Here is a 55,596-nt window from a genome sequence, read left to right as displayed (position 1 = left end):
ATCACGCACCGGCCGAGCAGCCGCGGCGACAGGCGCAGGCCCGTGGCGTCGTGGCACCCGGGCATCGGCACCCGGACGCCGGGCCGCGGAGCACGTCCGGCGCACGGGCTGACGGACCGCCGGCAGGCCGTACGGGGGCAGTCGGTCGGCGGATCACGGGGCCCCGGCGGGGAGTTCGCCCGCCGGCACCGGCACCGCAGGCCCTACCGCCGCCGACGTCGCCGCCGTCACCGACGTCACCGCGGACGACCCGGACGACCCGGACGACCCGGACGACCCGGACGGCGACGGCGGGCGCCGGGTGAGGAGCAGCAGCAGCGCCAGCTGCACCACCGCGCCGACGGCCGGGCCGACCCACACCCCGGTCACCCCCAGCGGCCCGGCCAGGCCCACGGAGGCGGCGAGCTGCGCCCCGAGGCCGATCAGCACCGAGAGCGCCAGGGCCCGGCCGGCCCCCGCCGCCTGGTGCAGGCCGCCGAGGGCGACCACCAGGGCGTACGGGAGCAGGTAGCACGCGGCCATCCGCAGGAAGCCGACGGACTGCGCGGCCACCGCGGGGTCGTCGGTGAACAGCGCGGTCAGCGGGGCTGCGAGCACCACGGACAGCACCGCGGCGAGCGCACCCAGCAGCGCGGCGAGACGCACGGTGGCGCGCCGCAGCGGGCGCAGCTCGGCCGTCAGCCCGGCACCGACGAGGCGGGCGGCCTCGATGGCGGCGGCCTGGCGCAGCGCGTAGAAGGACATCGTGACGACCAGCAGGACGCGGTAGCCGATGCCGTACCCGGCGACCGCGGCGACGCCGAAGCCCGCCACCAGGGCGAGTTGGGCCGTTCCGACGGCCATCCGGGTGGTGAAGTCCAGGCCGAGCGGGGCCCCGGCGCGGACGATCCGGCCGGCTGCCGCGCGGACTCCCCCGTCGGGTGCGGCCGTCCGCGGCCGCAGTCGCCAGGTGACGGCGAGGGCGACGGCCCGGGCGGCGGTCAGGGCCAGGGCGGCGCCGGTGACGCCGAGGGCGGGCAGCGGGCCGGGGCCGAGGACGAGCAACGGGTCGAGGAGGAGCAGCAGGGCGTTGGAGAGCAGGGCGATCCGCATCGGGGTGCGGGTGTCCCCGGCGCCCTTGAAGAGCTCGTCGGCGACGCGCTGGCCGCAGAACAGCACGAAGGCCGGGAGGGCGACGGTGAAGTAGTCGACGGCGAGCGCGGCCGCCTCGCCGTCCAGGAAGGCGCCGGCGAGGCGATCGCGCAGCAGGAAGCCCGGGACGGCGATCAGGAGGCCGCCCGCGGCGCAGAGCCGCCAGGCCGCGTGGGTGGTGCGGGCGGCGTCCTCGCGGTCGCCGGCGCCGAGGGCCCGGGCGAGCCGCACGCTGGTGCCGGAGCCGACCACCAGGACGAGCCCGAGCAGCAGGTTCTCGACCGTGCCGGCCAGGGTGACGGCGGCGACGGCGGCCCCGCCGAGCCCGGCCACCCAGTAGGCGCCGATCACCGAGGCGATCACCCCGGACAGCAGTTCGGCGTAGACCGGTCCGGCCAGTGCGGTCAGTCGCGACAGGTGTTCGCGCATGGTGCTCCCCCGTTCCGCCACCCGCGCGGGCGGCCGTCGTCTCGCACGGCCGCCTCGACCGTCGGCGGCGCGATGCCTCGAATAGAGATACCTCTAATCGAGCCACCTCGACAAGAGGTAACATGAGCGCGCCACCGGCGCACTCCGACGAAAGGGCTTCGATCGTGCTGACCCTCGCGATCCTCGGCTTCCTGTACGAGCAGCCGCTGCACGGCTACGAACTCAAGTCCCGGATCACCGCCCTGACCGGGCACGTCCGGCCGGTCAGCGACGGCGCCCTCTACCCCGCCATCACCCGCCTGGAGAAGGCCGGCCAGCTGCGCCGCCGCACCGAACCGGGCACCGGGGCCGCACCGCGCCAGACGCTGGAGCTCACCGAGGAGGGCCGGGCCGAGCTGCGCCGGCGGGTGGCCGACCCGGAGCAGGTGGAGATCTCCGACCAGATCCGGTTCTTCGCCCTCGCCGCCTTCCTGCACCACCTCGCGGACCCGCGGCGACAGGCCGCGGTGCTCCGGCGCCGGCTGGCTTTCCTGGACGCTCCGAGCAGCTTCTTCCAGGACGGGGACGGCCGGCCCGTCACCGCCGAACGCGAACCGAACCCGTTCCGGCGCGGCGTGCTGCTGGTGGCCAGGGCGTCCACCGCGGCCGAGCGGTCGTGGCTGGTGGAGACCATCGCGGAGCTCGACGGCCGGGGCTGAGGGCGGCCGCCCGGAGGCCCCCGGCGGGGTCGGCGGCGCGGGCGCGGCGACGACCCGGGCCGGGCGGCGTCGAACAGCAGCGCGAGCAGCGGAAGGAGTGCGCTCCGCCCCCTCTTCCGGGAGGCCCCGGCGTGGCTATGATGATCCGCCTCACGTCCACGGCGTCCCCCTCCGCGGCGTGCCCCTGCCACCGCGCCCCGCCCGTCCCCCTGGAGGCCGCCGTGCCCACCGCCGAGACCGCAGCCGCCCGCCCCGCGCCGCTGACCCGGGACGACATCCCCGGTTGGTTCTTCCGTCTCGACCGGGCCGCCTTCGGGCACCTGCTGGCCGCCCAGACCGCGGCCGGCACGACCGGCGACCTGCTCGAACTCGGCAGCTACCTCGGCCGCAGCGCCGTGCTGCTCGGCGACCACCTGCGGCCCGGCGAGCGGCTGACCGTCTGCGACCTGTTCGACTCCGAGGCGGGCGACGCGGACAACGCCGCCGAGATGACGATGTCCTACCGCAGGACCCTCACCCGCAGCGCCTTCGAGGCCAACTACCTCGCCTTCCACGCCGAGCTGCCGGAGATCGTGCAGGCGCCCACCTCGGTGCTGGCCGACGGCCGGATCCCGGCCGGCAGCTGCCGGTTCGTCCACATCGACGCCTCCCACCTGTACGAACACGTCGCCGGGGACATCGCGGTGGCCAGGGCGGCACTGACCGAGCACGGCGTCGTCGCGCTCGACGACTACCGCTCCGAGCACACCCCCGGCGTCTCCGCGGCGGTCTGGGAGGCGGTCTTCACCGGCGGCCTGCGCCCGGTGCTGCTCACCCCGATGAAGTTCTACGGCACCTGGGGCGACGCCGCGGCCGTCCGGCAGGTCCTGCTGGAGCGCGACTGGCGGGCCGAGGGCTACACCGTGGACGACGACACCATCGCCGGGCAGCGGGTGCTGCGGCTCAACTACCAGGTCAAGGCGCCCGTCCAGCAGTCCGCCCCGCGCCGGCTCGCACTGGACCTGCTGCCGCCGGTCGCCACCCGGGCGACCCGCCGGGTGCTCCGGACGCTGCGCGAGCGCCGCGCCGCACCGCCGGTGCCCGCTTCCTGACACCCCCGGACGGGCGGACGGCCCCGGTGGCGCACCTGCGCCCCGGGGCCTCGTGCTGTCCGCGCACCCACCCCTCCGGGGACTCCGCCCCGCCGTGGAGCGTCTGCTGAACGACCATCACCCGCCGACCCGGCCGAGGCGGCGTCAGATCTTCTTCATAGTACGGCTAGCGGTACATACCGTCAGCCGTACTATGATGCCGCCATGAATCATCGCGCTCTGCAGGAGCCGACGACGCTCCTGCTCACCGCCCTCGCCGACGCGCCGCGCCACGGCTACGCGCTGATCGCCGAGGTCTCGGAGATCTCCGGCGGCCGCGTCAGACTCCGGGCGGGCACCCTCTACGGGGCCCTCGACCGGCTGCTCGCCGACGGTCTGATCCGGATCGAGCAGGAGGAGGTCGTCGAGGGCCGGCTGCGCCGCACCTTCGCGCTGACCGCCGACGGCCGCGAACTCCTCGCCACCGAGGCCGAGCGCCTCCAGTCCACCGCCCGGGAGGCCAAGCGCCGCCTGGGCCTCCAGTTCCGCCCCGCCGGAGGCCTCGCATGACCGATCGCCAGCCCACCCGCACCGCCCGGGCCCTGGACTGGGCCGCCTCGCTCTACCCGGACTCCTACGGCCGCGAGCGGGCCCGCGAGGTCGCGGAGACCGCCGCGCTCGCCGCCGAGGAGGCCGGGCCCTGGGGCCGGCTCCGCCAGGTCGCCGACGTGGCGGCCCACGGGCTGCGGGTCGGTGCAGGCCTCAGCTCGGACCGCCCGCTCGGCCGCGCGCTCGGCCTGGTCGCGCCCTGGGCGGCCACCCTGGCGGGGGTGCAGGCCCTGCTCGCCACACTGGCGACCGCCCGCCGGAGCGCCCTGTGGCCGGGCGAGGAGCCCTTCGCCCCGCCGACCCTGCCGCTCGTGCTGGTCACCCTGGCCCTGCTGGCACCGGTCGCCCTGACCGCCGGTGCCGCGCTGCTCGGCCGCTGGGCGGGGGCACGGGCCTTCGCCCTGGCGGCCCTCGCGAGCGCCGCCGCCCTCGGCGCCGCCGCCTCGGCCACCTCGTTGCACGACCTCACCGGCCTGCAGCCGGGCTCGCTGCCCGGGCGGAGCACCCTGCTCGCCACCTCGCTCGCCATGCTGCTGGTGCGGATCTGCCCGCCGGACCGCGCTCCCGGGCGGCGGGCCCCGCTCGTGGTGCTCGCCCTCGGCACCGCGCTCCCCGGCGCGGCCTCCTGGGCGTACGGACTGACCTTCGGCGACGGCTACACGACCCCGACCGATCCCTTCTGGCTCGTCGCCCCGATGCTGGCGGCTGTCGTGCTCGCCGTGGAGCCGCTGTCGACCTCCGAGCGGCTGTGCGCCGCCGTTCCGCTGCTCGCCGTCCCGGTGCTCAGCTCCCCCTACGACACCCGCAACCCGCTCCTGACGGCGGTGTACCTGCTCGGGCCCGCCCTGCTGGCCTACCTGGCCGCCGCCGCGGCACGGACGGCGGTGCGGCGCTTCCGGGCACCGGTCGCACGCGGCTGACCGGACCGGCCGGGGCCCGGCTCCCCCGGGGGCGGTGGCGTGGATCCCCCACGCCGCCGCCCCTTTCCCATGCCCAGTCATATCTTCACGAATTCCATCACTCAAACGAGGGAATCTCCTTTAAAGATTTGCCCACAGAACATTAAAGGGCGCATAGTGATGGCACCTCAGTTTGGTCTAGAGAAGGCCAAGTTCAGGCAAAGTCACCGATCGCGAGGAGAAGGCCATGTTCCACGGAACCACGGCGTCGGGCCACGGGCAGCGGCTCCGCGAGGAGATCGCCGGCCCCGGGGCCACGCCCCTCATCGGCGTCTACGACATGTACTCGGCCTCCATCGCGGCCGAGCACTACGACGGCATGTTCGTCTCCGGATTCGGCTTCGCCGCTTCCTACTACGGCCTGCCCGACATCGGCTTCATCGCCTGGCCGGACATGGTCGCCTTCGTCGAACGGCTGCGCGGCGCCTTCCCCCGGCACCACCTCCTGGTCGACATCGACGACGGCTACGTCGATCCCGAGGTGGCCTGCCACGTGGTGCGCCGGCTCGAACGCATCGGCGCCTCGGGCGTCATCCTGGAGGACCAGAAGCGGCCGCGGCGCTGCGGCCACGCCGACGGCAAGCAGGTCCTCCCGCTGGAGGAGTACCTGGAGAAGCTGGAGCTCGTCCTCGCCAACCGGACGGACCTCGTGGTGGTCGCCCGCACCGACGCCACCGAGGAGGAGGACATCCTGCGCCGCGCCCGGGCCCTGGCCGCCACCGACGCCGACGTCGTCCTGGTCGACGGGGTGCGCAGCGAGGAGTGGATCCGGCGGATCCGGCGCGTCGTCGGGGGCAAGCCGCTGCTCTTCAACCAGATCGCGGGCGGCAAGTCCCCCCGGCTGTCGCTCTCCGAACTCACCGAGCTGGGGGTGGACGTCGCGATCTACAGCACCCCCTGCCTGTTCGCCGCCCACCAGGCGATGGACGAGGCGCTGGCCGGGCTGAAGGTCGCCGACGGGCGGCTGCCGGCGGCCGCCGGCCAGAGCCGGCAGATCGGCGTGCGCGAGTCCACCGAACTGCTGGAGCGGAACATCGCGGCCTCCCGTCCGCTCGCGGGGGTGACGGCGTGACGGCCGGGCAGCGCGGCCCCGCCCCGCCCTGGGCCGCAGCACTGCCGGTGCTCGCCGCCCTGGGGTGGGCGGTGAGCGGGTCGGCACCCGCCGAGCGGGCCGCCCCCGCGCCGGTGGCCGGCAGCGCGCTGATCACCCTCGTCGACAACAGCCACGCCGACTCCTGGGTGGAGATCGACCGCACGGCCGACGTCCAGCAGGGCAGCGGCTCCGCGGGCAGCGACCAGGACGGCCCCGGCTCCCTGGTGGGCGGGCTGCTGGGGATCGTCCCGAACGGCGGCGTGCCCGGAGGCGGCCGGTGACGGACCGCACCGCCGATCGCGGCCGGTGGCACCGGCTCCTGCCCCGCCGGCTCGACCCGTACACGGCGGCGCTGGCCGGGGCTGTCGGCCTGGCCGCCCTCTTCCCGGCGACGGGCGGCCGGGCCCGGGCGGCGGAGACGGCCTGCGACCTCGCGGTGGCCCTGCTGTTCTTCCTCTACGGCGCCCGCCTGTCCACCCGGGAGACACTGGCCGGCCTGCGCCGGCTGCGCCTGCACGGCCTGGTGCTCACGGCCACCTTCGTCCTCTTCCCGCTGCTCGGGCTGGCCACCGCTCTGCTCACACCCGTCCCGCTGACCGGGCAGTTGCAGACCGGCGTGCTCTTCCTCTGCCTGGTCCCGTCGACGGTGCAGTCCTCGGTCGCGCTCACCGGCGCGGCGGGCGGGGACGTCCCGGCGGCGATCTGCGCGGGCACCTACTCCAGTCTGGCCGGGCTGCTGGTGACCCCGCTGCTGGCGGCCTGGCTGCTGGACGCCCACGGCGCGCTCTCCGCCGACGGGCTGGTCCGGATCGGGCTCCAGCTGCTCGCCCCGTTCCTGCTCGGGCAGGTGCTGCGGCCCTGCCTGGGCGCGTTCCTGGCCCGGCACAGACGGGTGCTGACCCCGGTGGACCGCGGCTCGATCCTGCTCGTCGTCTACACGGCGTTCAGCGCGGCCACGGCCCGGGGCAGCTGGGGCCTGGCCGGGCCGGGCGCCCTGCTGGGCCTGCTCGCGGTGCTGCTCGCCCTGCTCGCCGCCGCGCTGGCCGCCACCGCCCTGGGCGCCCGGCTGCTCCGGCTGGACCGGGCGGCCACCATCGCCGCGGTGCTCTGCGGCTCGCAGAAGAGCCTGGCGAACGGCCTGCCGATGGCCACCGTCCTGTTCGGCCCCGAGGCCGGGGTACTGGCGCTGCCCCTGATGGCCTACCACCAGCTCCAGCTGGTCACCGGCACGGTGCTCGCCGGCCGCTGGGCCCGGGCGCCGGCCGCCCCGGCCACCGGGCCGGCGGCCCCAGGCCGACGGGTGCCGGCCGCCCTCACCGGTCCGGGCGGGCCTCCGCCACCGGGGTGAGCCCCGGTGGCGCACCACCCGGGGGTGCGCCACCGACGGTGCCGCGACAGGGCTCCGCGGGCTACCGGACGTAGTAGGCGCGGTTGTGGGCGGCGACGGGCGCGGACTGGTACGTCCAGACGCCTGCGGCGGGCGCGTCGGCGATCAGGTGGGCGAGGTCGCGGGCGGCCTCCTCGGCGGGGTTGCCCACGTCGAGGCGGACGCGGTCGGCCGCGCGGCCGTCCAACGCGTGGTAGCGGTAGGGCTGGTGGACGTTGAGCGGCCCGGCGAGCAGCCGGCCCTCCTCGTCGGTGCCGTAGCCGGTGATCGGGGTGTTGTTGACGGACTCGGGGGTGAGCCCGCCCAGGTCCACGTCCAGGGCGAGGAGTTGCTCGTCGTGGCGGCGCAGCCCGTCCGGTCCGAGCTCGGCGCGGCGGCAGGAGACGGACCAACGCTCCTGCACGGCCGCCGCGTTGAGCGAGGGCAGGGTGGTCTCGAACCAGCCGGGGTGCTTGGGCTCGGCGTAGAGGCGGCGCCCGGCGTCGATGGCGAGCGGGTTGTCGCAGAGGACGTGGAGCCGGGCGATGCCGAGCAGCTTGGTCTGGTCGTGGCCACGGGCGTAGCCGCCGTAGTCGAGCTCGGGCAGCCGGTCCTCGGCGAACGCCGGGTGGGCGACCAGGTTGATCTCCAGCTCCTCGGTGACGCCGCCGCCGTTCGGGTACTGGGCGAAGTACAGCTGGTAGTTGAGCGACACGCAGGCCCGGCCGTCGAAGACGGCGACGGTCAGCCCGGGGTGGCGCTTGCGGAGCAGCTCGCGCGCCCGCTCGGGTGCGACCAGGTAGTCGACGCCGATGTTGTGCAGCGCGCCGTAGTGGAACGGCAGGTGGTACGGCTCGGGAACGGGCGGGAGCGGCAGGCCGGTCATGGCGTCTCCGTGACATCGGACGGGTGGAGGTCGGACGGGTGGGGGTCGGACGGGCGTGGCCCCGGCAGGTGGCGGTCGGCCGGGCCGGGCACGGACGGGCCCGACGGCGACGGGTCCGGCCCGGCCGGACGGGCCGCGGTGGTCACGGGCAGCGGGCGGCGCAGCTCCTGCAGGTCCCGGTCCATCCGCTCGGCGCTGCGCAGGGCGAGTGCGGCCATGGTGAGGGAGGGGTTGGAGGTGCCGAGCGAGGGCATCGAGCCGCACCCGACGGCGTACAGGTTCGGGTGGTCCCAGCAGCGCTGCCACTGGTCGACGACCGAGGTGGCCGGCGAGTCGCCCATGAGGTGGGTGCCGCCCGCGTGGCCCGCGCCGCGGTAGCCGTAGGCGACGCCCCGGTGCTCCACCCGCCCCGGCCAGCCGGGCCCCGCCGGGTAGGCGGTGTGGTCCTCGGCGCCGAGCAGCGCGAACAGCTGGTCCGACACCGCGCGGGCCGAGGCCAGGCCCTCCCGGACGTACTCGTCGAGGTCGTAGCGGACGGCGGGGGCCGGCAGCCCGAGCCGGTCCCGGCGGTCCGGGTCGAGGGTGACCCGGTTGGCCGGGTCGGCGGGCTGCTCCAGCTCGAACTGGAGGGAGAACTGACGGCCGAGCCGGTCGCCGAGGCGTTCGCGCAGTTCCTCGCCCCGCAGTCCGGCGGCCAGCAGCGCTGCGGTCTCCGCCTGCGGCGTGCCGCCGGCCCAGGACCAGCCCCAGTTGCCGATCTCGATCCGGAACGGCGCCCGGCGGGCCCGGACCGGTCCGAACCGGAAGGCCTCCAGTCCGCTGGTCGAGCCGGGCCCACGGTAGGGGCCGACCGGGCGGGGCATCAGCCCCCAGGTGAGCAGCGCCGGGTGGTCCATCAGGTTGCGGCCCACCTGGTCGCTGCGGCCGGTCAGGCCGGACAGGAGCAGCAGCCGGGCGTTCTCGACGGCGTGCGCGGCGAGGACGACCAGGTCCGCGTCCACCCGGTGGACGGTGCCGCCGGCCAGGTAGGTCACGCCGGTGGCGCGCCCGGTGGCCGGGTCGACCAGCACCCGGCTGACCACGGCGTCGGTGCGCAGCTCGACGCCGGCCGCCCAGCGGGCCTGGGTCCGCAGGGGCGTGTACTTGGCCCCGCTCGGGCAGACCGGCACGCAGCTGGCGCTGCCCGCGCAGGGCGGCCCGACGGCGTCGCCGGGGCGGGTGGGCAGGCCGTTGCGGGCGTGCGGGGTGAGCGTGACGGCGAGCCGGGAGGGGCCCGGCCCGGCCGGGTCGCGCACCGTCCGGCCGTCGAGGGCCCGGGCGAGCAGCCGGTCCAGGTGGCTGGCCGGGATCGCCCGCATGGGGAAGGCGTAGTCCTCCGGGATGGGCAGTCCGACGGCGCTGCGCTGCTGCGCCGCGTTGCCGGCCACGCCGAGTTCGTGTTCGGCGGCGCGGTAGTACGGCTCCAGGTCGTGGTAGCCGATCGGCCAGTTGCGGCCGCGCCCGAGGTCGCCGGTGCGGAAGTCCTCGGGGTGCATGCGCGGGGTGAGCCCGGTCCAGAGCAGCCCGGTGCCGCCGTTGGCGCGCAGGTAGCCGCTGGCGTAGGGCTGCGGTCCGTACTGGCGGAGGTGTCCGGTGGCGGTGAAGCCGCCGCCGGGGAGCCCGGCGAGGTCGGTGACGTCGGGCGAGGGGGCGTCGGGGCTGTGCGGGTACGGCGAGGTGGGCGGGCCGCCGCCGGCCGCGCGGTGGGCGGCGGCGGTCTCGGCGGGGGTGGGGGCGACCGGTCCGGCCTCCAGGACGAGGACGCGCCGGCCGTGGGCCCCGAGGCGGTGGGCGACCAGGGTGCCGGCGAAGCCCGCGCCGACCACGACGGCGTCCCAGCGGGCGGTCACCGGGCACCGCTCCCGCGGGGCGGCTCGGCCCAGCTGCCGTGGCCGGGGGCGGCGGAGCCGGGCGGGGCGGCGTGGAAGGTCCGCCAGACCAGGCCCTGGTCGTGGGCGTGGACGGAGGAGGGCTGTTCGCCCGGCCAGGCGCCGACGTACCAGAGGTGGACCAGCGCGTGGTCGTCGCGGACCCGGTGGGCCAGGACGGTGCGGTGGTGCTCGTGGGCGACGCCGGTGGCGCGCAGCTCGGGTTCGTCGAAGCCGGTCAGTTCGGCGCAGACGCGCAGGAACTCGTCGAAGTCGGCGAGGTGGTCGGAGGCCCCGGGCTCGGTGGGGCGGTCCGGGGCTGGGTGGTCGTCCGGCACGGTCAAGCGGGCACCCCCACGGGCGTCGACGGATGGCCAAGACATGACAGGCACCGTGACGGACCGCCGGGCGGCGCGTCACGTTCCTCGGCGTGATCCTGCCGCCCACAGGTGCGGACGGGGATGCGTTGCCCGAATCTGCCCGGACTTGGCCGCCGCCCGACCGATCGGGTACGGAGCGCGCCCGGTCGGCGCCGCGTTCGGCGCGGCCGGGCGGAGCGCCCCGGTGGAGGGTCAGGCCGGCTGCGGCCCGTCGAGCGCACGGACCGCGGCCAGGACGTCCAGGCCCAGCTCCGGGTCCGCGTCCGGCGGCAGGCTGACGGAGAGCCGGGTCACCAGCCCGCCGTAGCGGCGGGTCAGCTCGCGGGCGACCTCCTCCACCGGGCCCGACACCGCGAAGGTGTCGAACACCTCGTCGTCGATCAGCGCCGCCATCTCCGCCCAGCGGCCGCGCACCGAGTGGGTGTGCAGCTCCTCCTGGAGCCCCTCCCACCCGTACCGGGCGAGCACCGGGCGGTAGGCCGGGGTCGAGGCGTAGAAGGCCAGCCGCTCCCGCACCCCGGCCCGGTTGGCGGCCAGCTCCTCCTCCGTGCGGCCGGTGGCGGTCAGCACGTTGCCGGTGATCTCGAACGGCCGGTCCGTCCACGGCTCGCCGTCCGCCTCCGCCCGCGCCCGGGCCTCCGTCAGCCCGGGCAGCACCTGCTCCGACAGGTAGGCGGGAGAGGAGAACGGGTGGCTCAGGAACCCGTCGGCCACCGCCCCGGCGGTGCGGGTCATCAGCGGGCCGACCCCGGCCAGCAGGATCCGCGGCACCCCCGCCGGGACCGGGTCGGGCGAGAAGACCGGCGACATCATCGTGTGGGTGTAGAATTCGCCCCGGAAGCGCAGCCGTTCACCGGTCTGCCAGCTGTGCCAGATCGCCCGGACGGCGTGGACGTACTCGCGCATCCGGGCCGCCGGACGGTCCCAGGGCATCCCGAAACGCTTCTCGATGTGCGGCCTGACCTGCGAACCCAGCCCGATGACGGCCCGTCCGCCGGAGGCCGCGTGCAGGCCCCACGCCTGGTAGGCGAGCGTCATCGGGGTGCGGGCGAAGGCCACCGCGATGCCCGTGGCCAGCTCGATCGACCGGGTGCGGTCGGCCGCCCGGGCCAGCTGCAGGAACGGGTCGTAGGCGGTCTCGGCGACCACCAGCCGGTCCATGCCGCGCTGTTCGGCCCGCTCGGCCGCGTCGAGGATCCCCGCCGGGTGCCCGGAGGCGGTGGCGTCGAGTCGGAGGGCGGGCGGTCGGTGCATGGCGGTGCTCCTGGTCGCGGGCTGCGGCGGTACCCGGGTAGCCTCCCACGCCGGCGTCCGGGAACACGGCCGCAGCCCGCTCTTCACCGCTTGAAGAACTCCACCTCCGCGAGGGCGATCGGGCCGCCCTCCGGGCCGGCCGCTTCACGGACGACCAGCGTCACCTTCACCACGTCGCTCACCCCGGTCAGCACCGTCTGCGGGCCCGGCTTGTCGTTCAGGGTCACCTTCTGCTCGTGCACCTTCCCGTCCGAGCTGGTCGCCCGGAGGTCCAGGCCGATCGGCCGCGCCGTCTTCTGGAACTCCTGCGGCTCGGTGGAGGACCCGCCGTGCACGATGACGTCGACCAGCCGGAACGGCTTGGCGAAGGTGAAGCTGATCGAGTCCCCCGTGCGCGGCGCGGCCCAGTAGCTGTTGCTGAGGCCGTCCACGGCCTGGGCGGCGGGGTGCCCGCCGGCGGCGGCGCTCGCCTCGACCCCGGTCGGGGTGATCGCCTTGGCGTCGCGCAGCTTGTCCAGCACGTCCTCGTACACGTTGCGGCCCGCCGGGTAGAGCAGGACCCCGGCGACCACCAGCGCCGCCACCACCAGCACCGCGATCATCCGGCGCAGGGCGGTGCCGGAGCCGCCGATCCGCACCCGACGGCGGAACGGCCAACGGGTCCGCCACCAGGGCAGCGCGGGAGCGGCCTCGGCGACGGTCAGCGGCGCGGCGCAGCGCCGGCAGAACCGGCGGTCGGGCCGGTTGGGCGTCTGGCACCGCGGGCAGGGCGGGCCGACCTGGGCCTCCTCGGCCGTGGACGGCCGGACCACCGGACGCGGCGCGACCGGTTTGGCGGGCTGCACGGCCACCGGGTCCGCCTCGGGCTGCCGGACGGCCTCGGGGCGCGGTTGCACCGGGCCCGGCTGGACCGGCGCCGGGTCGGCGGCGCGCGCGGCCCCGAGGGTGCGGCCGGTCCGGGAGGTGCGCCCGGTTCCGGCGGTGCCCGTCTCCGCAGCGCCCGTCCCGGGCGTTCCCGTGCCGGCGCTGCCAGGGGGGTCGGCGGGGCCGGGGGCCCCGGTGCTCCCGGCGTCCGCGGCGCGCTCCGTCCGGGAGGTGCGGCCCGTCCGGAAGGTGCGGCCGGTCCGGGAGGTCCGCCCCGTCTCGGCGGTGCCGCTCCCGGCGGCGCCCGTCCCGGGCGTGTCGGGGTCCGCGGTGCTCGGGAGGGCGGGGGCACCGACGGTACCGGCGCCGGGAGTCACGGCCTCGGCACTCCTCGGAGCGGCGCTCCCCGAAGCGGGGCTCCCCGAATCGGTGCTCCCGGCCGTGGCGCTCCCGGCCGCGGGGGATCCGCTCCGGGAGGTCCGCCCCGTCGTCGCCGACGTGCCCGTCCCGGCCGTGCCCGTCCCGGCGGCGTCCAGCGCCGCCCCGGCCGCCGCCTCGGCGGCCGCGGTGACGGCCGCGTCCAGGCCACCGGTGGGCCCGGTACCGGACGTGCGCCCCGTGCGGACGCTGCGCACCGTGTCGAGGGTGCGCCGGAGGCCGCGGGTGCGCCCGGTGGCACGGGTGCTCGCCGGACCGGTGGCCGGCGTGTCGGTGGCCGGCGTGTCGTCAGACGTCGCCGGAGCCGGCGGTTCGGGGGCGGCGGCCCGGACCGGCTGCGCGGCGGGCGCGCCGGCCGCGGGCGCACCGGCGGCCGGCGCCCCGGCCGCGGACGCGCGGCCGCCCGCCTCGCGGGCCGGACGCTCCGCGGCGGCCCCCACCGCCCGCGACGGCGACGACGACGGCGCCGCCGCCTCACCGCCACCCGCTGGCCCACCACCGGCCGGGGCCGGGGCCGACGGCGGGGCCGACGACGGCCTCCCCGCGGACCACCCCAGGTAGGCCCCGCAGTTGCCGCAGAAGTCGTCCCCGTCCTCGTTGGCCACTCCGCACTCGGGACACGTACGCATCGCTCAGCTCTCCTCCGTCCCGGGTGGACCGGGCAACACCTGCACCCGGCAGGTGAGATGGACCGGGCAGGACGCCCGGACGACGGCCAGCACCTGTTCCTCGTCCAGCTGCGGGGTGCGCTCCGGCCAGACGCGCACCAGCAGTTCCCCGGACGGCGCCGGCGGCAGGGCCGCGTCCGCGTCGGTGGACCAGGCCGCTCCGCCGCCGTCCACGACCTGCGCACCGGCACCGAGGACCAGCCGCAGCCGTTCCTGGAGCCCGCGCCGGGTGCCGCGCCACCGGTGCAGTTCGAGCGCGCGGCCGACGACGGCGCGCCGGACCTCCTCCGGCCAGGCCGGGTCGGTGTCCACCGCGACCCAGCCGGCCAGCCAGTCGAGGAAGTCGGCCGGGGCCAGCCGCGCCTGGAAGTAGGCGGGCAGGTTGTCCAGGGTGGCGAACACCGGGGCGAGGACGGTGTCCAGCCCCGCGGTGAACCGCTGGGCGAGGTCGTCCTCGGCGTACATCGAGGGCAGCAGCCCGCCGATCGGGTGGGGGCTGCGCAGCCCCGGCAGGGCGGCCCGGCTCACCGCGGACCGTCCCCGGCCAGCGGGCCCACCACGACCTGGTGCTGGTGCGAGAAGACGAGGGCGTCGGGGGCGACGTCGACCCGCTCGGCGGGCGCGCCCCGGCGCCCGGTGATCGGGTCCGCCGGGAAGAGGCGCAGCTCGTCGACCGCGGCGACGCCGGGCACCTGCTGCAGCACCGCGAACATCTCCCCGTACTGCACGGACCGGCCGAACGGCCAGCCCGACCCGTCCGCCCCGCCGCGCAGCGGGTTGAGGTACCGGAACAGCGCGGTGAGCGCCGCCTCGCGGACCCGGTCGGCGTCCGGGGCGTCGGTCGCCAGCCGGGCCACCACCGTCACCCCCTGGTAGGAGGGCGGCTGGACGAGCAGCCGGGTGCCGACCAGCCGCCGCTCGTCGAGGGCGGTGGCGATCGCGGCCAGCATCGGCTCCCCGGGGATCAGCTGCTCGAAGCGCAGCCGGTCGCCCTCGTCGGCGACCGCGTCGGGGACCACGAGCACCCGTACGGCGCCCGCCTCCCCGGCGACGGCCGGCACGCAGCGGATCCGGGCCGCGGAGGGCGCGGCCTGGCGGGCGATCAGCTCGTAGTCCCCCGCGGTGACGGCCCGTTCCTGCAGCCGCAGCACGTGCGGGGCCCGCTGCTTGGCGTTCTCCACCGTCTCGCCGTCGACCCCGCCCCGGGCCGCCTCGCGGTTGTCCACACCGGCCACGTACGGAACGGAGCTGCGCAGCACGGTGATGGTGCTCCGGGCGACGTTGCCGGCCGTCCCCCCGCCGGTGCGGTAGTGCGGCACCCGCAGCTGGGCTCCCTTGGGCGGCACCGCACCGAAGGAGCGCAGGGTGCCGTCGGGTTCCCGGACGGCGGGCGGGAAGGCGAACTCGCCCGTGGTGGCGTCGATGACCACGTGCCGGTCGGTCGGCGCGGAGTCGCCGAAGTGCTCGACGGCCCTCCAGCGCTCCCAGCCCTCGCCGGCCGACACCTCGACCACCGGGGCCCCGTCGTCGAGCAGGACGGGCGGCCGGGCGAGCCGGAACCGCTGGCCGGCGACGCCCTCCGAGGCGCCGAGCGGCGCGTCGACGACGCTCTGCGCGTGGACGACGGTCGCGGTGCCGCCGACGGTGAACACCTCGGCCCGGCGGATCGTCGGGGACTCCGCGTAGAACGGCTGGCCCGGCTCGGGCGCCGTCACCCGGCAGCGCAGCCAGCCCGCCCGGCGCCCGGCGACCACCGAGGCGGTGTGCCCGGCGGGCACGAACACCACGACCTCACCGGGGCGGTTGAGGCCGCCGGTGGTGTCGGTGCCGGTCTCGCAGGCGGTCCACCGCGCGCCGTCCCACACCTCCCAGGCCAGCGGCGGCTGCCGGGGGTCGACGCCGACGCCCTCGACCCGGCTGTCCAGCCGGACCACGAGGATGCAGCGGGGCACGACCGTCGGCAGGGCGAACAGCATGGCGTCCCCGACCTCGGGGCGCGGCTGGAAGCAGGGCACGTCCACGCCGTCGGCGAGCCGGGTGGTGCCGTCGCTCTGCTCCCCGGCGGCGGAGACGGTGACCAGCCGGTCGAGGGAGCTCGGCACCACCGGCAGGTCCTCGACGGTGGAGAAGACCACCGCCTCCTCGGTCTCGGTGCGCTGCGTGGAGACCTCGGTGCCGGCACGCAGCAGGACGGTCTCGGGCTGCGGGGCCGACAGCCAGAAGTCGACCTCGGCGGTCGCCGCGGACGGCGGGAAGAGCCGCACCCCCAGCAGGTCGAGGAAGGCGGAGTAGTTCTTCTCGGGCACCCGGTTCAGCCGGTAGAGCAGCTGGTCGACCATGTACGCGAAGGTCTCGATCAGCGTGACCCCGGGGTCGGACACGTTGTGGTCGGTCCACTCCGGGGCGCGCTGCTGCACGAACCGCTTGGCCTCGTCGACGAGCTGCTGGAAGCGGCGGTCGTCCAGGTTCGGGGAGGGCAGTGGCATCAGAGCGCTCCCCCGCTCAGGGCGCCGGAGGTCTCCGGGGCGTCCGGGGAGGCCGGGATCGTGTAGAAGGGGAAGACCAGGTTGCGGCGGTCGTTGGTGGACCGCACGGTGTAGTGGACGTCGATGTAGAGCGTGCCGTCGTCCACGGTGTCGAAGGCGATCACGACGTCGTCGACCTCGATCCTGGGTTCCCAGCGCTCCAGGGCGATGCGCACCTCGCGGGCGATCCGCCCGGCGGTGCTGCCGTCGCTCGGCGCGAACACGTACTCGTGGATGCCGCAGCCGAACTCCGGGCGCATCGGCCGCTCCCCGGGGGCGGTGCCGAGGATGAGCCGGATGGCCTCCTCGATCTCCCGGTCCCGGTCCACCATGCCGATCCCGCCCGTGGCGTTGACCCGGAGCGGGAAGGCCCAGCCCCGGCCGATGAAGTTGGCGGTCATGCGACGCCCCCGATCAGTACGGTGAACGCGCCGGTCAGGATCCGCGCGCCACAGGCCGTCTTGTCCCCCATCCGGGCCGCCGGGAGCCCGCCGATCAGCACCTCGCCCCTGGCCACCGCCCCGAGGTCGGGCAGCACGACGTTGGCGGGCCCGAGTTCGACGTGCGGGACGCAGGCGTGCAGGCTGCCGGCGACGGCGGCCGGTCGGCCGCCGATCAGCACGGTCTCCACCGCGAGGGCGCCTGGGGGCGGGGTGGTGAGGGCACCGCCGTGGTCGGTGGTGTCGCCCGTCCGGGCTGCGGGTGGCATGTGCGGTCTCCCATCGGATGGTGTGCGGGGCCGGGGCGGTCTTCGGGGCCGGCCCGCCCCGGGTGTGCGGCCCGCATCGACGCGGGTTCGGTCGGTGCGGGCCGGGTGGACGTCAACCCTCCCAGTGGGAAGCATGTCTGACGTCACGTCAATCACTTGTCGGTTCAGTTGATGCGCACCAGCGCCGCCTTGAGCACCGCGAGCGCGCCGCCGTCCACGGTGACCTCGGTCCGGCCGGTGACGTTCACCGACGCCCCCCGCAGGTTCACGGCCCCGGTGCCGGCGTCGATGGTGACGCCGGAGGAGGACAGCCGGACGGAGCTCGCCGCCGCGCCGGCCGCGCCGAAGACCGTCAGCACGATCTCGCCGCGCTGCTCGTCCAGCTTGACCTCCAGCTTGCGGTCCCCGCTGGCCAGCCGGACGCCGGACGGCCCGCCGGGGACGTCCAGCAGTTCCATCCGGTGGCCCGAACGGGACACCAGCGAACGGCGGTTGACCTTCCCCGAGGCCGGGTCGACCAGCGGGACGTCGTGCCGCGACGGCTTGTCGACGCCGTTGTACAGGCCCCCCAGCACGTACGGGCTGTCCAGGGAGCCCTGCTCGAAGCCGACCAGCACCTCGTCGTTGACCTCCGGGCTGAACACGCCGCCGCCGCCCTGGCCGCCCCACTGGACGGTGCGCACCCAGTCCGAGACGTAGGTGTCGTCCAGCCACGGGAACTTCAGCCGGACCCAGCCGCGTTGCGCACCGCCCGGCTCCCGGACGTCGGTGACCACGGCGATCGCCAGGCCCGGCATCCGCGGCCCGCGCGGCGGCGCGGCGCCCCCGGCGGCCAGCCCGGCCAGCGAGCGGTCCGGCGCCGCGCTCACCACGACGGTGGTCCGGTACCCGCGGTACGGCTCCAGCAGGTGGCGCACGGCCGTCGCGGTGTAGCGGCCGGAGAAGGCCGCGCCGACGTTGCCCAGGGCGACGGGCGTGCCCGCCCGCAGCCTCGGGTTGCCCTCCACCACCGCCTCCAGCTCGCCGAAACCGGCGGCCACCGAGGCCGCGATCGACCCGGCCGCGGCCGCGGTCTCCGCCTGGGTGCGGTACGGCGTGTCGGCGACGGTCATCCGGCTCTTGCCCGGGAAGGCCGCGCCCACCGTGGACGGGCTCAGCCCGGGGCGCACCGTCTCGCCGTTCACCGACGGCTCGGTGGCGACCAGGGCCTTCTTGGTGGTCACGTTCCAGCCGCGCACCTCGACCGCGTCCGCCCCGCCGCCGCCCGTCAGCACGCCGCGCAGCTCCAGCAGGTTGCGGCCGTACTCCAGCACCAGCGGGTTCTGCGGGGCGGGCGTCGAGGGCGCGGGCGCCTTGGAGGCCGGCTCGGGCTTCACGAACTCCAGCAGCCCGGCGTCGTCCACCCGCACCTGCGCGCCGCTCTCCTGCGCCAGGTACTGCAGGAACTCCCAGTCGGAGACGTTCGCCTGCGAGAGCTGCTGGTGGACGACGGGGAACGCGTCGACCCGGCCGCAGCCCAGCCCCGCGCCCGCCGCCACCTGGCGGACGATGTCCGCCGTCGTCATGGTGCGGAAGGCCTTCACCCGGCGCCCGCGCATCAGCCGGTGGGTGACCGCGGAGGCCCGCACCACGGTGAACGAGCCCGTGGCGTCCACGTCCAGCTCCAGTGCCGTCACCTCCCCGGTGAACAGCCGCTCCTGCGCGTGGTCCTGGACGGTCACCACCGAGACCTTCAGCTTGGTGCCGATGGTGATGCCGGTCTCGGCGAGGAAGCCGTGGTACGCGTCGCGGAACACCAGGACGGCCGTGTCGGGCAGGCCGACGCTCTCCTCGATGTCGCAGGAGACCAGCTGCGCCGCCCACGCCGCCGGGAGCGGGCCCGGTGCCTCGACGATCGGGTCGGCGGCGAAGGAACGGCCGCCGCGCGCCTCGGGGGTGGTCACGGCCGACCACCCCGCGCCCGGTCGTCGACGGCCGGAACGATCAGCTCCGTGCCGGGGACGAGCACCATCGGGTCGTCCAGGTCGTTGGCCTCGGCGATGGTCCGCCACGCCGTCGCGTCGCCGTACTCGCGCCAGGCGAGCAGCGGCAGGCTGTCCCCCGCGATCACCCGGTGGGTGCTGCGGGCCTCCATCGAGCCCGACGTCGGGTTCTGGCCCGCCGGGTCGACGCTGGCCTCGTCGATGGTGAGCGAGCAGGTCGCCCGCAGCGGCTTGCCGTCCACGTCGAACAGCGAGTAGGTGACGGACAGGGCGCTCAGCACCCCGTTGAACGAGGTCGTCCTCGACGTCCCCCAGTCCAGCCGGATCCACGGGCTCGACGGCGTCTTGCGCGCCAGGCTGCTCGGGGTCGGCACGCAGGCCGTCATCAGCTGCTCCACCGCCCGTTCCACGGAGTTGTCGTGCGTCGCGGTGGCGTCGAGGAACACCTCCAGGGAGAGCGAGCGCGGCCCGCTGCCGACGAACTCGGGCAGCGCGGACTGGCCGGCCGTCCGGGACGGCGTGCGGCGCCACTCGGTGGACTTGCTCAGCACGAGGCTCGCCGGGTTGAACTGCAGCCGGAGCCGCACGAGCACGCCGCCCGGCTGGGCGCCGACGGTCGACGGGGGCTCCATGATGGTCACCTGGGCCCGGGTCACGCTCGCGGGGACCGAGGACATCCCGCACCTCCTTCCGTTGGTCGTCTGGTCGTCTGGTCGTCTGCTGGTCTGTGGCGGTTCGGTGGTCGACGGCGGTCCGGTCGCCCGGTGGTCCGTGGCGGTCCGGTGGTCCGGTCGCCGGTGGGACCGACCGGCCGGGTGGGGGCCGGCCCGGTCAGGACGGGCGCAGGCCCGCGTGGGCGATCTCCAGGGTCTCCACGGCGGCCTGCGAGTTCGACGGGTCGAAGGACGGGCCCTGCCAGCTCACCGGGACGATGCCCAGCACCTGCCAGCTGACGATCCGGCTCAGGTCGGGGCGCAGCGCCACGATCTCGCCGTCCTTGGGCTCGACCCGGCGCACCGTCTCGTCCAGCCAGCGCGCGATCTTGAGGGTGTCCGCGGTGACCGCCCGGGTGAGCGTGATGTTCGACCACGTGATGCGCCCCGGCAGCTGCCAGGAGAAGCCGTTGTTGCCGCCCTCGGCGTACTGGTGGATCTCCACCTGTGCGCCCAGGCCCGAGCAGGTCGTGAACTCCCCCAGGTCGTTGCCGCCGATCGTGAGTCTGAAGAACACGCTCGTCGCGAAGATGTTGTCGGTCATGTCCCGCCTCCGTCGCCTGCCCGCCGATGTCCGCCCCGCGCCCTCACCGGCGACCGTCGTACGGCCGCCCGGCGCGTTCCCTTCCCCTGCGCAGTTCGGCGCGCAGCAGCCGTCCGACGGGCTCGATCAGACGCCGGGCCAGCTCGTCGAGGTGGTCCGCCCCGAAGGCGCCCCCGGCCTGCGCCCCGCTGCCCTCCTGGGCACCGGCGGCCGCGCCCGGGTGCGGCAGCCCCGGCCCGCCCGGCGCCGCGGAGCGGGACACCACGGGGCTGCCGGCCGGAACGGCCGTCATCGGCACCCCGGTCAGGCCCGCGTGCTCGGCCACCCGTTGCAGCACCCGCGCGGTGTCCGCCGCCACCCCGGGCTGCGACCCAGCGGCCGGCCCGGGAGCGCCGCTCGCGCCGCCCCGGACCGGTGCCCGCCACACCACCTGACGGGGCGCCGGCGCGGCGCCCGTACCGGGCAACCCCGGCAGCGACCGGCCCCCGGCGCCGGGTGACGACGGGGCCAGCGGGGACAGCGACGGCACCGGCGGTGCGGCGGGCTGGGCGGCGGGGCCGGCGATCGGCAGCCGCTGGACGGCCGCCCGGTCCGCCACGTCCCTCGGCGGGGCCGGGCGCACCACGGGCACGGGCACCGCGCCACGTGGCGCGGACCGCCGCGAACCGGCGGACGAAGCAGATGAGGCGGATGAGGCGGACGAAGCCACGGAGGCTGCGGCGGAGCCGGCGACGGCCCCGGCACCCCCGGGCGGTGGAACGAACGGCGACGCGCCGCCCCCGGAGGGCGCGGGCGACGCGCCCGGGCCCGAGGGGGCCGGAACGCCCGAAGCGGACCGCTGCACGCTCGGCAGCGGCCCGGCGGCCGGCGCACCGTGCCCGGCCGCGCCGGCGGGCCGGGCGGCAGCCCGGGGAACGGAGACCCGGTCGGCCGCCGGGCCGACGAGGCCGGTCGGGGAGCCCGCGGCCACGGGTGCGGACGGGCCCGCCGCGCCGCCCCCGGGCACGGCCCGCCGGACGTCCGTCGCGGTCCCGTCCGTTCCGGCGGCGGGAGCGGACCTCCGCCGCCCCCACCAGGCACGACCGACCGCCGCGACGGCCGCCGCGGGCGCCGCGCCGGACCGGACCGCCGCGTCCGACGGCGTCGGGCTCACCCTGCGCTGCAGTCGCCCGGACGCGGGCGCGGTCGACGCCGGCACGGTCGGCGCGGGCACGGTCGGCGCGGGCACGGTCGGCGCGGGCACGGTGGACGTACCGGTGCCGGCACGCGCCTCCGCGGTGCCACCGGCACGCGACGGCGACCGGTGCGCACCGGAGTCGGATCCACCCGTCGGCAGCGGCAGCCGGCCGTCCGCCGGAACGCCGGGGCGGCCGTCGGGCACGGCGGCCCGTGCGGGCGAGGCCGTCGGACCGGCGCCGCCGGACCGGGCCCGCCGCGCGGCGGCCCGGCCGCCGGGGACAGCTGACCGCTGCACCGGCGACGGTCCCGTCCCCGAGGTCGTGGTGCCGGGCCCACCGGACGGACCGGACGGGGCCGACGAAGCCGTCGAGCCCGCCCCGGGATGCCCGGCGCCCGGGTTCCCCGCCCGGTCGGACCGGCCCTGCGCCGCCGAGCGGCCGCGCGGCAGCGGACCGGCCCCGTCGGACCCGGAGCGCTGCACGGGCGCTCGCCCGTCAGCGGCCGCGCGGGCCGACGAAGCCGGGCGGGCGGAAGACTCGCCGCGCTCCCCACCGGTTCGGGGGGCACGCAGGACGGCCGCGGCCCGGCTGCGCCAGGTCGCGGGGGCGGCCGGTTGCCCGGCCGGCTCACCGGCCGGTGGCGCGCCCGCTTCGACGGCGCGTGCCGCCGGCTCCTGGCGCCAGGAGGCCCGTACCACGGGCGGAGCGGCCGGCGCCGGGGCCGAGCCTGACGCGGAGGCACCGAACACGGGAGCTGCCGCCGCGGACGCCGCGAGCGTCGAGGTCATGGCACGCGCGCCGAGCAGGCCCCGCGTCCGGTGGCCGGGCGCGGTCGCCGCCGCGCCGCCGATCGGTGCCCGCGCCACGACGAGCGGCACTCCGCCGCCCGTGGCCGTCACGACCGGCCGGGTGCCCGGGGCGGGGCGGGCGACGGCGCCCGAGGGCGCGGAGCCACCCTGCGCGCCTCGACCGACACCCGGACCGGCACCCGAGCCGGTACCGGGGGCGTCCGGGGCGGCGTGCTGCCCGGAGCCGTGCCCAGGGCCGGGGCCGGCGCTGCCGAGTGCGCGCTGCACCGCGGTAGTGCCCGGGCCGGTCGCCGCTCGGTGCTGCTCCGACCGCGTGGACCCGGAAGCCTCCGCCCCGCCGCTCCCTGCGGAGGCCGCAGGCCTGGCCGCGGCCGCGCCCCCGCTCCCGGATCCGGGAGCGGCAGGCGACGCCGTGCGGCGCGGCGCGGGGGCAGCGGTGCCGCCCTCCGGCGTCGGGGCCGTGGACCGCCGGGCCGGGCTGCGCCGGCCGCCGGGCCCGGGCACGCCGGCCGTCGGCGGGAGCCCGGCCAGCGGTGCGCCCAGCCCGCCACGGGCCCGGGCAGCGGACGCGCCGGGGGTGGCGGAGGTCGAGGAGTCGGTGCGCCGCACGCCGGGGTTCACCGTGGACGGCGCCGCGGCGGGGCCGCCGCTGCGGGCGGCGCGCTGCACGGGGGCGGCCTCGGCGCGCGCGGGCGCGGAGGTGGGCGGCGCGGCGCCACCGGCCGGATCCGCCACCGGGGCCGCCGGGGCGGGCGCGGCCACGATCGGCATCGGCGCGGCCGCGGGGCCTGCCGCGCCCTCGGTGGCGGGCTGCGGCGAGGCGCTCGCGGGCAGGGCGGTCAGCGGCGCCCCCAGGACGGGACGGCGCGCGGCGGCGCGCTGCACCGGGCCGCCGGGGCCCGCGGTCGAGGCGGTGGCCGCCGGGCCGGCGGGCCGGGTCTCGGTCGGCTCGGGCCGACCGGCGGGCGTGCTCGGGGTCGGTGCGGAGGCCGGGGTGGGTACGGAGGCCGGGGTGGGTACGGAGGCCGGGGTCGGTGCGGAGGCCGAGGAGCCACTCGTCGGCACCGGGTCCGCGGACATCGCGGCGGCGGGTCCGGCCGTCGGTGCGGCGACCCGTTCCGCCGCGGGCGGCGGGAGCACGGTGACGGCGCGCAGCGGCAGGGTGCGCGGGCGCGTCGCCGCGGTCAGCGGCCGCGTCACGCGGCGCAGCACGACCGGGCCGGCGGGCGCGGTCCGGGCCTGCGCACCGGACGACGGCACGGCGGCGGACGACGGCACGGCGGCAGTCGACGACGCGGGGGCGGACGACGACGCACCACCGGACGACGGCGCACCGCCGGGCGAGGCCACGCCACCGGACGAAGCCACGGGGGCGGAGCCGGAAGCAGCCGCCCGGTCGGCAGGCCGCGCCGGGGCGGCGGCCCGGGTCTGCGCCGCGGTGACCCGCGCGGGCAGGCGGCGTCGGGCAGGCACGGCCCGCTGCACCTGCCGGACCGCACCGAGCTGCCCGGGCACCTCCTCCGGCGCGTAGGCGCCGTCCGAGCCGGGCGCCCGCGGCGGCGCCGCGTACGGCAGGGCAGGCCCGTCCGTCCCGGCGGAGGCCGTCGGGACGGACGGCCGGGCGACCGCCCGCAGGATGCCGGCCGGGGCGGCGGGGAGCAGCGCGTGCCCGAGCGTGCCGGACAGCGAGGGGTTCTGCCAGGAGGCGAGCCGGCCCCGGAAGCGCAGGCCGTCGCTGACCCCGGTGGCCGGCTCCGCGAGGGTGCGGGCCAGTGGCCCGACGTCACGCCAACCGCCGTCCGGAGCCGGTGCGTTGCCCGACGCCGGGCCGTCGACGGCCGGTGCGCCCGCCGGAGCGGGCGCCGGTGCCTCGGCCGGCGCGGTGCCGGCGGCCCGGCGCGCGAACCTGTCCCGGAACCCCATGCCGTTCACCCGCCTTCGTTAACGCGGGTGTTGATCCGCGCGATCTCCGCCACCCACGCCCGGCGCTCGTGGTGGGTCAGGTCGAGAACGGACTCCCGCTCCCAGTGGAAGTGGTAGGCGATGTACGCGACCTCCTCGTACAGCCGGGCGGTCGCGTACGTCACCATTCCCCCAGGCGCCCACCAGCGAGGTCGACCTCGAAGCCGCCCTCGCAGTGCGGGCAGGTCACCGCGGCGCGGGTGTGGCCCTCGCTGTTGATCCGCTGGTAGAAGTCCTGGAGGAACGCGACGTCGGTGGCGTACATGCGCTCGACCACGCCGGCGTGCACGTCGGTGACGGTGCCGAGCCGGGTGATCACGTGGCTCAGCAGCACCACGCTCAGGTACGCCGGGTTCTCCTTGACGCGCTGGTCGATCTGGGGCATGAGCTCGTCCCGCGCGGTCGCCAGGCGCATGGCACCGTGGCGGTGCACGGTGCCCTCGTCGTCGACGTACCCGCGCGGGAGCTCGAACTCGAACTCCGTCTGCAGCCCGTGGTCCTGCGGGCTCCGGCCGCGCTGCGGCGCGGCGGCCTGCGGGGCCGGGGCCGCCGCAGGCGCCGGGGCCTTCTCCAGGAGCTCGTCGAGGCCGATCCGTCTCCTCATTCGACGGAGATCTCCTCGAACACGATGGTCACCTTCTCGGTCGCGGCGCTCGACTCGCCGGCGGTGAGCGTGGGGCCCTCCCAGCGGCTGGCCCAGGCGTTCATCAGCTGGATGCGGCGCAGGGTGGCGCCGGTGGTGTCCTTGACCTCGATGGTGAGGTTCTGGCGCGCGGTGTTGATCGCGCCGTTGTTGAGGGTCTCCTTGATCCAGGTGGTGAACGCCCCGCTCTTGTCGAGACCGCGGGTGATCGTCACCTCCCCCGGCAGCCGGGCACCCGGCTGCTTGCGGACGATCAGCTTGCCCTGCTGGGTCACCTGCTTGTACTCGACGACGTCCTGGTCGACGGTGAGGTTGCTGATCTCCTTGACGGACTCGACGTTGTAGCCGCCGAGCTGGACGCCGAAGATGTGTGTGGAGAGCGGATCGCCTTCAGCCATGACTTCCTGTCACCTTCCGGTGTGTTGCGGACCTGCTGGACCTGCTGGACGTGCTGGACCTACTGGACCTGCGTGGAGCCGGACCGGCGCGGGCCGGCCCGGTGCGACCGGACGGGCCCGGCGTCCGTGCCGGGCCCCTCCGGTCCGCCGGACGGACCGGTCACTCGTTGACGAGGCTCGTGCTGTCGGAGAACTGCGACAGCCGGAACACCACGAACTCGGCGGGCTTCACCGGCGCGACCCCGATCTCACAGATCACCTGGCCGAGGTCGATGGACTCCGGGGGGTTGTTCTCGCGGTCGCACTTCACGTAGAAGGCCTCCGCGGCGGTCTGCCCGAACAGCGCCCCGCGCCGCCACTCCTCGGTGAGGAACGCGGTGATGTTGCGGCGGATGCTGGACCACAGCCGGTCGTCGTTGGGCTCGAAGACCACCCACTGGGTGCCCAGGAGGATCGACTCCTCCAGGTAGTTGAAGAGCCGCCGCACGTTGAGGTAGCGCCACGCCGGGTCCGAGGACAGGGTGCGGGCGCCCCAGATCCGGATGCCGCGCCCGGGGAACGCCCGCACGCAGTTGACGCCGATCGGGTTCAGCAGGTCCTGCTCGCCCTTGCTGAGGCGGATCTCCAGGTCGACGGCGCCGCGGATGACCTCGTTGGCGGGCGCCTTGTGGACGCCGCGCTCGGCGTCGCTGCGCGCCCAGACCCCGGCGACGTGGCCGCTCGGGGGGACCATCGCGTTGCGCCCGGTCGCCGGGTCGAACACCTTGATCCACGGGTAGTACAGCGTGGCGTAGCGGGAGTCGAAGCCCGCCTCGTCGTTGCGCCAGGTGCGCACCTGCTGGGCGTTCAGGCCCGGCGGCGGGTCGAGGACGGCGATCCGGTCGCCCATCTGCTCGCAGTGCGACATGACCGCCAGCTGGACGGTCCGCACGCCCTCCGCGTCGATCTCGCCGCGCTGGTAGGAGCTCATCAGGTCGGGGACGGCGACCATGGTGATCTCGTCGATCGACTCCAGCCCGGCGAACCCGGTGCGGGCCGAGGCGTCCCCGACGTACTCGGCCGGGTCGACGCGGGTGCCGGCGGGCGCGATCGGGCCGGTCGCGGGGGCCGCGGCGAGCGCCAGGGTCTGGCGCTCCGGGCGGCTGGGCGCGGTGCCGGGCTGCTCGCTGACCGCGATGAGCTTCGACTCGCGCAGCTGGGTGACGACGTAGCCCTTGGTGCTCTTGCGGGTGGAGACCTCGAAGGTCTCCGCCACCTCGGCACCCTTGCGGACGACCAGCTTGAAGCGGTCGTCGGGGACGTTCTCGCCCTCGGCGTCGGCGATCTCGACGGAGACGTCGCCGCCGGCGGCGGGCAGCACCGAGTACAGGAAGCCGGCCACCGGGGTGGGCGCGGGCGCCTGGCGGACGGGCGCGGGCCGGCCGGTGGCCGCGCCGTCGGCGGGCCGTCCGACCCGGACGACGTAGACGGCGCCGCCGCCGTTGGCGAAGAACCCGTAGACGGCGTGGGGCAGGTAGGTGCCCTCGGTGAAACCACCGAACTGCTGGACGTACTGGTCCCAGTTCGTCACCAGGGTGGGTTCGTGGAAGGGTCCGGTCTCGGCGAAGCCGACCAGGGCGGCGACGGCCGTGCCGACTCCCTCGATCGGCCGGGCACCGGACTGGACCTCCTCCACGTACACGCCCGGGGTGAGGTACGACGGCATGCTCGCTCCTTCTGGTGGCCGATCAGTCGCCACCGAGTCTCGCCGCCGGACCGCCCCCGGGGACATGTCCGCAGGTCCCGGACCAGGGGCAACGTCACTGCCCCGGCGGGCACCCCGGGGCGCCCGGGCGGGCCGCGCCGGGCGGCGCGGGGTGTCCGTCCGGCCGGTCCGGAGCCCGACCGGCCGGCCGCCCGGCGGGCCTCAGCCCCGCCCGGTGCCCCCGAGCGCGCCCGTCCACGGCCCGAACTCGCTCTCCAGGACGAGGCGGCCGAGCTTGCGGTACTCCCGTACCACCGCGGTCACCAGCTGCGCCATGTCCAGCGGCCGGCCGGCCTCGGCGGCCAGGTAGGCCGCGGTGACGGCGCAGGCCCGGATGGACCCGCCGGCGAGCTCGAAGTGCCGTGCGCAGTAGGCGAGGTCGAGGTCCTCACCGCGCGGGATCCACGGGCCCAGGCAGCGTTCCCACAGGGCGTGCCGCTGTTCCTCGTCCGGCACCGGGAAGTCGGCGATGACGTCCAGCCGGCGGGTGAACGCCTCGTCGAGGTTGGCGCGCAGATTGGTCGTCAGCACGGCGATCCCGTCGAAGGACTCCATCCGCTGCAGCAGGTACGCGGACTCCAGGTTGGCGTGCCGGTCGTGGGCGTCCTTGACCTGCGAGCGCTTCCCGAAGATCGCGTCCGCCTCGTCGAACAACAGCACGCCGTTGACCTGGGAGGCCTCGGTGAAGATGCGTTCCAGGTTCTTCTCCGTCTCGCCGACGTACTTGTCGACGACGGTGGACAGGTCCACCACGTAGAGCTCCATGCCCAGGTCCGCGGCGACCACCTCGGCCGACATCGTCTTGCCGGTGCCCGACTCCCCCGCGAACAGGGCGATCACCCCGCGGCCGCGGCCGCCGCCGGGGCGCATCCGCCACTGACCGAGCACCTGGTCGCGGTGCCGGGCCCGCAGGGCGAGCTCGCGCAGCTGCCGCTCGGTGGGCTCGGGCAGCACGAGGTCCTCCCAGCCGACCGCGGGTTCGACGCGGCGGGCCAGCCGGGCGAGTCCGGCCCCGTTCTGCCCCCGCACGGCGGCCCGCAGGTCGTCGGCGGTGACGGCGCGGCCCTCGGCGGCGGCCGTCCTGGTGGCGACCCCGGCGGCCCTGGCCACCTGTTCGCCGTCCAGCTGGTACGCGGCTACCGCAGCGGTCAGCTCGTCGTCCGGCCCGGGCCCGGCCGGGCCGCCCGCCTCGGCCAGCGCCTGCGCCCAGCGCTCGGCGCGCTGTTCCGGGTCCAGCGGCGGGACGGCGACGACGACCGGGCTGTCCCCGGCCCAGGCCGGGTCCCACGGCCGGGTGCCGTGCACCAGCAGGGGGACGCCGGCCAGGTGCCCGCAGAGCAGCCGCACCAGGGCGGCGCGTTCCGGGCGTTCGGGTTCGAGCCGTTCCAGCGGGCCGAGCACCACGCCGCCGCCGGTCAGCCGGGCCTCCCTGGCCAGGGCCCGTACGGTCGGCTCCGCGGGGCGGGCGGCGAGCACGGCGGTGTCGACGACCAGGGCCGGGCGGCCGAGGGCGGCCAGGGCGTCGACGGCGAGCTGCCCGGCGTTGCCGCCGCGGTCGAGCAGGTGCACCGGGGCGGTGCCGTCCGCCGCGGCGGCGCGCACCCGGCGGGACGGTTCGGCGGCCGGGCCGCCGCCGGGCCGGCCGAACCGGACCAGCCCGGCCAGCGCGGCGTCGGGTTCGTCCACGCCCAGCAGGTGCGCCGTCACCCGGTCGGGGACGCGCAGCCCCCGGGAGAGCAGCGGGCGTTCCGGCTCGGTGAGCTCCAGGAGCCCTCCGGCGATCAGCGGTGCGCGCGCGGTGAACCGGAAACGGCCGGGTCCGGCGCCGGGCAGGCCGCACAGTTCGAGCGCGAGCCCGATGGTCGGCCGGCGCAGCGTCAGGTCGTCGTTGAGGTAGCCGTACAGCCGCTCGAAGCGGGTGTCCAGGTCGGGGGCGAGCGCCACCAGCAGGAGTTCGAGGTCGACGGGGAGCAGCCCGAAGGCCTCGGCGAACCGGGCGAGCCGGGAGCCGGGCGGCGGCTGGGGCGGGTCGCCGAGTACGGCGCCGGCCCGGCCGTCGGCGGCGGGCGCCGCGAGGGTCCGCTCGGCCCCCTCCGGGGTGAGGTACTGGCCGCGGTACGGGTCGTCCGGGTCCGGGTCCACGGCGCGGCGGTCGCGGACGGCGGCCCTGACCCGCTCCTCGACGCCGCGCAGGCGCTCCCACAGGGGGTCGGGGCCGGCCGCGGTCGCGCTCGCGGCCGGCGCTTCGAGGTCGACGGTCACCGCGCGGCACCGCCTCGTCGGCGGCGGCCGGGCGGCAGTCGGCGCTCGCGGGGAGCGGCGAAGCCGTCGGGGCCCGGGTCGGTGCCGCCCTCGTAGCGCAGCCGGCGGCCGGGGTCGGCGGTGGCGCCACCCGATCCGTCGGTCGCGTCGGGCCCGTCGGTCGGGCCGGTGGGCGCGGTCGCGCTGCCCGGGCCCGCGGCGGCGTCCGCGCCGTCCGGGGCCCCCTGCGCCGTCCGGTCGGTGGCGCGCACCACGAGTCCCTCGGTGACCGGCGGACCGGCGGCGGTGCGCGGGCCGGACAGCGGGGCGAGCACCCGGAGGTCGACGGACGGCTTCAGCTCCCCGCCGAGGCCGGACCACACGTCGGACACCGAGGGCATGCCGTCCCGGCCCCCGCCCGTCTCCAGCCCGACGACGAGCCCGAGTTCGGCGAGCGTGCCGGTGAGCAGCCGGGCGGGCAGCGCGTCGGCCGCGGTCAGGCAGCGGAGCACTTCGGAGAGCAGCCGGTGCTCGTCCTGGGGCCGGTTGGTCCAGGCGGTCACCAGGTAGGCGAGCTCGTACCAGCGGGGTGCGCCGCGCCGGGCGACGACCATGCCGTCGGCGTCGTACTCCTCGGTGGTGCCGCTCTGCCGGCGGGCCACGTCCTCGCGGATGCCGTAGAGGAACACGCTGACGGTGGGCGCGTTGCGCCGGGCGGCCCAGTCCCGGGTGGGCGAGTCGAAGACCAGCTCGATCCCGCGGTCCTGCAGTCCGCTCTCGGTGAGCAGCAGCCGCAGCGCCTCGTCGACTTCGTGGATCACCGGCGCTGCACCTCCCCGGGCGGGCCGATGGTGCCGGTCACGACCAGGAAGGGGGTGGTGACCGGGGAGAACCCGGGGCCGGCGGCGGTGATGGTCCGCGGACCGGTCTCGTCCTTCGGGAGGATGAGCAGCTGGCCCGCGAAGGTGCCGTCGGCGCGCGGCAGGGTGGGCGCGGCGGCGGCGGTGATGCCGGGCGTCCAGGTGAGCGTCACCGGCGTGCCCGGCGGGAAGTCCTGGCCGCGGACGGAGGTCACGAAGCCTGGCTTGCCGATCGGCGGGACGGCGGTGATGCGCGGCTGGAGGATGCGCAGCGGGGTGCTCGCCACGTGGTCGCCGGGGGCGGCGTCGCTGCCGGTGGTGGTCAGCGTGGCGGTGACGGCGGTCTGCACGGCCGCGTCGGGGGCGAGCACCACCTGGACGGTGGCGGTGCCGCCCGCGGGCAGGTCGGCCAGCTCGCAGGTGTCGCCGGTGCAGCCGGGCGGCAGCGGTCCGGCGGCCGGGACGACGGCGGGCAGTCCGAGCCGCAGGCGCAGTCCGGTGGCGGGGGCCTGGCCGGTGTTGCGCACGGTGTAGGTGACGGTGACGCGGCCTCCGACGTAGCCGGGGTTGGGCTGGGCGCCGACGGTGACCGACGGTCCGGCCTTGGGCGCGGGCGGCGCCGGGGGTTCGGCGGGCGGCGGGGCGGGAGCCGGCGGGGCGGGCTGCGGCGTGGTGGTGGAGGGCGTCGGGGCGGGTGTCGGGGCGGGTGTCGGGGTGGGCGTCGGGGTGGGTGTCGGCGACGGGGTCGTCGGTGTCGGCGAGGGGGTCGGCGGCGCGGCCTGCACGGGCACGACCGTCTGTGCCGCGTTGTCCCCCGGGTTCGGGTCGACCACCGTGCCGGTGGCCCACCAGCCGATCTTCTGGTCGCCGGCCTGGGTGCCGACGATGGTGGCGGTCACCCGGACGACGGCGCCCGGGGCCAGCGTGCCGAACTCGCAGCGGAGCGCCCCGGCCGTGCAGCTGCCGGCCGTGGTCCGCAGTCCGTCGAGCCGGACGCCCGCCGGGACGGAGACCGTGAGCACGGTGCCCGGCGAGGGCGCCGGCCCGCGGTTGGTCACCGTCAGCTCGACGGTGGTGCGTCCGCCGAACGGCACCGGCGGCGTCCCGGCGGGCGCGGTGACCGCCAGGTCGACGGACTGCTGGACGCTCGGCTCCTTCTGCCGCCCGGGCAGCCGGTCGTTGAGCGGGGTGAGCCGGCCCGTCGCGAAGTCGTAGATCGACAGCCCTTCCGGCGAGTTGGCCGGCTGGGCCCGGCGGGAGGTCAGCACCAGCTGCGCGCCGTTCGCCGTCCAGGCGACGTCGCGGGGCTGGAAGGGGCCGCCGGCGGAGGGGTCGGGCAGGGGGCGCCGGCAGGCGTTGCGGTCGAGTCCGGCGGGCAGCACCACGGTGCAGTCGGCGCCGGTCGTCGAGGTGACGAGGACTCCGCCGCCCTGGCCGGCCCCGCCGTTGCCGCCCTTGCGGTTGAAGGCGATCCGCCGGCCGTCCGGTGCGAAGGCCGGGCTGTCGTCGATGACGGCGCAGTCGCCCGGGCAGGCCGCGCGGCTGAGGTCGGTGGGCCGGTCGAGGGCGTCGGCGGGCACGGTCCACACGTGCTTGTTGCCGGCGTTGCCGTTGACCACCTCGGTCCTGGTGTAGGCGATCAGCTTGCCGTCCGGGGACCAGGTGGGCTGGGCCAGCGAGGCGGCCGGCTGGCCGCCGGTCGGTTCGACGGTGCCGACGACCGCGCCGGTGGACACCTGGGCGACCAGGATCCGGCCGGGTCCGGAGGCCGGCCCGACGCCGCCGGGGGAGGTGCGGGTGAAGGCGATCAGCCGGCCGTCCGGGGAGAGCGCCGGGTCGGTGTCCCAGTCCTTGGGGCCGCGCCCGGCGAGGTTCAGCGGCTTCGGGTCGGAGCCGTCGGCGCCGGTGAGCCAGATGCGCTGGACGCGGCCGGCGGGGGTGTCCTCGAAGCGGGTGACCACGATCTTCCGGCCGTCCGGGGTGTAGCTCTGCCGCTCGAACCACGGGTCGAAGCCGGGGTGGGGGTTGAACAGCGGGTCGGCGGCGGGATCGGTCTCGGTGTCGGCCGCCGGGTCCTCCCGGAGCACGCCGACGCCGAGGTCGCGCGGGTCGGCGCCGTCGGGGCGGATGTCCTCCAGGTCGGCCAGGTTCGGGGCGCCGGCGCTGTTCTGGTCCACGACGGGCCCGCCGTCCTTCGGGCCGCCCAGCCAGGTCGGGGTCCGGACGGCGCGGTCCTCGGCGAGCACCAGCTCGGACGGCGTGCAGGAGCAGGTCGGGGCGCGGTACACGTTCTCGTACGCGGTCGGGCCGTCCTTGGGCCGGTCGGGGCTCAGGAAGAGCACGCCCGTGCCGTCGGGCAGCCAGCCGGGCGACCGGGTGCGCCAGTCGGAACCGGTGCCGGGGAAGAACGCCCGGTCGTCGGTGCCGGTGGGCGAGATGACCCGCAGGCGCGGTCCGGTCTGGCCGCCCTGGTCCCAGGTGTAGACGATCTGGTCGCGCAGGGTGGGGGCGTCCACCGGGTTCCAGGCCGGTTCGACGGCACTGCCGGTGGTCACCCCGGTGATCCGCCGTGACGCGCCGCCGGCCATCGGCATGACGAAGATCTGCAGGTGCTCCGGGTCGGCGTCGCAGGTGTACGCGACCCAGGTGCCGTCGGGCGAGACGGTCGGGTGGGTCTCGTTGGAGGTGGTCTCGGCGAGCCGCCGCAGCCCGGAGCCGTCGGTGTTGACGACCCAGATGTCGCGCTGGGGCTTGCCGTCGCGTCCGCCGGGCCCGAGCGCGTCGAAGACCACGGCCTTGCCGTCCGGGGTGAGCGCGGGGTGGGCGGTGTCCATGCCGGTGGTCAGCCGGCGCACCTCGCCGGAGCCCTCGCGGACGTACACCTGGGGCAGCGTGCCGTCGCGCAGGCTGGTGAAGGCGATCCGGTCGCCGCGCGCGGAGGGTTCGGTGTCGAAGTGGCGCGGGCCGGGCCCGAACAGCGGGGCGCTGGTCGCCGCGCCGGTCACCCGGGCCAGGCTGCGGTGGCCGGTGCCCGCGAAGACGATCCGCCCGGTGGCCGAGTCGTCGCCGGCGGCCACCGGCGCCGTGCCGCCGGCCGGGCCGTCGGGGTTCGCGGTGCCGAGCGTCACCACGGCCACGGCCAGGGACAACAGCATCGCGGCGGCGGCTCGCGCCGACCGCCGCAGGGGGCGGGGGGTGCCGGTGGCGCGGATCACGCTCAACCTCACAGACCGAGAAGGGCGGTACGCCCGGCAGTCTCTCCGGCCCGGGCGCGCGGGCGACAGGCCCGGGGCACCCGAGCCGGGGGTAGCGCGCGGTGCCCGTGAGGGCAATCCGGCCCGGCTCCGGGGCAGGTGCCCCGGAGCCGGGTGCCGGCTTCCGGCCGGCTCGGCTCGGATGCTCCGCTCCGATCCGGATCGTGGCGGATCAGATCAGGCCGTGGCGCATCGCGTACCCGACGGCGTGGGCCCGGTTGCGCAGCCCCAGCCTGGTGGTGATCTCGTGCAGCACGTTCTTGACGGTGCGTTCGGAGTACGAGGTGTGCGCCGCTATCTCGCTGGTGTCGAAGCCGTCCGCGACCAGCTTCAGCATCTCCGCCTCGCGGGCGGTGAGGGTGGACAGGGTCAGGCCGCGCGGGTCGAGCATGGTGCGCTGGAGACTGCCGACCCGGTCGAGCAGTTTGCCGAGGAGGTCACCGGGCATGACTCCCTCGCCGTTGGCCAGGGCGGTGATGAGGTGGACGAGGCGGTCCTGGTCGGCGTCCGAGCGGCGCAGCACGGCACCGACCCCGCACTCGATGATGGTCTGCAGGCCGCCGGCCTCGAAGTGACCCACCACCAGGCCGGTCCGGCTCGACGTGTTGAGCCGGAGCCTGCGCAGCCGGTCGGCCACGGCGTCGTTCAGCCCGTCGACGACCATCAGCGAGACCTGGGCGCCGGGCGCCTCGGCCTCCGTCAGCAGCTCCACCTCGGGCCGTTGCCGCAACTGCTGGACGACGCCGGTGTGCAGGATGATGTCCTCCGCGTACACCGCCACCCGCACCCGACCCGGCTTGACGCGCACGGCGGCGGACTCGGCGGCTCCGCGGGGCCGGACCTGGGCGTACTTCGGCGCCACTGCGGTCTCGTGGACGGTGGTTTCGATCGGTGTCATCACCGGTTCCGTTCTGCTACTGCGATGTCGACTGGATGTGGGGGGAGGACGGCCGGGCGCCACCGCGTCGTGGCGGCGGCCGTCGGTACTGCCGGGGTCTGGGGGGTGCCGCCGGGGCGGGCGGCGGGGGTGCCGGGCAGGGCCGGGCTGTTCGCTCGGGCAAGGCGCGTGCCCGCGGCTTGCCCGCGGGGCTCTCTCGCCGGGGCGGTCCGCGGCCCTACCGTCGCGGCATGACCGCATCCGCCGAACTCGGCCTGCCTGCGCTGACGGTGTCGCCCGGCGCCGTGGCCACGACCACACTGACGGTACGCAACGAGACGGACATCGTTGAGGCGTACTCGTTGGAGGTGGTCGGGCCGTGCGCCGCGTGGGCGACGGTCGAGCCGGCCCGCCTCTCGCTCTTCCCGGGGACCTCGGAGACGGTGACCGTCCGGCTCGCACCGGCCCGCTCCCCCGAGGTCCGGGCGGGCGAGTTCCCGCTCGGGGTGCGGGTGCTGCCCGCCGAGCGCCCCGAACTCGTGACCGTCCCCGAGACCACCGTCACCGTGGAGCCCTTCCACGAGCTGCACACCGAGCTGGCGCCGCGGCGCCGGCGCGGCTGGCTCCGGGCGCGCTACCGCACCTCGGTGCGCAACCTCGGGAACGTCGCCGTCCCGGTGGTGTTCACGCCCGCCCAGCCCGGTGAGGACCTGCGGTTCGGTTTCACCCCCGAGAAGCTGCGGCTGGAGCCGGGCGAGTCCGCCGAGGTCCGCCTGAAGGTGCGCGCCCGCAAGCTGATCTGGTTCGGCAAGCCGACCAGCTGGCCGTTCGAGGTCGCGGTCGCCGAGGAGGACGGTGCCGAGAAGCCCGGCGGAGTGCCCGCGGCCGAGCGGCGGAACGTGCTGGAGGGCGAGTTCGTCCAGCACGCCCTCCTGCCGAAGTGGCTGCTGGCGCTGCTCGCGGCCCTGATCGCCCTGCTGCTGGCCTGGCTGGCCCTGGTGCGGCCGGCGGTGCGCAGTTCCGCGAAGCAGGCCGCGACCGAGGCCGTCGAGCAGAAGGCCGCGGCCTTCACCCCGCCGCCGGCCGCACCGCCCGCCGTCCCCACCCCTCCCGCTCCGGGCGGCGGCGGCGCGACGCCGAGCGGCCAGGCCAAGCCCGGCGGCGGTTCGGGCGGCGGCGGTGGTGGCGCGGGCGGCGGTTCCGGTCTGGCCGTCCCCGGCACCGAGCAGCAGAGCTCCGCCACCGTGGACCTGACGACCAACAGCGGTGGATCCGCGGTGGGCAGCTACAAGGTGCCGCACGGCAAGGTCTTCCGGATCACGGACCTGGTCGCCGCCAACTTCCAGGGCGACCAGGGGCTGCTGACCATCAAGTTCGGCGAACAGACGATCACGACGATCGCCATGGAGACGTTCCGAAACCAGGACTATCACTGGGTGACTCCCATCGAGGTCCCCGAGGACCAGACCGTGACGGCAAGCGTTGTCTGCCAGCAGCCGGGTACTCCCGCGTCCGGGAAGCAGGCTTCCCAGTGCCACGAACTCCTCAACGTCAGCGGGCAGTTGAGCGACATCAAGCGCTGAAGCGGCACACCTCTTTCACGGCTCATTCACACCATGCACCTGACAACGGGGCGCGGCTTCCACGGCGGGTTTCAGAAGTCGTTTCTAACACCAACCAGGCCCCGACGGGACACAGGGTGACGCTCGTGACACTCTCGCGAATAGCGGAACCGCCCGAATCCCACCGGATCCGAGCCGGTTCCTACCCGAACGGGCAACGACGACAGCCCTTTCGAACAGGCGAACCTGCCCTTTCGGAACCCGCCTGACGGGACGTTCGACCCCACCCGCCGTTCGCTTGTTGAACGTTCCCGCAGCGTGCAGACCGAACGTTCGGCTCCCCACGCCCCGTCAACCGCCCACGGGGGCAAGGAGTCCACCCGAACGGCGCCGCGCCCCGTCCGAGGACGGGGCGCGGCGCCGTTTTCATGTTCTGGGGGCGGGACGGGGCGGATCCGGACGGGCCGGTGGGCCGCCGGGCGGCTGACCGCCGGGCTGGGGCAGCCTTGGCGGTCAGCCCAGCAGCTCCAGCAGAGCGGCCGCCACCGGGCCCGAGGAGGACGGGTTCTGACCGGTCACCAGGTTGCGGTCGACGACGACGTGGGGGGCCCACGGCGCCCCCTCCCGGAAGTCCGCACCGAGCTCGACCAGCCGGTCCTGGAGCAGCCAGGGCGCCCGGTCGGCCAGCCCCGCCTGGACCTCCTCGGCATTGGTGAAACCGGTCAGCCGGTACCCGGCGAACGGCGAGGAGCCGTCCTCCGCACGGGCGGCCAGCAGCGCGGCCGGACCGTGGCAGACGACGCCCAGCGGCCGCCCGGAGGCCAGCACCCCGGTCAGCAGCCGGCCCGAGTCGGCGTCGACCGCCAGGTCCTCCATCGGGCCGTGGCCGCCCGGGTAGAACACGGCGTCGTAGTCGGCCCGGTCGACCTCCGCGAGCTTCACCGGCTGGCGGAACGCGGCGATCGCGTCCAGCTCCCCGGCCACCGCCGGATCGGTCAGGCTGGCTGGGTCGGCGACCGGGACGACGCCGCCTGGGGTGGCCACGGTCACCCGGTGCCCGGCCGCGGTGAACGCCCGGTACGGGACGACGGCCTCCTCCGCCCAGAAGCCGGTCGGGTGCTCGGTGCCGTCGTTCAGCGTCCAGACGGTCGCGCCGGTCATGACGAACAGGATCTCGGCCATGGTGCCTGCCTCCAGGGTCTGCGGTCTCCGCCGCGACGGCCTCGCCGCGGCGCTCACCCCGCCGAAGCTAGCCGCGGCCGGCCATCGGGGACCAATGCGCACGCCGATCCCCGCCATCGGGATTCCGATGGCTTCCCGGGCCCGCCGAGCCATCGGGATCCCGTAGGCTCGCCGTCATGACCGATCGGCCGACACTGGGCTCGGGCCCGCCGGACCTCAACCAGTTGCGGACCTTCCTCGCGGTGCACCGCGCCGGCTCCCTCACCGCGGCCGCCCACCACCTGGGCCTCTCCCAGTCGACGGTGACGGCGCAGATCCGGGCCCTGGAGCAGCGGCTCGACCGCGAGCTCTTCGAGCGGCGCGCCCGCGGGGTCACCCCGCTGCCGTACGCCGACGACCTCGCGGCCCGGCTCTCGGCACCACTGGACCAGCTGGCCGCCGTCGCCGACGCCCGTGACGGCGGCGCACCGGAACCGGTCCACCTCGCCGGACCGGCCGAGTTCCTCGGCACCGTCCTGCTCGGCGCCCTCGCCCCGCTGGTCGCCGACGGCGTCCAGCTGCGGGTGGCCACCGGACTCACCGACCCCCTCCTGACGGAGTTGCGCGCCGGACGCCACGACCTGGTGATCGCCACCCGGCGCCCGCGCGGCCGCACCCTGCTCGCGGAACCGCTCGCCGACGAGGAGTTCGTCCTCGTCGCGGCCCCGGTCTGGGCCGACCGCCTCACCGGCCGGGACCTCCCCGCCGTCCTCACCGAGGTCCCGCTGCTCAGCTACGCCGAGGACCTCCCGATCGCCCGCCGCTACTGGCGGCACGTCTTCGACCGCCGGCTGCACACCCGGGCCGCCGTCACCGTCCCGGACCTGCGCGCCGTCCTCGCCGCCGTCACCGCCGGCGCCGGCTGGAGCGTCCTGCCGAGCTACCTCTGCCGGGCCGAACTCGCCTCCGGCGCGCTGCGCGTGCTCCACCGCCCCACCGACCCGCCGATCAACACCGCCTACCTGGTCCGCCGCCCGACCGGCTCCGCCAACCCCCACGTCGCCGTGGTCCGCGACCACCTCCTCGCCGCCGCCCGCCGCCTCGACCAGGACGCCGACCACACCCGAGGAGCACCCGCTGGCGCCCCCGCCGCCGGGCCGGACCGCACCTGACCAACGATCACCCCGTGCGCGGGCCGGTGGGAACAGGGCATGATCGGGCCATGGGAACGACCGTTCAGGGATCAGTGGAGTGCCGCACCTGGGGCCCGGGGCTCGGCGTCGGCGAGACGGCGTGGTACCCGGCCATCGAGCTGCCCATGCTCGGCGTCCCCAAGGACTACGACGCCTTCGCCTGCCTCTTCGGCGTCCGTGACCTCGGCGGCCACTGGCGCCCGGTCGCCGCCGACCGGGGCCTGCCCGCCGACGTCTCGGAGCGGGTCCGGGCCGAGCACGCGTCCTGGGGCGAGGTCGCGTTCGGCGCCAGCTGGCTGGACTGGAACGAGGTCCTCGCCGTCGACTGGGACGAGCCGGCGGTCCCGCGCGCGACCCGCATCGCCCGGTACCGGCGGCTCGCGGACGGCACGCTGGAGCTGGTGCACCGGGCGGACTGGAGCCGCGGGTTCGCACGGGCGAGCGGTGTCGACACCCTGCGCGTCGACCCCGGCCGCATCGGCGAACTGTGGGCCGAGGGCACCGAGTGGGACACCGGGGCCACGGTCTACCGCGCCGAACGCGCCAGGCGCCGCGACGCCGTGCCCGCCGACGGCCCGTGGCAGCCGGTGTGGACCGTCATGCGCGCCCTCGCCGGGGTGCACGGCGACGGGAACGTCCGGCTGGTCGTCTGGTTCGAGGAGTAATCCTCGCCCGCCGCCCGGCCGGTGACCGCCCGGACTCCCGGCGCCTCCGGAGCGGGAGCGGCGCCTGCCACCGCGGCGAGCGGGTGGCCCGAAACGGGTGGCCGGGAGCGGCCCGCCGGCGCCATCATGGTGGCGTGCACACCGACCTCCCCCACGGCTGGACGATCGAGCGGGTCCGTTCCGCGTCGGGCGACGCGGCAGCGGAGCTGCTCCCGCTCGAACGGCTCGTCGTCCTCGAGGAGCACGGCGCAGCCGACTACGAGGTCCTCGCGCCCGACGTCATCCTCTCCTTCCACGGCCTCTGCCTGGCCCGCGCCGCCGGCGAGTGGTTCATGGGCGAGCTCGACGGGGACGGCTCGCTCGTCTGCTGGTCCTCCTACGGCCCCGACCTGGGCGAGGCCGTCCGGGCGCTGTGACGGACCCCGGGGCCGGCCGGTCCTGCGGTATCCCTAGATCGCGAGGTCCCGGTGCTCCAGGATGCGGAAGGCGGCCAGCAGGCCGAGCAGGCCGACGCCGGTGAGGACGGCCAGGGAGAGCCAGGGGACGTTGCCGTGGGCCAGGGCGTCGCCCGGGGTGTAGTAGTGGAACGGGCTGAGGTAGCGCAGCGGGGCGGCCGGGGACCACGCCAGGGCGACGAAGTTGAGGGCGAAGCCGACCGCGCCGAAGGCGACGGCGGCGCCGACGACGTGAGCCCGTCGCCGGCTCAGCGCGGACACCGCGAGCACCGGCCCGGTCAGGCAGAAGGCGAGCGCGCAGCCCAGCAGTCCGGCGGCGAACACGCCGCCCTCCGGCACGGCCGCGCGCAGGTCCGGGGAGAACGCCACCCCGAGCGCGACGGTCAGGGTGGCGGCGGCGTTGAGCAGGACGGAGGCGGCGACCAGGGCGCCGGCCCGTTCCGCGAGCAGCCGGCGGCGGGAGACCGGGCGGGTCATCAGGAGTTCGACGGTTCCCGACTCGACGTCGGCCGCAACGGCGGCGGCGCCGAGCGAGCCGATCACGGTCAGCTGCATCGCGATCCAGAACGGGTGGGTGAGCCCGGCCCCGAGCAGACCGGGGTAACTGGCGATGGAGACGGCGCCGTTGGAGCCGCTGAAGGCCTTGAACGCACCGGGCGGGGTGCGGCCCGCGCCGAACAGGTCGGTGGGCGGGACGGTGCCGGCGATGAGCACGATCAGCGCCTCGAAGACGACCACGCCCAGCAGCAGGCTGAGCAGCATGCGCCGCCGCCGGTGCAGGGCGAGCCACACCAGGGGCAGGCGGCGGCTGACGGTCGCGGGGCTCATCGGCGCTCCTCCGGGTCGGTGCCGGCCGGGGTGTCGGCGTCGGCCGGGGTGTCGGTGCCGGCCGGGGCGCCGGCCTCCTCGGCGGCCGACGCCCGGTAGAGGTCGAGGAAGGCCTCGTCCAGCCCGGCCTCCTCGACCGTCAGGTCCGCGACCGGCAGCGCGGCCAGCAGCCCGCGGACGGCGGCGACCACCTCGTCCGGCGGTACCAGCAGTTCGACCCGTTCGCCGTCCCAGCGCGGCGACCAGCTCTCGGCGGCGCCGAGCGGCCGGGCGCCGAGCCCGTCGGTGAAGACCAGCCGGACCCGGCGGGCCCTGGCCTGGCGCAGTTCGGCCACCGAGCGCACCGTGACCAGCCGGCCCCGGCGGACGATGGCGACCCGCCCGCAGGCCCGCTGCACCTCGGGCAGCACGTGGCTGGAGAGCAGGACGGTGCGACCGGCCGCGGTCTCCTCGGCGAGCAGGTCGAAGAAGGTCTCCTGGACGAGCGGGTCGAGGCCCTCCGTCGGTTCGTCCAGCACCACGACGGCGGGCCGGTGCTGGAGCGACTGGACGAGCCCGAGCTTCTGCTTCATGCCGCGCGAGTACTCCCCCACCGGCCGTGCCAGGTCCGCCGGGGAGAGCCTGAGCCGCTCGCAGAGTTCGCGTTGGCGGGGCACCGGGGCGCCCTGGAGGGCGGCGAGCAGGTCCAGGGTCTGCTGCCCGGTGAGCTCGGGGTAGAGCCGCAGCTCGCCCGGCAGGTAGCCGATCGAGGGGGCGAGCGTGCGGTGGTCGGCGACCGGGTCCAGGCCGAGCACCCGGACCTGTCCGGCGCTGGGGCTGAGCAGGCCGACCAGGCAGCGCAGGGTGGTGGTCTTCCCGGCGCCGTTCGGGCCGAGCAGGCCGAACACCTCGCCGGCGGTGACGGCCACGTCCAGCCGGTCGACGCCGACCGTGGCGCCGTAGTGCTTGGTGAGCGACCGCAGTTCGATCACCGGCCGGTCGCCGGTGCCGCTGTCGGTGCCGCTGTCGCCGCCTGGCATCGCCCACCTCCGGAGTCGGGTGCGACGGACATCCAAGCGCGTGCGGCCCGGCTCGTCGAGGGACACGACCGAACCGGCGGCGCCCTTTTCCGAACGAGCCCGGGCACGCCCCCGGGACCGGGTGACCGAAAGACACGCCCTAGCGGCGCAGCCCGTCCGTCTCGTCCGCGCGCACCTCGGAGAGGTAGGCGGCGGTCAGGTCGGGCGAGGCCAGCCAGGCGGCGTGGTCGCTCGGTTCCGCGTAGGTGTTGGCCAGCCGGCGGGCGACCGCGTCGTGTTCGGCGGCGGCCGCGAACACGGCCTGGACGTGGTCCGGCACGGTGAGCATCGCCGCGGTGAACGCGACCGTGTGCCGGGCGTGCCGGCGCCAGAAGCGCTCGGCGGTGCGGCACATCCAGTCCGCGGTGAACGGCGCCGCGCCGTGCTCGACGATCGCCTGCAGGTAGGCCTGCGCCGCCCGGGCCGCGCTGTTGGCGCCCTGTCCGGCGATCGGGTCGTTCACCACCACCGCGTCGCCGATCCCGAGCACGTGGACGGCGCCCACCCCGGCGCCCAGTTCGGCGACCGGCCGCCGGACCACCGGGGTCACCGCGCCGGACAGTCCGGCCCCGGCGTCGGTCGGCTCGGCCTCCCGCCACAGCTCCGCCTCCCACGGCAGGTGCGCGCGCATCAGCGTGCGGATCCGGGCGAGTTGGACGGCGGGGGCCGGGGCGTCGCCGAAGACGTCCAGCGGGCCGCCGGGCAGCGCCTCCCAGAGCAGGATCGAGCAGGGGCCGGAGTGGGTCAGGGCCGGCTGCAGGTAGAGCTCGCCGAGGCCGGGCAGCGCGTGCATCCGGGCCCGGGGTTCGGTGGCCGGGTCGGGCGAGCCGACTCCGTGCACGTACAGGCAGGACAGTGCCCGCTGCGGACGGTCGAACGGCGAGCGGGCGGCGTCGCGTTCGAACAGCCCCGCGAGTTCGCCGCGTCCGGCGGCGACCACCGTGAGCTCGTGGCGGCGGGCGAGCTCGGTCAGCCCGTCCCGGTCCAGCGAGCGGTACTCGATCCGCCCGCCGCGCCCGGCCAGCAGCTCCAGCCAGCCCGCCAGCTTGATCCGCTGGTCCACCGACTGGGCGGGCTCGTCGAGCGTCATGGTGAACTCCAGCGCCTGCACGCCGGGCGGCACCGTCAGCGCGCCGCGGACGGCGTGGACGGACGGCGCCTCGGCCGCCCACAGGTCCAGCCCGGCCGCCGCCTCGATCCGCAGCGCCGGGCCGAACATCGCCTGGGTGGACAGCACCCGCCCGCCGCGCACCTGTTCCGGCGTGCGCTCGGCGACGAGTGTCACCTCGTAGCCGGCGGCCACCAGGCCCAGCGCTAGCTGCAGGCCGGCCTGGCCCGCTCCGACGACGGCGATCCGGCGCATGGGCGGCCTCCCGGTGACGACTGCGGGTGGGGTGGTGCCGACAAGTCCGTTGACGACCCGTCAATCAGCGACAGTAGCCCAGCCGCTGCGCTCCGTCACCGGGGCCTCGGGCCCGTCCGGCGCCGTGCGGCCGGGAGGATCCGCCGGACGGGCCCCCGGCCGTCCCGGCCCGCTCAGCCGCGCAGGTGCGCGGTGAGCAGCTCGACGACGGCCGCGGTCTGCTCGGCCACGTAGAAGTGCCCGCCGGGCAGGACCCGCAGGTCGAAGGCCCCGGTGGTGTGGCCGCGCCACGGCGCGGCCTGGTCGACCGTGGCGTTCTCGTCGGTCTCCCCCACCAGGGCGGTGATCGGCTGCGACACCGTCGCGTCCGGGGCGCAGCGGTAGGTCTCGATGGCGGTGTAGTCGGCCCGCAGCGCCGGGAGGATCAGCTCGCGCAGGGCCGGGATCTCCAGGATCCGCTCGTCCGTCCCGCCGAGGCCGACGATGGTGGCGAGCAGCTCGTCGTCCGGCAGCTGGTGGACGGTGGTCTCGCGGGGCAGCGAGGGCGCGCGGCCGGCCGACACGAACAGCCGCTCGGGGCCCTGGAGGCCGTCGCGGGCGAAGCAGCGCGCGGTCTCGAAGGCGACGGCCGCGCCCATGCTGTGCCCGAAGAAGGTCAGCGGCCGGTCCGTCCACGCGCGGAGCTCCCGGTAGACCTGCTCGGCGAGTTCCGGCACCGAGTCGATCGCGGGTTCGGCGTAGCGGTTCTGGCGGCCGGGGTACTGCACGGTGAGCACGTCCGCGTGGGGGGCCAGCGCGTTGGCGTGCTCCATGTAGTAGCTCGCGGAGCCACCGGCGTGCGGGAAGATCACGATCCGGGCGGGCGCGGAGTCGGACGGGCTGAACCGGCGGAACCACGGGTTGTCGACGACGGCGCTGCTGGGCATGCGGATGCTGACCTCTCTCCGTGACGGACTCTGCTGGCCCCAGTCTCGCAGGGCCCGGGCCCGGGCGGGCCGGGAACCCCCGGTTCGATGATCTTGCATCTCCCGGACGGCCGGGGCCCCGGGCCGTCCCGGCCGTCGGCGGCCGGGGCCGCCCGGCTCCCGCCCGCCCGGCCTCAGCGCAGCCGGCCCAGGTACTCGTCGCGGGTCAACTCGTGGACGCGGACGGCACGGCCGGTGCCGGGCGTGACGGTCTCCCGCTCCGGGTGCAGGCCGAGCTTGGCCATGACGCGCTCGGAGGCGGTGTTGCCGATCTGGGCGATGCTGACCACCCGGTCCAGCCCGCGCTCCGCGAACCCGAAGCGCAGCGCCGCCGTCGCCGCCTCGGTGGCGAGGCCGCGGCCCCAGAACGACCGGCCGAGGCGCCAGCCGATCTCCACCGCGGGCAGCACCTCGGGCAGGAAGCGCGGCACGGCGAAGCCGGTGAAGCCGGCCAGCTCACCGGTGGCGCGCAGCTCCACGGCGAACAGCCCGAAGCCCTCGGCCTCCCACTCGTGCTCGAACGCCGCGATGTTCCGCCGGGTCAGGTCCTCGCTGCGCACCGCCCCGTCGCCGATCCAGCGCATCACCTCGGGGTCGCCGTTCACCGCGGCCATCGGCGCGACGTCGAGCTCGTGCCAGCGGCGCAGCAGCAGTCGGGGGGTCTCGATCGTCACCATCCGCCCATCCTCCCCCGGGCCCGGCCCGCGGTCACCCCCTCCGGACGGCGAGGACGGCGGAGCCGCCGGGCATGACTGGCGGGACCGGCGGGACCGGCGGACGCTTCCCGCCGAGCACCCGGCCCGGCCTCGCCGACGGCCGATGACCCGCGGCGACGCACCGGTCCGCATTTGACCGATCGCGGACCGGGCGGCCATGGTCGCCTCATGTCGAACACCAGCCCCGGCCTCCCCCCGGCAGCCGCCGAGGCGGGAACCACCGAGCAATCCGCCCCCGGCGCCGGCCCCGGGACCGCCGGCGAGACCGCGGCCGACCGGGTCAGGGCCCGCTGGTCCGAGCCGCCCGCGCCGGTGCCGCCCCGGTGGAGGCGGGTACGGCGGGCGACCTGGATCAGGGCGGGCGCCGCCGTGGGCGCCGTCCTGGTCGTCGCGGCGCTGGCCGTGCCCGGGCACGACGAGCCGAAGAGCTTCCGGCTCGACCCGCCCGAGAGCATCGGCGAGCTGGCCCGGGCGGCCGACGACACCGGGCGGTACGCGGAACTGGACCGGGAGGTGTTCCCCGACGTGCCCGGGACGATCCGCTACCACCGGCACTTCGTCACCGGCTACCGGCTGCCCGGCAGCGACCGCGCGGACTTCACCGTGGCCGGCGCCACCGGCTCCTTCGGCAGCCCCGTCGACGAGCTGGAGCGGCTGCTGGGCGGCATGGACCCCGCCTACGGCCCGAACCCCGGCCACGACCCCTCCGCCGCCGCCCGGTACACCGTCCTCCCGCCGGGGCCGCTCGGCGGCTACCTCAAGTGCGCGGACGGCGGGGCCGGGCTGGTGGCGGCCTGCGCCTGGGCCGACCAGAGCGGGACCACCGTCGGCGCCGTCGCCGACCGGCGCGGCGGCTCCGGCCCGGCCGACCTGGCGGAGCTCGCCGACCGCGCCCGGACCATCCGCGCGGCGATGACGCACCGGGAGCGGTAGCCCGCGGGCCCGTGAGGTCCGGCACGAACCACGCGCGCCGTGGCACCGTCCACTGTTCGAACGGTGGGGATGACCCCTCGTCAGGCCGCCGACTTCTTTGTGTCATCCGCCAGTACGGCCGCCGGGGCGCTCGGAGGAGACTTTCCGCCACGACCGCGGCCCCGAGGGCTCCGCCGCCGGCGCAAGTCCGGGAGCGGAGCACCCGCACGGCCGCGCACACGACGGCGTCCGCGTCAGGACGGCGTACAGGAGGGGGCAGCACATGGGCGTGCAGCAGTACGACGGGATCGGCGAGGCCTTCGAGGGCTTCAAGGCACTGCCGTTGACGCGCTTCGGGGAGGTGCCGAGCTTCCTCGGCCTGGTCGGGGACGTGAGCGGCAGGTCGGTCCTCGACCTGGCCTGCGGAACCGGCTTCTACAGCAGGGAGTTCAAGCGACGCGGCGCGACGGACGTGTTCGGCGTCGACATCTCCGGGGAGATGATCGCCGCCGCGCGGGCGATCGAGCAGCGCGAGCCGCTGGGCGTGCGCTACGAGGTCGGCGACGTGGCCGAACTGCGGCCCCTCGACGAGCGCTTCGACATCGCGCTGGCGGTGCAGTGCCTCAACTACGCCGAGGACGTCGCGGCGATGGAGCGGATGTGCCGCAACATCCACCGGAGCCTGGTGCCGGGCGGCGAGTTCTTCGTGTTCGCCCAGAAGCCCGACTACGGCTTCGACTGTCCGTCCCTCGAGGAGTACGGGTTCCGCTGCGAGCGGCTCGACGAGGAGGCCGAGACCGGCCCGCGGGTGCGGGTCACGGCCCTCCTCGAACCGCAGCCGATCAGCATCGTCGGCACGGCCCCGCGCCGCGAGGTCTACGAGAGCAGCCTGCGGGCGGCGGGCTTCAGCGAGCTGGAGTGGGTCCCGCTGCAGATCTCCGAGGCCGGCATCCGCGAGTACGGCAAGGACTTCTGGGCGGACCTCTTCGCGTACCCGCCGCTGGAGATGCTGCGCTGCCGCGCCTGATCCGGCACCGGCCGGGGCCCGGCTCCCGACGCTTCGGAAGCCGGCCCCGGCCGTCCGCGCCCTCTCCCCCGGGCCCGGGATGCCCCCCGGTTAGGCTGAACCCGCACGTCAAAGGCCGTGGACGGCCGGGGAGGGCAGGGACAGTGACGAGGATGGGCGAGCTGGACGAACTGCGGGCACGGCTCGCGGCGCTGGAGGCGGAGGTCGGCCGACTGCGCGAGGAGTCGGCGGTGGCGCGCTCGGCGGCGGAGCCCGCGCCGGCGAAGGCCCCGAGGGCGACGACCCAGGCGGCGACGCCCGCGCCGACACGGCGCCGGAGGACGACCGCCGGCCCGCGTACCGAGCAGGCCCCGCCGGCCGTGGACGGCCTGGCCGGGGAACCGGAGGCCGTCCTCACCGGCCGGGTCGAGCCGGGCCACTCGATGACCAGCCTCGCGGACGTCCTCGGCATCATGGTCTCCGACCGGGCCGAGCGGACCAGGGTGCTGCGGGCGCCCGTCCCGGCCCTGGAGGCCCGGACCCGGGAGGCCGGGGCCGGGGAGGCCCGGACCCTCGTGACGCGGGCCCCGGAGGCCCGGACCCTCGTGACGCGGGCCCCGGAGGCCCGGACCCTCGTGACGCGGGCCCCGGAGGCGCCGGCCGGGGAGACCGGGCCCCGGGAGGCCAGGACCCTGGAGGCGCGGACCGCGGCGGCCCGGAGCACCCCGCTCCCCCGGCACGGCGAGTTCCTGGAGGGCCTCCTCGCCGGGCGGCCGCCGCTCTCCCCGGAGCCGGCCCCGGAGGGCCCGTAGGCGCCGGCCCCGAACGGCACGGCCCCGGTCGCGTCAGCCCGCCTCGTCCCCGAACAGGGCCGTCAGCATCGCGTCCAGGGCGTCGTCGTCGAGGGCGGGGGCGGTCCAGCCGTTCCCGCGGGCGTGGGCGAGGAAGGCCGGGTCGAGGGCCACGTGGTAGTGCCGCACGTCATGGGCCAGGTCGGAGTACCGGAGCCAGGTCCCGTCGGTGCACAGGTGCAGCCCGCCGATGACGGCGCCGGGGTCGCCGAGCACGTCGGGGACGGCGCTGGGCGAGGCGAACAGCACCGAGCCGCCCTCCAGGTACGCGAGCAGCTCGCGTTCGTACTCCGGCACCTCGGCCCTGACGGCGTCCCGCAGCGAGGGGCCGTCCGGCCGTCCGCGCTCCAGCTCGCGGAAGTCGCCGACGAAGGGGTGGGCGTGCGTGTTCATCCGCCGATCCCACCCGTCGGGGTCGGTGCCGAGCCTGCCGGGGGTTCCCCGAACCGCACCTCGGCAGCGCGGGAGCGGGAGACCGCGTCCAGCAGGAGGACGGACGCGGCCTCCGGGGTCGGCGTCGGCGCGCCGGTCCGGACGTGCCGGGTGAAGGCCGCGAACAGGCGGTCCAGGCCCCGGCGGTGACGGGCGAAGGCCCGGGCGGAGGCGTGCCGGCCGCGGGCCCGCTGGCCGTCGAGGGCGGTGGCCGCGCCGACGTCGAGCAGCACCAGGTGGAGGAGGCGGCCCTGCCGGGCGGCCTCCCGGGCCAGCCAGCGGCGCATCCAGGCCCGGCTGCCGCAGTCGTGCACCAGGAGCGGGCCGCCGCGCCGGACGGAGGAGCGCAGCAGCCGGAAGTGCTCCAGCCGGGCCCACGGCCGGTAGACCGCGTACGGCAGGCTCGCGGGCATGACGGCCTCGCAGGCCTCGTGCACGGTGCGCGGATCGACGGTGGGCACCGCGCCCGCGCCGGACCACCGCCGCAGCAGCGTGCTCTTCCCCGCGCCGGGCAGGCCCGACACCACGACCACCGCGCCGACCGGGTAGCGCACGGTGAAGGCCTCCCCGGCCTCGCCCCGCAGGTCGACGACGCCGCGCGGCCGCCGCTCGGCGCCGTAGCCGCCCGGCGCCTCGGCCGTGTCCATGCTGGTGCTCACCCGTCCCCCGTCCGTGTCCGACCGCGAACCCTAACAACATCCGGCCGCCCGCCGCTCCCGCCGGGTGCCCCGCCCCCGGGCCCGGCGGTGGCGGCATCCGCCGCATCACGCCGCCGGACCCGCCGCCACGCCCTAGGCTGACGGACCACCGGACAGGAGGCTGGAGCGTGGCGGAGGCGGAACCGACGTACACCGCACTGGTGTTGGCGGGGCTGGAGCGGGATCCCGGGCGGGTGGCGATCCGGTTCGGCGAGGCGGCGCTGACGGCGCGGGAGTGCCTGGACGCGGTGTACCGGACGGCGCGGGCGCTGGAGGCGGCGGGGCTCGGACGCGGTGACGGTGTGACGGTGCTGTCCGGGAACCGGCCGGAGGCACTCCTGGTGCGGCCGGCGGCCAACCTGCTGGGGTGCCGGGTGGCGGTGCTCCATCCGGACGCGCCGCTCGCGGAGCTGGTGGAACTGGCCGGCTTCGCCGGCACCTCGGCGCTGGTGTTCGATCCGGTGGGCTGTTCGGCGGCGGCCGCGGCGATCGGGCGGGCGCTGCCGTCGGCCGGGCTGTTCGCACTGGGCCCCTCGGCGCTCGGGACGGACCTGTCGGCGCTGGCCGCGGAGCATCCGCCCGAGCCGGTGGCACCCCGGTACCGGGCGCGGGACGTGATGGCGGTGCGGTTCACCGGCGGGACGACCGGGCGGCCGAAGGGCGTGCTGCGCCGCTTCGCCCGGCCGCCGCGCCCGCCGCTGCCGGCCGGCTCGTCGTTCCTGCTCTGCACGGCGCTGTGCCACGGGGGCGGGACGACGGCCGATCTGGCGCTGGCGGCGGGCGGCACGGTGGTGCTGCAGGAGGACTTCGCGGCGGGGGCGGTGCTGGCGGCCGTCGAGCGGTTCCGGGTGTCCCGGGTGTACCTGCCGCCGCACCTGCTGTACCAGGTGCTGGACCATCCGCTGCTCCCGGTGACGGACACCGGCAGCCTGCGCCGCGTCACGTACACCGGCTGCCCGCCGTCGCCGCGCCGGCTGGCGGAGGCGACCCGCCGGCTGGGGCGGGTGCTGCACCAGACGTACGGCCTGACGGAGTGCGGCCCGGTGACCAGGCTGGGCCCGGACGAGCACCTGGACCCGCGGCTGCTGACCACCGCCGGGCGCCCGTTCCCGGACACCTCGGTGCGGATCCTGGACGAGGACGGCGCGGTGCTGCCGCCGGGCCGGACCGGGGAGATCTGCGTGCGCACCCCGACGGCGATGGCGGGCTACTGGCGCGACCCGGAGCTGACGGCACGGGTGCTGCGGGACGGCTGGCTGCACACCGGCGACCTGGGCGCCCTGGACGCCTCCGGCTACCTGACGGTGGCGGGGCGGCGCGACCCGATGGCGATCGTGGCCGGGCACAACGTGTTCCCGAGGGACGTCGAGGAGCCGCTGCGCGCGCACCCGGGGGTGCGCGAGGCGGTGATGGTCGCGACGGCCGGCCCGGACGGTCTGGAGCGGGTGCACGCCGCGGTGGTCGCCGCGCCGGGTTCGGGGGTGTCGGCGGAGGGGTTGCTCCGCTGGGCGCGGGAGCGTGCCGGGGCCCGGTGCGCCCCGGACTCCGTGCTGGTCCTGCCGGGCATCCCGCTGACCGGCGCGGGGAAGCCGGACCTCGTCGCGCTCAGGGCGCTGGTGGGCGGCCCAGCTGGGCTGCCCGGAGCCCCCGTGGGGGCGCGCAGAGGCGTGTGACGCGCTCCGTCGATGCCTCGAGCGCCCGCGCGGGCGACCTCTCGCGCGGCAGACGACGGGAAGAACCGCCTGTGGACACTCGACCGTGCAGGCCGAACTGCCGATATCTCTCCCGGCGGCGTTCGTCCGCACCGTCCCCAGGGAGGCACTACTTTGACCTGGCTACGCGTCCTGACCGCCCTCGGAATCCTCGCCGTCGCGGCCAGTGCAATTCTCGTCTTCGCCCTCTGCACCGCCGCCGCCCGGGGTGAGCGCGCCGACCGGGAGGCACCCGACCTCCGGACGGATGCCGAGGACAGCGGACTCTTCCAGCGGATGGGCGGCGACGGGTAGCCCGGGCCCGCCGGCCTCCGCCCGCCCGTCGCCCCCACCACCCCGCTCCCCCCGCTCCCGCCCCCGCTCGCCCGCCCACGGCTCCCGCCCGTCAGTGCCCGCCCTCAGTGCCCGGCGATGTCGTCGGGGCGCACCTCGATGTGGTCCGCCGCGAGGTCGACCGCGACCCGGTGCTCCATCCCGAGCGCCTCCAGGAACTTGACCGGCAGCTGCACCCGCCCGGTGCGGTCCAGCATCACGTACTCGCGCTCGTTGACGGACTCCTCGCCGTGCTCGTCGGTCACGGTGCGGCGCAGCACCTCGCTGCTGGTCCGGCCGTCCCGGATGGCGACGGTGCGGCGGACCTCGCCCGCGACCATCGGGTCGTGCGTGACGATCACGACGGTGGCGCCGAGTTCCCGGTTGACGGTGCGGAAGGACTCGAAGATCACCCCCGCGGTCTCCGAGTCCAGCTCGCCGGTGGGCTCGTCGGCGAGCAGCACGGGCGGGTTGTTGGCCATCGCCACGGCGATCGCGACCCGCTGCTGCTGGCCGCCGGACAGCTGGTCGGGCCGGCGGTGGGCCAGGTCGCCGATCTCCAGCGCCTCCAGCAGCTCCGCCACCCGGGCCGCCTGGCGCCGCGTGCCGCCGGCCCCGCTCCGGCGGCCGCGCAGCTGCATCGGCAGGGCGACGTTCTCGGCGGCGGTGAGGAAGGGCAGCAGGTTGCGGGCGGTCTGCTGCCAGATGAAGCCGACCACCTCGCGGCGGTAGCGCAGCCGTTCGCGGGCGGACATCTCCAGCAGGTCGCAGCCGGCGACGGTGGCGGTGCCGGCGGTCGGCACGTCGAGTCCGGCGAGGATGGTCAGCAGGGTGGACTTGCCGCTTCCGGAGGCACCGACCAACGCCACCAGATCGCCCTGCCGGATGGTCAGTTCGAGGCCCTGCAGCGCCTGGACCTCGATCCCCTCGGCGCTGAAGATCCGGACCAGTCGGTCGCAGACGATCGCCGCGCCCTCGCCGTGGGCCCTGGGCGCCGCGGCGGCCAGCGCCCGCTCCTGGAGCTCCTGCAGGCTGGGGGCGTCGGCGGTCGGCCGCTCCTTGGGGGTGCTCTTCACCGCTCGTCTCCTGTCCTGACTGTCCCAGCCGTCCTGGCCGGCCCGGCGGTCCCGGCTGTCTCGATGGTCTCGATGGTCCTGATCGTCCCGGCCGCCCTGGTGGGCCCGGCCGCCCTGGCCGTCCCGGCGCCCGGCGCCGTCACCCGTCTCACTGGTCCCCCACCCGCAGTTCGGTGGCGATCTGGCGCCGGCCGGTGACGACCGTCTCCAGCACCACCCCGACGACCACCAGCAGCGTCAGCCCGGCCGTGGGCAGCAGCACCGGCAGCAGCGCCGTGCCGAGGCCCTCGTCGACCTTGGCGCCGACCAGCGCCGACAGGTCGACGGCCGGTCCGAGCAGTCCGGCCGCGGCGGCCGCGACCAGCCCGCCGCCGACCGCCGCCGCGAGGGTCTGCGGGATCGTCTCGGCGATGATCAGGGCCAGTCCCTGGCGGGGCCGCAGCCCCATGGTGCGCAGCCGGGCGAGCAGCGCCGCGCGGTCGGGCGCGGCCCGGAGCAGCGTCAGCATGACGGCGAGCAGGGCGAATCCGGCACCGGCGGCGATCGCGGCCCAGAACAGCCGCCCCGCGGAGCGCTGCAGCGGGTCGGCGGCCAGCTCGGCGGCCGCCTCGCGGCTGGTGCGCACCTTGTACCCGACGGGTACCCCGCCGGGGTCGTGACTGGCCGCCGTGGCCTCGTCGCGCAGGCGCTTCGCCATGCCGACCGCCTCCCCCATGCCGTGCTCGGCGAACAGCGCGCGGAGCCGGCCGGGGTCGACGTCACCGACGGCGAGCCAGTTGTTCATCCGCTTGAGTTCGGGCAGCCGGGCGGTGGCGGGGCCGGCCGGCAGCACCACGAAGGCGTTGACCGCGTCCGGGATGGCGGGGGTGTCCGTGACGGTTGCGGCGACGGTGGTGAGCAGCTCCCCGCCGTTGGGCGTGCGCAGCCGGTACGGGCCGCCGGAGAGCTGCTTGGCGAGGCCCGCGCTGAACAGCGCGGGCACCGGGGTGTCCGGGCCGCCGGGGGCGCCGGCCAGCACCGCGGGGTCGAACCGGCCGAGCCCGACGGTCCTGGCGATCTCCGCGTACGCCGCGGGTTCGACCACGACGGTGGTGGCCTGGGTGGCGCCGCGGTCGGTCCCGAGGATGAACGTCTGGTTCTCGATCCAGATCCCGGTGGCGGCGCGCACCCCGGGCAGCGCGGCGGCCGCCGTGGTGAAGGCCTCCGGCAGGGTCGTCGAGATCGGGACGCCGACCGCGGCGTCGCCGCCGACGGAGACCCGCGCGGCGCGCAGCCGCAGGTTGTCCACGCCGTCGAGCACGGTGGCGCCGAATCCTGCCGTGGTGACGGCGAGCAGCAGGGCGAGCAGGGGCAGCGCGGAGGGCCGGCGGCGCCCCGCGGTGTCGCGGGCGGCGCGGGCCAGGCCGAGGAAGCCGACCAGGCCGCGACCGCGCCCGGCGAGGGCGGCGAGCCGGCCGATCACGAGCGGCTGGATCCGGGCCAGCAGCAGCCCGCCGGTGAGTGCGAGCAGCAGCGGTGCGGTGATCAGCAGCGGGTCCAGTCCGGTGCCGGCCGGGGCCACGCCGCGGTGGCGGACCTCGGCGACGGCGGCGACGGTGACGGCCAGCACGGCGAGTTCGCCGACGACCCGGCCCCGGCCGCCCGCGCCCCGGGGGCCGGAGAGCAGCACGGCGGCGCGCACCGGGAACGCCAGCACCGCGAGCAGGGCGGCGGCCAGGGCGGCGAGCACGGCGGCTCCCCAGCGCGGGGTGGGCAGCAGCACCAGGGCGAGCGTGGTGGCGAGGACGGCGGCGGGCAGCACGGCGACGGCGCCCTCGCCGAGCAGGCGCAGCAGGATGCCGGTGCGCGAGCCGCCGCGGGCGCGCAGCAGCCTGACCTCGGCGGTGCGCCGGTCGCCGGTGAGCGCGGCGGCGAGGCACAGGACGACGGCGGCGACGCCCGCGACGCCGACCGGGCCGATCGCGGCGAGCGGGGCGGCGGCCTCGTAGCGCGCGATGGCCCAGGTGAAGACCTCGGGCATGAAGGAGACGACGTGCAGGTCGGGGCGCCCGGTGGCGGCGACGATGGAGCTGGCGCCGGGGCCGGTCATGAAGGAGCCGAGGGACTTGCGGGTCGCGGTGAGCCGGTCGGCGCGCAGGGCGTGCGGGTCGAGCGGCAGGCGCCAGAAGTCCTCCCCTCCGTTGCCCCAGGCGAGCAGGGCGGAGCGGCCGTCGCCGCCGGCGAATCCGGTGGTCCGCCAGGAGGCGGCGCCTTCGGAGTTGACGACCAGGCAGGCGCGTTCCGGGCAGTCGATCGCGTCCCAGAACCGGTCCGCGGTGTCGTCGGGCCGGTAGATCCCGACGACCTTGGTGCGGGCCTGGCCGCGCAGGCTCTCGCCGTTGTCGACGAGGTCGCCGACCTTGATGTGGATGGTCTCCGCGGCCTGCTGGCTGACCACGATCGGGAGGGGGCCGTCGCCGGGCGCGCCGGGCCAGCCGCCGTCGACGAGGGTGGCGTGTTCGGCGAGGCCCTGCAGGTAGACCAGGTTGAGCCCCGGCGGGAGCAGGTTGGGCCGGTCGTACCCGTCGTTGAGCATCGGGTGGCCGGCCTTGGCGCGGGTGCCGACCTGCTCGCCGTCCCGGGTGAGCGTGAGCTCCTGGCCGATCCGCTCGACCATCCGGTCGCGCACGGCGTCCAGGTCGGCGGCCCGCGCCTCCGGGCTCGCCTTGGTGGTGGCGTGCAGGCTCGTGACGTTGACGCCGCGGTCGTGGACGAACCGGCGCAGCGCGTCGTCGGCGCCCCGGTCGGCGGCGCGCGGGAAGGCGGCCGCGAGGAAGACCGTGACGAGGGTGAGCGCCGCCATGAGCAGGGCGGCCACCGGGGCCGAGCGCAGCCGGGTGCGGACCCAGGGCGCCGGGCGGTGGTCGGTCGACGGTTCGGGCACGCTGGTGCCGGCCTTGGTGGTCACATCTCCTCCACGTGGCGCAGTCGGGCGGCCACGTCTCGACGGCGGCGTCCCATCAGGAAGGCCGACAGCAGGGGGACGACGGCGATCGCGGCCGCGAGCAGGAGCGCCTGCCCGTACGGCAGGTCGATCAGCACCTCGGGCATCGGGCGCCGGGCGGCGGGGGTGAGCACCACGAGCGGCACGATCAGGTGGACGAGGAGCGCGCCCAGTCCCAGGCCGACGACCCCGCCGAGACCGACCAGGACGGCCTGTTCGGCGGCGACGGTCCGGGCGATCTGCCGGCGCGACGTGCCCAGCGCGAGCAGCAGCGCGGAGTCCCGGGAGCGTTCGCGGGCGGAGCCGGCCACGGCGGCGCCGAAGCCGATCGCGGCGAGGACGGCGGTGACCACCGCGATGACGGTCAGTGCGCTCTGCGGGGCGGCTCCGACCGGGTCGCCGAGGAGGTCCCCGACGGCCTCGTCGTAGAGCCGGACGTCCTGCGCGCCGGGGGCGGCGCGCAGGACGGCGGCGGCCTCGGCGGGGGTCCGGTCACCCGGTCCGTCGGCGGGCAGCCACCATTCGGCGCGGCCGGGCATCTCCCGGCCCTGGGCGGCGATCAGTCGGGAGACGGTGGCGAGGTCGACCGCCACGGCGCTGCGGCCCGAGACCGGGAGGGCGTCGACCGCCGCGGTGATCCTGACCGGGATGACGATGCCGGCGAACGGCACCTGGACGGTGTCGCCGACGGAGGCGCCCGCGGCGGTCAGGTAGTCGTGGGTGGCGACGCCGTCGACCTTCGACGGCGCGGTCGTCCCGGCCGGGGCGAGGGTGGCGCGCAGGGCCTCGCCGCGGCCGTCGGCGAAGCGGTAGCGGACGGTGAACAGCCGTTCGGCGCCGGCCGGTTCGGCGCCGACCTCGGCCGCCGGTCCGGCCTTGACCTCCGGGTTGGCGTGCACGTCGGGCGCCACGGCCGTCCAGCCGAACCCGGTCGGCACCGGCACGGCCGTCGCGGCGCCGTCGGCGGTGTCCGAGACGGCGAGGTGGCGGATGGTCAGCTCGCCGTCGGCCGAGTCGCTGAAGGAGACCAGGGCGCCCACCAGGGTCAGCGGGGCGGCGGGCGAGCCGATCGGGGCGTCGACCAGGGTGGCGAGCGAGGCCGAGGCCCTGCTCTCGCCGTCGGGCAGCACGGTGCCCAGCGGGGCCTTGTGGACGAAGCCGAAGCGGTCCCGCAGCAGCAGCCGGACCTCGGGGCGGACCACGGCCATCAGGCCGACGTGGTCCTGCTGGCGCACGGAGACGTCCGCGTCGATCCGCAGCGGCGTGCCGGGCAGCGGCAGCCCGGCCTGCGTCCCGGTGGGGGCGGGCTGGGCGAGCGGCGGGAAGAGCTCCTCGCGGGTGTGTCCGGCGAGCAGGTCGGGGCGGACCGGGACGCGGGCGGCGAAGGCTGCGGCGTCCACGGCGAGCAGCTCTCCGGCGCCGTTGGGCAGGGACTGCTCCTCGCGCACCACGGGGAC

51 protein-coding genes and 2 pseudogenes (1 of these 53 only partly in view) are annotated in these 55,596 nt (G+C 76.5%); 18 read left to right on the top strand and 35 right to left on the bottom strand.

Annotated features, from left to right (window positions below; translation table 11 throughout):
• Window positions 1-153: 153 nt before the first annotated feature.
• Both ACFYUY_RS26640 and ACFYUY_RS26635 read right to left on the bottom strand, forming a co-directional pair.
• Window positions 154-843 (bottom strand): MATE family efflux transporter, encoded by a 690-nt coding sequence (locus tag ACFYUY_RS26640; protein ID WP_387904353.1) that lies wholly within the window; start codon window positions 841-843, stop codon window positions 154-156.
• A 219-nt stretch (window positions 844-1,062) separates the two neighbouring features.
• Window positions 1,063-1,560: pseudogene (locus ACFYUY_RS26635) on the bottom strand (MATE family efflux transporter); the annotation flags it as partial.
• A gap of 164 nt (window positions 1,561-1,724) precedes the next feature.
• Here ACFYUY_RS26635 and ACFYUY_RS26630 point away from each other — a divergent pair.
• From ACFYUY_RS26630 to ACFYUY_RS26600, 7 genes are all read left to right on the top strand, one after another.
• Entirely contained in the window at window positions 1,725-2,258 is a 534-nt protein-coding gene (locus tag ACFYUY_RS26630; protein WP_360216676.1) for a PadR family transcriptional regulator, read from the top strand.
• Between the two features lie 221 nt (window positions 2,259-2,479).
• On the top strand, window positions 2,480-3,349 hold the full coding sequence (locus ACFYUY_RS26625) for a class I SAM-dependent methyltransferase (RefSeq protein ID WP_387904306.1): 870 nt from the start codon (window positions 2,480-2,482) through the stop codon (window positions 3,347-3,349).
• Between the two features lie 204 nt (window positions 3,350-3,553).
• Window positions 3,554-3,898 (top strand): PadR family transcriptional regulator, encoded by a 345-nt coding sequence (locus ACFYUY_RS26620; protein WP_360216602.1) that lies wholly within the window; start codon window positions 3,554-3,556, stop codon window positions 3,896-3,898.
• Entirely contained in the window at window positions 3,895-4,857 is a 963-nt protein-coding gene (locus ACFYUY_RS26615) for a hypothetical protein (RefSeq protein ID WP_360216605.1), read from the top strand. The genes ACFYUY_RS26620 and ACFYUY_RS26615 overlap by 4 nt, the downstream gene beginning before the upstream one ends.
• Before the next feature lie 226 nt (window positions 4,858-5,083).
• The gene (locus ACFYUY_RS26610; RefSeq protein ID WP_360216608.1) at window positions 5,084-5,968 is read left to right on the top strand and encodes an isocitrate lyase/PEP mutase family protein; all 885 of its coding nucleotides are present in this window, start codon (window positions 5,084-5,086) and stop codon (window positions 5,966-5,968) included.
• Entirely contained in the window at window positions 5,965-6,270 is a 306-nt protein-coding gene (locus tag ACFYUY_RS26605) for a hypothetical protein (protein ID WP_387904303.1), read from the top strand. Before ACFYUY_RS26610 ends, ACFYUY_RS26605 begins: the two co-directional genes overlap by 4 nt.
• The gene (locus ACFYUY_RS26600; RefSeq protein ID WP_387904300.1) at window positions 6,267-7,337 is read left to right on the top strand and encodes a bile acid:sodium symporter family protein; all 1,071 of its coding nucleotides are present in this window, start codon (window positions 6,267-6,269) and stop codon (window positions 7,335-7,337) included. The genes ACFYUY_RS26605 and ACFYUY_RS26600 overlap by 4 nt, the downstream gene beginning before the upstream one ends.
• Window positions 7,338-7,398: 61 nt before the next feature.
• On the opposite strand, the gene ACFYUY_RS26595 is transcribed toward ACFYUY_RS26600, so the two are convergent.
• The 5 genes from ACFYUY_RS26595 to ACFYUY_RS26575 form a co-directional block, all read right to left on the bottom strand.
• A complete protein-coding gene (locus ACFYUY_RS26595) occupies window positions 7,399-8,241 on the bottom strand; it encodes a hypothetical protein (protein ID WP_360216617.1) in 843 nt (280 codons plus the stop codon).
• Window positions 8,238-10,130 carry a GMC family oxidoreductase gene (locus tag ACFYUY_RS26590; protein WP_387904297.1) on the bottom strand — a complete coding sequence of 631 codons (1,893 nt, stop codon included), beginning with the start codon at window positions 10,128-10,130 and terminating at the stop codon, window positions 8,238-8,240. Before ACFYUY_RS26590 ends, ACFYUY_RS26595 begins: the two co-directional genes overlap by 4 nt.
• A complete protein-coding gene (locus ACFYUY_RS26585) occupies window positions 10,127-10,492 on the bottom strand; it encodes a hypothetical protein (protein WP_387904295.1) in 366 nt (121 codons plus the stop codon). The genes ACFYUY_RS26590 and ACFYUY_RS26585 overlap by 4 nt, the downstream gene beginning before the upstream one ends.
• A 228-nt stretch (window positions 10,493-10,720) precedes the next feature.
• Window positions 10,721-11,782 carry a TIGR03617 family F420-dependent LLM class oxidoreductase gene (locus ACFYUY_RS26580; protein WP_387904292.1) on the bottom strand — a complete coding sequence of 354 codons (1,062 nt, stop codon included), beginning with the start codon at window positions 11,780-11,782 and terminating at the stop codon, window positions 10,721-10,723.
• 83 nt (window positions 11,783-11,865) lie between these two features.
• Window positions 11,866-13,023: an NADase-type glycan-binding domain-containing protein gene (locus tag ACFYUY_RS26575; protein ID WP_387904350.1), complete on the bottom strand. Its 1,158-nt coding sequence runs from the start codon at window positions 13,021-13,023 to the stop codon at window positions 11,866-11,868.
• A gap of 64 nt (window positions 13,024-13,087) precedes the next feature.
• Between ACFYUY_RS26575 and ACFYUY_RS26570 the strand changes: the two genes are divergently transcribed.
• Window positions 13,088-13,645 (top strand): hypothetical protein, encoded by a 558-nt coding sequence (locus ACFYUY_RS26570; RefSeq protein WP_387904357.1) that lies wholly within the window; start codon window positions 13,088-13,090, stop codon window positions 13,643-13,645.
• Between the two features lie 2 nt (window positions 13,646-13,647).
• On the opposite strand, the pseudogene ACFYUY_RS26565 reads toward ACFYUY_RS26570, so the two are convergent.
• The 9 genes and pseudogenes from ACFYUY_RS26565 to ACFYUY_RS26525 all read right to left on the bottom strand — a co-directional run.
• Window positions 13,648-13,713: pseudogene (locus ACFYUY_RS26565) on the bottom strand (zinc-ribbon domain-containing protein); the annotation flags it as partial.
• A gap of 3 nt (window positions 13,714-13,716) precedes the next feature.
• The gene (locus ACFYUY_RS26560; RefSeq protein WP_387904290.1) at window positions 13,717-14,280 is read right to left on the bottom strand and encodes a phage tail protein; all 564 of its coding nucleotides are present in this window, start codon (window positions 14,278-14,280) and stop codon (window positions 13,717-13,719) included.
• Window positions 14,277-16,238, bottom strand: a complete 1,962-nt coding sequence (locus ACFYUY_RS26555; RefSeq protein ID WP_387904288.1) for a putative baseplate assembly protein — start codon at window positions 16,236-16,238, stop codon at window positions 14,277-14,279. Before ACFYUY_RS26555 ends, ACFYUY_RS26560 begins: the two co-directional genes overlap by 4 nt.
• Entirely contained in the window at window positions 16,238-16,678 is a 441-nt protein-coding gene (locus ACFYUY_RS26550; RefSeq protein ID WP_360216632.1) for a GPW/gp25 family protein, read from the bottom strand. The genes ACFYUY_RS26555 and ACFYUY_RS26550 overlap by 1 nt, the downstream gene beginning before the upstream one ends.
• On the bottom strand, window positions 16,675-16,986 hold the full coding sequence (locus tag ACFYUY_RS26545; protein ID WP_360216635.1) for a PAAR domain-containing protein: 312 nt from the start codon (window positions 16,984-16,986) through the stop codon (window positions 16,675-16,677). The genes ACFYUY_RS26550 and ACFYUY_RS26545 overlap by 4 nt, the downstream gene beginning before the upstream one ends.
• A 164-nt stretch (window positions 16,987-17,150) precedes the next feature.
• Window positions 17,151-18,929, bottom strand: coding sequence for a VgrG-related protein (locus ACFYUY_RS26540; protein ID WP_387904285.1), 1,779 nt, complete (start codon window positions 18,927-18,929; stop codon window positions 17,151-17,153).
• A complete protein-coding gene (locus ACFYUY_RS26535) occupies window positions 18,926-19,645 on the bottom strand; it encodes a LysM peptidoglycan-binding domain-containing protein (protein ID WP_360216641.1) in 720 nt (239 codons plus the stop codon). Before ACFYUY_RS26535 ends, ACFYUY_RS26540 begins: the two co-directional genes overlap by 4 nt.
• A 154-nt stretch (window positions 19,646-19,799) precedes the next feature.
• Window positions 19,800-20,225 (bottom strand): phage tail protein, encoded by a 426-nt coding sequence (locus tag ACFYUY_RS26530; protein ID WP_360216644.1) that lies wholly within the window; start codon window positions 20,223-20,225, stop codon window positions 19,800-19,802.
• A 43-nt stretch (window positions 20,226-20,268) separates the two neighbouring features.
• The gene (locus ACFYUY_RS26525; RefSeq protein WP_387904282.1) at window positions 20,269-20,862 is read right to left on the bottom strand and encodes a hypothetical protein; all 594 of its coding nucleotides are present in this window, start codon (window positions 20,860-20,862) and stop codon (window positions 20,269-20,271) included.
• Window positions 20,863-22,789: 1,927 nt separating this feature from the next.
• Between ACFYUY_RS26525 and ACFYUY_RS26520 the strand changes: the two genes are divergently transcribed.
• Window positions 22,790-23,743, top strand: a complete 954-nt coding sequence (locus tag ACFYUY_RS26520; protein WP_387904281.1) for a hypothetical protein — start codon at window positions 22,790-22,792, stop codon at window positions 23,741-23,743.
• A gap of 397 nt (window positions 23,744-24,140) precedes the next feature.
• On the opposite strand, the gene ACFYUY_RS26515 is transcribed toward ACFYUY_RS26520, so the two are convergent.
• From ACFYUY_RS26515 to ACFYUY_RS26480, 8 genes are all read right to left on the bottom strand, one after another.
• On the bottom strand, window positions 24,141-24,299 hold the full coding sequence (locus tag ACFYUY_RS26515; RefSeq protein WP_360216685.1) for a DUF6760 family protein: 159 nt from the start codon (window positions 24,297-24,299) through the stop codon (window positions 24,141-24,143).
• Window positions 24,296-24,778: a hypothetical protein gene (locus ACFYUY_RS26510; protein ID WP_360216650.1), complete on the bottom strand. Its 483-nt coding sequence runs from the start codon at window positions 24,776-24,778 to the stop codon at window positions 24,296-24,298. Before ACFYUY_RS26510 ends, ACFYUY_RS26515 begins: the two co-directional genes overlap by 4 nt.
• A complete protein-coding gene (locus ACFYUY_RS26505; RefSeq protein WP_360216653.1) occupies window positions 24,775-25,215 on the bottom strand; it encodes a phage tail protein in 441 nt (146 codons plus the stop codon). The genes ACFYUY_RS26510 and ACFYUY_RS26505 overlap by 4 nt, the downstream gene beginning before the upstream one ends.
• Window positions 25,216-25,375: 160 nt before the next feature.
• Entirely contained in the window at window positions 25,376-26,920 is a 1,545-nt protein-coding gene (locus ACFYUY_RS26500; protein ID WP_360216656.1) for a phage tail sheath family protein, read from the bottom strand.
• Window positions 26,921-27,121: 201 nt separating this feature from the next.
• Complete coding sequence (locus ACFYUY_RS26495) at window positions 27,122-29,221, bottom strand: ATP-binding protein (RefSeq protein WP_360216659.1); 2,100 nt, start codon at window positions 29,219-29,221, stop codon at window positions 27,122-27,124.
• On the bottom strand, window positions 29,218-30,021 hold the full coding sequence (locus ACFYUY_RS26490) for a DUF4255 domain-containing protein (RefSeq protein ID WP_360216662.1): 804 nt from the start codon (window positions 30,019-30,021) through the stop codon (window positions 29,218-29,220). Before ACFYUY_RS26490 ends, ACFYUY_RS26495 begins: the two co-directional genes overlap by 4 nt.
• Complete coding sequence (locus tag ACFYUY_RS26485; RefSeq protein ID WP_387904347.1) at window positions 30,018-33,215, bottom strand: hypothetical protein; 3,198 nt, start codon at window positions 33,213-33,215, stop codon at window positions 30,018-30,020. The genes ACFYUY_RS26490 and ACFYUY_RS26485 overlap by 4 nt, the downstream gene beginning before the upstream one ends.
• Window positions 33,216-33,486: 271 nt before the next feature.
• The gene (locus ACFYUY_RS26480; RefSeq protein ID WP_360216668.1) at window positions 33,487-34,212 is read right to left on the bottom strand and encodes a LuxR C-terminal-related transcriptional regulator; all 726 of its coding nucleotides are present in this window, start codon (window positions 34,210-34,212) and stop codon (window positions 33,487-33,489) included.
• A gap of 230 nt (window positions 34,213-34,442) precedes the next feature.
• Here ACFYUY_RS26480 and ACFYUY_RS26475 point away from each other — a divergent pair, with 230 nt between their 5' ends.
• Window positions 34,443-35,774, top strand: coding sequence for a hydrolytic protein (locus ACFYUY_RS26475; protein ID WP_387904276.1), 1,332 nt, complete (start codon window positions 34,443-34,445; stop codon window positions 35,772-35,774).
• Window positions 35,775-36,266: 492 nt separating this feature from the next.
• Here ACFYUY_RS26475 and ACFYUY_RS26470 read toward each other — a convergent pair whose 3' ends face one another.
• The gene (locus ACFYUY_RS26470; RefSeq protein WP_387904273.1) at window positions 36,267-36,935 is read right to left on the bottom strand and encodes a type 1 glutamine amidotransferase domain-containing protein; all 669 of its coding nucleotides are present in this window, start codon (window positions 36,933-36,935) and stop codon (window positions 36,267-36,269) included.
• A 176-nt stretch (window positions 36,936-37,111) separates the two neighbouring features.
• Here ACFYUY_RS26470 and ACFYUY_RS26465 point away from each other — a divergent pair, with 176 nt between their 5' ends.
• The 3 genes from ACFYUY_RS26465 (at window position 37,112) to ACFYUY_RS26455 (ending at window position 39,188) form a co-directional block, all read left to right on the top strand.
• Complete coding sequence (locus ACFYUY_RS26465) at window positions 37,112-38,086, top strand: LysR family transcriptional regulator (protein WP_387904271.1); 975 nt, start codon at window positions 37,112-37,114, stop codon at window positions 38,084-38,086.
• 50 nt (window positions 38,087-38,136) lie between these two features.
• Window positions 38,137-38,772, top strand: a complete 636-nt coding sequence (locus ACFYUY_RS26460; RefSeq protein WP_360222486.1) for a hypothetical protein — start codon at window positions 38,137-38,139, stop codon at window positions 38,770-38,772.
• Between the two features lie 134 nt (window positions 38,773-38,906).
• Window positions 38,907-39,188: a hypothetical protein gene (locus ACFYUY_RS26455; protein ID WP_360222483.1), complete on the top strand. Its 282-nt coding sequence runs from the start codon at window positions 38,907-38,909 to the stop codon at window positions 39,186-39,188.
• A gap of 33 nt (window positions 39,189-39,221) precedes the next feature.
• On the opposite strand, the gene ACFYUY_RS26450 is transcribed toward ACFYUY_RS26455, so the two are convergent.
• The 5 genes from ACFYUY_RS26450 to ACFYUY_RS26430 all read right to left on the bottom strand — a co-directional run bounded on the left by ACFYUY_RS26450 (window position 39,222) and on the right by ACFYUY_RS26430 (window position 44,118).
• On the bottom strand, window positions 39,222-40,055 hold the full coding sequence (locus ACFYUY_RS26450) for an ABC transporter permease subunit (RefSeq protein WP_387904268.1): 834 nt from the start codon (window positions 40,053-40,055) through the stop codon (window positions 39,222-39,224).
• Window positions 40,052-41,074: an ABC transporter ATP-binding protein gene (locus ACFYUY_RS26445; RefSeq protein ID WP_387904261.1), complete on the bottom strand. Its 1,023-nt coding sequence runs from the start codon at window positions 41,072-41,074 to the stop codon at window positions 40,052-40,054. Before ACFYUY_RS26445 ends, ACFYUY_RS26450 begins: the two co-directional genes overlap by 4 nt.
• Window positions 41,075-41,213: 139 nt before the next feature.
• A complete protein-coding gene (locus tag ACFYUY_RS26440; protein WP_387904259.1) occupies window positions 41,214-42,476 on the bottom strand; it encodes a styrene monooxygenase/indole monooxygenase family protein in 1,263 nt (420 codons plus the stop codon).
• Window positions 42,477-42,649: 173 nt separating this feature from the next.
• Window positions 42,650-43,402, bottom strand: a complete 753-nt coding sequence (locus ACFYUY_RS26435) for an alpha/beta fold hydrolase (RefSeq protein ID WP_360222471.1) — start codon at window positions 43,400-43,402, stop codon at window positions 42,650-42,652.
• A gap of 173 nt (window positions 43,403-43,575) precedes the next feature.
• On the bottom strand, window positions 43,576-44,118 hold the full coding sequence (locus ACFYUY_RS26430; RefSeq protein WP_360222468.1) for a GNAT family N-acetyltransferase: 543 nt from the start codon (window positions 44,116-44,118) through the stop codon (window positions 43,576-43,578).
• Window positions 44,119-44,325: 207 nt separating this feature from the next.
• Here ACFYUY_RS26430 and ACFYUY_RS26425 point away from each other — a divergent pair, with 207 nt between their 5' ends.
• From ACFYUY_RS26425 to ACFYUY_RS26415, 3 genes are all read left to right on the top strand, one after another.
• Window positions 44,326-45,090 carry a hypothetical protein gene (locus ACFYUY_RS26425; protein ID WP_360222465.1) on the top strand — a complete coding sequence of 255 codons (765 nt, stop codon included), beginning with the start codon at window positions 44,326-44,328 and terminating at the stop codon, window positions 45,088-45,090.
• Window positions 45,091-45,352: 262 nt separating this feature from the next.
• On the top strand, window positions 45,353-46,096 hold the full coding sequence (locus tag ACFYUY_RS26420; protein WP_387904254.1) for a class I SAM-dependent methyltransferase: 744 nt from the start codon (window positions 45,353-45,355) through the stop codon (window positions 46,094-46,096).
• A 152-nt stretch (window positions 46,097-46,248) separates the two neighbouring features.
• Window positions 46,249-46,887, top strand: coding sequence for a hypothetical protein (locus tag ACFYUY_RS26415; protein ID WP_387904251.1), 639 nt, complete (start codon window positions 46,249-46,251; stop codon window positions 46,885-46,887).
• 33 nt (window positions 46,888-46,920) lie between these two features.
• On the opposite strand, the gene ACFYUY_RS26410 is transcribed toward ACFYUY_RS26415, so the two are convergent.
• Both ACFYUY_RS26410 and ACFYUY_RS26405 read right to left on the bottom strand, forming a co-directional pair.
• Window positions 46,921-47,319, bottom strand: a complete 399-nt coding sequence (locus ACFYUY_RS26410) for a hypothetical protein (protein ID WP_387904248.1) — start codon at window positions 47,317-47,319, stop codon at window positions 46,921-46,923.
• On the bottom strand, window positions 47,316-48,017 hold the full coding sequence (locus tag ACFYUY_RS26405) for an AAA family ATPase (protein ID WP_387904246.1): 702 nt from the start codon (window positions 48,015-48,017) through the stop codon (window positions 47,316-47,318). Before ACFYUY_RS26405 ends, ACFYUY_RS26410 begins: the two co-directional genes overlap by 4 nt.
• Before the next feature lie 167 nt (window positions 48,018-48,184).
• On the opposite strand from ACFYUY_RS26405, the gene ACFYUY_RS26400 reads away from it, so the two are divergent.
• Window positions 48,185-49,729, top strand: coding sequence for an AMP-binding protein (locus ACFYUY_RS26400; RefSeq protein WP_387904243.1), 1,545 nt, complete (start codon window positions 48,185-48,187; stop codon window positions 49,727-49,729).
• 153 nt (window positions 49,730-49,882) lie between these two features.
• Entirely contained in the window at window positions 49,883-50,062 is a 180-nt protein-coding gene (locus tag ACFYUY_RS26395) for a hypothetical protein (protein ID WP_360222447.1), read from the top strand.
• A 104-nt stretch (window positions 50,063-50,166) separates the two neighbouring features.
• Here the strand turns inward: ACFYUY_RS26395 and ACFYUY_RS26390 are convergent, their stop codons facing one another.
• The 3 genes from ACFYUY_RS26390 to ACFYUY_RS26380 form a co-directional block, all read right to left on the bottom strand.
• Window positions 50,167-51,156: an ABC transporter ATP-binding protein gene (locus ACFYUY_RS26390; RefSeq protein WP_387904240.1), complete on the bottom strand. Its 990-nt coding sequence runs from the start codon at window positions 51,154-51,156 to the stop codon at window positions 50,167-50,169.
• A 148-nt stretch (window positions 51,157-51,304) separates the two neighbouring features.
• Window positions 51,305-54,103, bottom strand: coding sequence for a hypothetical protein (locus ACFYUY_RS26385; protein WP_387904237.1), 2,799 nt, complete (start codon window positions 54,101-54,103; stop codon window positions 51,305-51,307).
• On the bottom strand, window positions 54,100-55,596 hold the 3' portion of the coding sequence (locus ACFYUY_RS26380; protein ID WP_387904235.1) for an FtsX-like permease family protein. It continues 1,797 nt past the right edge of the window; the window shows 1,497 of its 3,294 coding nt (coding positions 1,798-3,294); the start codon falls outside the window, past its right edge — the gene reads right to left on this strand; the stop codon is at window positions 54,100-54,102. Before ACFYUY_RS26380 ends, ACFYUY_RS26385 begins: the two co-directional genes overlap by 4 nt.

The sequence above is a fragment of the Kitasatospora sp. NPDC004745 genome (genome assembly GCF_042873275.1).
Classification (GTDB): domain Bacteria; phylum Actinomycetota; class Actinomycetes; order Streptomycetales; family Streptomycetaceae; genus Kitasatospora.
Note: the sequence above shows the minus strand (reverse complement) of the source record. Positions and strands in the feature narration are given on the sequence as shown.

Coding starts and splice junctions, on each gene's coding strand:
- ACFYUY_RS26415 (WP_387904251.1), top strand. CDS start 46,249: ATGGGCGAGCTGGACGAACTGCGGGCACGGCTCGCGGCGCTGGAGGCG.
- ACFYUY_RS26580 (WP_387904292.1), bottom strand. CDS start 11,782: ATGCACCGACCGCCCGCCCTCCGACTCGACGCCACCGCCTCCGGGCAC.
- ACFYUY_RS26440 (WP_387904259.1), bottom strand. CDS start 42,476: ATGCGCCGGATCGCCGTCGTCGGAGCGGGCCAGGCCGGCCTGCAGCTA.
- ACFYUY_RS26435 (WP_360222471.1), bottom strand. CDS start 43,402: ATGCCCAGCAGCGCCGTCGTCGACAACCCGTGGTTCCGCCGGTTCAGC.
- ACFYUY_RS26475 (WP_387904276.1), top strand. CDS start 34,443: ATGACCGCATCCGCCGAACTCGGCCTGCCTGCGCTGACGGTGTCGCCC.
- ACFYUY_RS26450 (WP_387904268.1), bottom strand. CDS start 40,055: ATGAGCCCCGCGACCGTCAGCCGCCGCCTGCCCCTGGTGTGGCTCGCC.
- ACFYUY_RS26530 (WP_360216644.1), bottom strand. CDS start 20,225: ATGACCGACAACATCTTCGCGACGAGCGTGTTCTTCAGACTCACGATC.
- ACFYUY_RS26505 (WP_360216653.1), bottom strand. CDS start 25,215: ATGGCTGAAGGCGATCCGCTCTCCACACACATCTTCGGCGTCCAGCTC.
- ACFYUY_RS26445 (WP_387904261.1), bottom strand. CDS start 41,074: ATGCCAGGCGGCGACAGCGGCACCGACAGCGGCACCGGCGACCGGCCG.
- ACFYUY_RS26465 (WP_387904271.1), top strand. CDS start 37,112: ATGACCGATCGGCCGACACTGGGCTCGGGCCCGCCGGACCTCAACCAG.
- ACFYUY_RS26545 (WP_360216635.1), bottom strand. CDS start 16,986: ATGCCACCCGCAGCCCGGACGGGCGACACCACCGACCACGGCGGTGCC.
- ACFYUY_RS26550 (WP_360216632.1), bottom strand. CDS start 16,678: ATGACCGCCAACTTCATCGGCCGGGGCTGGGCCTTCCCGCTCCGGGTC.
- ACFYUY_RS26610 (WP_360216608.1), top strand. CDS start 5,084: ATGTTCCACGGAACCACGGCGTCGGGCCACGGGCAGCGGCTCCGCGAG.
- ACFYUY_RS26410 (WP_387904248.1), bottom strand. CDS start 47,319: ATGAACACGCACGCCCACCCCTTCGTCGGCGACTTCCGCGAGCTGGAG.
- ACFYUY_RS26535 (WP_360216641.1), bottom strand. CDS start 19,645: ATGTCCTCGGTCCCCGCGAGCGTGACCCGGGCCCAGGTGACCATCATG.
- ACFYUY_RS26615 (WP_360216605.1), top strand. CDS start 3,895: ATGACCGATCGCCAGCCCACCCGCACCGCCCGGGCCCTGGACTGGGCC.
- ACFYUY_RS26640 (WP_387904353.1), bottom strand. CDS start 843: ATGGCCGTCGGAACGGCCCAACTCGCCCTGGTGGCGGGCTTCGGCGTC.
- ACFYUY_RS26500 (WP_360216656.1), bottom strand. CDS start 26,920: ATGCCGTCGTACCTCACCCCGGGCGTGTACGTGGAGGAGGTCCAGTCC.
- ACFYUY_RS26420 (WP_387904254.1), top strand. CDS start 45,353: ATGGGCGTGCAGCAGTACGACGGGATCGGCGAGGCCTTCGAGGGCTTC.
- ACFYUY_RS26470 (WP_387904273.1), bottom strand. CDS start 36,935: ATGGCCGAGATCCTGTTCGTCATGACCGGCGCGACCGTCTGGACGCTG.
- ACFYUY_RS26430 (WP_360222468.1), bottom strand. CDS start 44,118: ATGGTGACGATCGAGACCCCCCGACTGCTGCTGCGCCGCTGGCACGAG.
- ACFYUY_RS26510 (WP_360216650.1), bottom strand. CDS start 24,778: ATGAGGAGACGGATCGGCCTCGACGAGCTCCTGGAGAAGGCCCCGGCG.
- ACFYUY_RS26620 (WP_360216602.1), top strand. CDS start 3,554: ATGAATCATCGCGCTCTGCAGGAGCCGACGACGCTCCTGCTCACCGCC.
- ACFYUY_RS26485 (WP_387904347.1), bottom strand. CDS start 33,215: ATGCTGTTGTCCCTGGCCGTGGCCGTGGTGACGCTCGGCACCGCGAAC.
- ACFYUY_RS26480 (WP_360216668.1), bottom strand. CDS start 34,212: ATGACACCGATCGAAACCACCGTCCACGAGACCGCAGTGGCGCCGAAG.
- ACFYUY_RS26555 (WP_387904288.1), bottom strand. CDS start 16,238: ATGCCACTGCCCTCCCCGAACCTGGACGACCGCCGCTTCCAGCAGCTC.
- ACFYUY_RS26425 (WP_360222465.1), top strand. CDS start 44,326: ATGTCGAACACCAGCCCCGGCCTCCCCCCGGCAGCCGCCGAGGCGGGA.
- ACFYUY_RS26460 (WP_360222486.1), top strand. CDS start 38,137: ATGGGAACGACCGTTCAGGGATCAGTGGAGTGCCGCACCTGGGGCCCG.
- ACFYUY_RS26595 (WP_360216617.1), bottom strand. CDS start 8,241: ATGACCGGCCTGCCGCTCCCGCCCGTTCCCGAGCCGTACCACCTGCCG.